56 protein-coding genes and 1 tRNA gene (1 of these 57 running past the window's edge) are annotated in these 57,671 nt (G+C 43.1%); 14 read left to right on the forward strand and 43 right to left on the reverse strand.

The annotated features are described in order from the left end of the window. Positions 1–472 precede the first annotated feature (472 nt). The 4 genes from xylE to DW862_RS19200 form a co-directional block, all read right to left on the reverse strand. Positions 473–1,927: a D-xylose transporter XylE gene (xylE, locus tag DW862_RS19185; protein WP_004316410.1), complete on the reverse strand. Its 1,455-nt coding sequence runs from the start codon at positions 1,925–1,927 to the stop codon at positions 473–475. Between the two features lie 138 nt (positions 1,928–2,065). Then, positions 2,066–3,382, reverse strand: a complete 1,317-nt coding sequence (xylA, locus tag DW862_RS19190) for a xylose isomerase (RefSeq protein WP_004295876.1) — start codon at positions 3,380–3,382, stop codon at positions 2,066–2,068. 42 nt (positions 3,383–3,424) lie between these two features. Beyond that, the gene (locus tag DW862_RS19195) at positions 3,425–4,948 is read right to left on the reverse strand and encodes a xylulokinase (RefSeq protein ID WP_120069990.1); all 1,524 of its coding nucleotides are present in this window, start codon (positions 4,946–4,948) and stop codon (positions 3,425–3,427) included. Between the two features lie 118 nt (positions 4,949–5,066). Then, entirely contained in the window at positions 5,067–5,798 is a 732-nt protein-coding gene (locus tag DW862_RS19200; RefSeq protein ID WP_004295874.1) for an NUDIX domain-containing protein, read from the reverse strand. Positions 5,799–6,139: 341 nt separating this feature from the next. On the opposite strand from DW862_RS19200, the gene thiD reads away from it, so the two are divergent. The 4 genes from thiD (at position 6,140) to sucD (ending at position 10,138) form a co-directional block, all read left to right on the forward strand. Further along, positions 6,140–6,976 carry a bifunctional hydroxymethylpyrimidine kinase/phosphomethylpyrimidine kinase gene (gene thiD, locus DW862_RS19205; protein ID WP_008640142.1) on the forward strand — a complete coding sequence of 279 codons (837 nt, stop codon included), beginning with the start codon at positions 6,140–6,142 and terminating at the stop codon, positions 6,974–6,976. A gap of 50 nt (positions 6,977–7,026) precedes the next feature. Next, positions 7,027–7,914, forward strand: a complete 888-nt coding sequence (gene fabD, locus DW862_RS19210) for an ACP S-malonyltransferase (RefSeq protein ID WP_004316407.1) — start codon at positions 7,027–7,029, stop codon at positions 7,912–7,914. 200 nt (positions 7,915–8,114) lie between these two features. Then, positions 8,115–9,245: an ADP-forming succinate--CoA ligase subunit beta gene (sucC, locus tag DW862_RS19220; RefSeq protein WP_120069993.1), complete on the forward strand. Its 1,131-nt coding sequence runs from the start codon at positions 8,115–8,117 to the stop codon at positions 9,243–9,245. Positions 9,246–9,277: 32 nt separating this feature from the next. After that, the gene (sucD, locus tag DW862_RS19225) at positions 9,278–10,138 is read left to right on the forward strand and encodes a succinate--CoA ligase subunit alpha (RefSeq protein WP_009041291.1); all 861 of its coding nucleotides are present in this window, start codon (positions 9,278–9,280) and stop codon (positions 10,136–10,138) included. A 104-nt stretch (positions 10,139–10,242) separates the two neighbouring features. On the opposite strand, the gene DW862_RS19230 is transcribed toward sucD, so the two are convergent. Then, complete coding sequence (locus DW862_RS19230; protein WP_009041290.1) at positions 10,243–10,956, reverse strand: DUF4396 domain-containing protein; 714 nt, start codon at positions 10,954–10,956, stop codon at positions 10,243–10,245. Positions 10,957–11,092: 136 nt separating this feature from the next. Between DW862_RS19230 and DW862_RS26025 the strand changes: the two genes are divergently transcribed. Beyond that, entirely contained in the window at positions 11,093–11,266 is a 174-nt protein-coding gene (locus DW862_RS26025; protein ID WP_004316403.1) for a hypothetical protein, read from the forward strand. A 62-nt stretch (positions 11,267–11,328) separates the two neighbouring features. Here the strand turns inward: DW862_RS26025 and DW862_RS19235 are convergent, their stop codons facing one another. The 3 genes from DW862_RS19235 to DW862_RS19245 all read right to left on the reverse strand — a co-directional run bounded on the left by DW862_RS19235 (position 11,329) and on the right by DW862_RS19245 (position 14,360). Continuing rightward, the gene (locus tag DW862_RS19235) at positions 11,329–11,574 is read right to left on the reverse strand and encodes an RNA-binding protein (protein ID WP_008640136.1); all 246 of its coding nucleotides are present in this window, start codon (positions 11,572–11,574) and stop codon (positions 11,329–11,331) included. A 408-nt stretch (positions 11,575–11,982) separates the two neighbouring features. Further along, the gene (locus DW862_RS19240; RefSeq protein WP_008022468.1) at positions 11,983–13,485 is read right to left on the reverse strand and encodes a glutamine synthetase family protein; all 1,503 of its coding nucleotides are present in this window, start codon (positions 13,483–13,485) and stop codon (positions 11,983–11,985) included. A 68-nt stretch (positions 13,486–13,553) separates the two neighbouring features. Then, positions 13,554–14,360, reverse strand: coding sequence for a DUF4846 domain-containing protein (locus tag DW862_RS19245; protein ID WP_117683884.1), 807 nt, complete (start codon positions 14,358–14,360; stop codon positions 13,554–13,556). Between the two features lie 124 nt (positions 14,361–14,484). Between DW862_RS19245 and DW862_RS19250 the strand changes: the two genes are divergently transcribed. The 7 genes from DW862_RS19250 to DW862_RS19280 all read left to right on the forward strand — a co-directional run bounded on the left by DW862_RS19250 (position 14,485) and on the right by DW862_RS19280 (position 22,005). Continuing rightward, positions 14,485–15,198 (forward strand): DUF169 domain-containing protein, encoded by a 714-nt coding sequence (locus DW862_RS19250; RefSeq protein ID WP_120069996.1) that lies wholly within the window; start codon positions 14,485–14,487, stop codon positions 15,196–15,198. Between the two features lie 359 nt (positions 15,199–15,557). Next, positions 15,558–16,067, forward strand: a complete 510-nt coding sequence (locus tag DW862_RS19255; RefSeq protein ID WP_004316873.1) for a hypothetical protein — start codon at positions 15,558–15,560, stop codon at positions 16,065–16,067. A 13-nt stretch (positions 16,068–16,080) separates the two neighbouring features. Beyond that, positions 16,081–17,016: a DUF362 domain-containing protein gene (locus DW862_RS19260; protein ID WP_008022476.1), complete on the forward strand. Its 936-nt coding sequence runs from the start codon at positions 16,081–16,083 to the stop codon at positions 17,014–17,016. Positions 17,017–17,023: 7 nt separating this feature from the next. After that, positions 17,024–18,571 (forward strand): 4Fe-4S binding protein, encoded by a 1,548-nt coding sequence (locus DW862_RS19265; protein WP_087318095.1) that lies wholly within the window; start codon positions 17,024–17,026, stop codon positions 18,569–18,571. 240 nt (positions 18,572–18,811) lie between these two features. Beyond that, positions 18,812–19,618 carry a patatin-like phospholipase family protein gene (locus DW862_RS19270; protein ID WP_004316876.1) on the forward strand — a complete coding sequence of 269 codons (807 nt, stop codon included), beginning with the start codon at positions 18,812–18,814 and terminating at the stop codon, positions 19,616–19,618. Between the two features lie 53 nt (positions 19,619–19,671). After that, positions 19,672–21,369, forward strand: a complete 1,698-nt coding sequence (locus DW862_RS19275) for an alpha-amylase family protein (protein WP_120070050.1) — start codon at positions 19,672–19,674, stop codon at positions 21,367–21,369. Between the two features lie 147 nt (positions 21,370–21,516). Further along, positions 21,517–22,005, forward strand: a complete 489-nt coding sequence (locus tag DW862_RS19280; protein ID WP_120069999.1) for a PepSY-like domain-containing protein — start codon at positions 21,517–21,519, stop codon at positions 22,003–22,005. Between the two features lie 87 nt (positions 22,006–22,092). On the opposite strand, the gene DW862_RS19285 is transcribed toward DW862_RS19280, so the two are convergent. The 6 genes from DW862_RS19285 to DW862_RS19310 all read right to left on the reverse strand — a co-directional run bounded on the left by DW862_RS19285 (position 22,093) and on the right by DW862_RS19310 (position 28,009). Further along, the gene (locus DW862_RS19285) at positions 22,093–24,105 is read right to left on the reverse strand and encodes an alpha amylase C-terminal domain-containing protein (protein ID WP_118195205.1); all 2,013 of its coding nucleotides are present in this window, start codon (positions 24,103–24,105) and stop codon (positions 22,093–22,095) included. Between the two features lie 18 nt (positions 24,106–24,123). Next, positions 24,124–24,570, reverse strand: coding sequence for a YhcH/YjgK/YiaL family protein (locus tag DW862_RS19290; RefSeq protein WP_008022485.1), 447 nt, complete (start codon positions 24,568–24,570; stop codon positions 24,124–24,126). 37 nt (positions 24,571–24,607) lie between these two features. Further along, complete coding sequence (locus tag DW862_RS19295; RefSeq protein ID WP_008770653.1) at positions 24,608–25,282, reverse strand: DUF2461 domain-containing protein; 675 nt, start codon at positions 25,280–25,282, stop codon at positions 24,608–24,610. A gap of 277 nt (positions 25,283–25,559) precedes the next feature. Beyond that, positions 25,560–26,156 carry an aminotransferase class IV family protein gene (locus DW862_RS19300; RefSeq protein ID WP_120070002.1) on the reverse strand — a complete coding sequence of 199 codons (597 nt, stop codon included), beginning with the start codon at positions 26,154–26,156 and terminating at the stop codon, positions 25,560–25,562. Further along, complete coding sequence (locus DW862_RS19305; RefSeq protein ID WP_120070005.1) at positions 26,140–27,147, reverse strand: aminodeoxychorismate synthase component I; 1,008 nt, start codon at positions 27,145–27,147, stop codon at positions 26,140–26,142. The genes DW862_RS19300 and DW862_RS19305 overlap by 17 nt, the downstream gene beginning before the upstream one ends. 127 nt (positions 27,148–27,274) lie before the next feature. Then, positions 27,275–28,009 (reverse strand): hypothetical protein, encoded by a 735-nt coding sequence (locus DW862_RS19310; RefSeq protein WP_008022494.1) that lies wholly within the window; start codon positions 28,007–28,009, stop codon positions 27,275–27,277. A 286-nt stretch (positions 28,010–28,295) separates the two neighbouring features. Between DW862_RS19310 and DW862_RS19315 the strand changes: the two genes are divergently transcribed. Together DW862_RS19315 and DW862_RS19320 are read left to right on the forward strand one after the other, a co-directional pair. After that, positions 28,296–28,369, forward strand: a tRNA-Arg gene (locus DW862_RS19315). Between the two features lie 158 nt (positions 28,370–28,527). Next, on the forward strand, positions 28,528–29,673 hold the full coding sequence (locus DW862_RS19320; RefSeq protein WP_117683877.1) for a site-specific integrase: 1,146 nt from the start codon (positions 28,528–28,530) through the stop codon (positions 29,671–29,673). Positions 29,674–29,723: 50 nt separating this feature from the next. On the opposite strand, the gene DW862_RS19325 is transcribed toward DW862_RS19320, so the two are convergent. The 29 genes from DW862_RS19325 to DW862_RS19465 form a co-directional block, all read right to left on the reverse strand. Further along, on the reverse strand, positions 29,724–30,218 hold the full coding sequence (locus DW862_RS19325; RefSeq protein WP_117683876.1) for a hypothetical protein: 495 nt from the start codon (positions 30,216–30,218) through the stop codon (positions 29,724–29,726). Position 30,219: 1 nt separating this feature from the next. Next, positions 30,220–31,515 (reverse strand): reverse transcriptase domain-containing protein, encoded by a 1,296-nt coding sequence (locus tag DW862_RS19330; protein ID WP_117683889.1) that lies wholly within the window; start codon positions 31,513–31,515, stop codon positions 30,220–30,222. A gap of 433 nt (positions 31,516–31,948) precedes the next feature. Continuing rightward, on the reverse strand, positions 31,949–38,737 hold the full coding sequence (locus DW862_RS19335; protein ID WP_120070008.1) for a CotH kinase family protein: 6,789 nt from the start codon (positions 38,735–38,737) through the stop codon (positions 31,949–31,951). Between the two features lie 9 nt (positions 38,738–38,746). Next, complete coding sequence (locus DW862_RS19340) at positions 38,747–39,913, reverse strand: hypothetical protein (protein ID WP_117683874.1); 1,167 nt, start codon at positions 39,911–39,913, stop codon at positions 38,747–38,749. Continuing rightward, positions 39,910–40,119, reverse strand: a complete 210-nt coding sequence (locus DW862_RS19345; protein WP_004318206.1) for a hypothetical protein — start codon at positions 40,117–40,119, stop codon at positions 39,910–39,912. The genes DW862_RS19340 and DW862_RS19345 overlap by 4 nt, the downstream gene beginning before the upstream one ends. 43 nt (positions 40,120–40,162) lie before the next feature. Continuing rightward, complete coding sequence (locus DW862_RS19350) at positions 40,163–42,316, reverse strand: hypothetical protein (RefSeq protein ID WP_008640107.1); 2,154 nt, start codon at positions 42,314–42,316, stop codon at positions 40,163–40,165. Positions 42,317–42,325: 9 nt separating this feature from the next. Next, the gene (locus DW862_RS19355) at positions 42,326–46,627 is read right to left on the reverse strand and encodes a phage tail tape measure protein (protein ID WP_117683873.1); all 4,302 of its coding nucleotides are present in this window, start codon (positions 46,625–46,627) and stop codon (positions 42,326–42,328) included. Positions 46,628–46,737: 110 nt separating this feature from the next. Next, complete coding sequence (locus tag DW862_RS19360; protein ID WP_117683872.1) at positions 46,738–46,974, reverse strand: hypothetical protein; 237 nt, start codon at positions 46,972–46,974, stop codon at positions 46,738–46,740. Continuing rightward, positions 46,971–47,198, reverse strand: coding sequence for a helix-turn-helix transcriptional regulator (locus tag DW862_RS19365; RefSeq protein WP_004303369.1), 228 nt, complete (start codon positions 47,196–47,198; stop codon positions 46,971–46,973). Before DW862_RS19365 ends, DW862_RS19360 begins: the two co-directional genes overlap by 4 nt. Positions 47,199–47,203: 5 nt before the next feature. Then, positions 47,204–47,443, reverse strand: a complete 240-nt coding sequence (locus DW862_RS19370; protein WP_004318202.1) for a DUF2442 domain-containing protein — start codon at positions 47,441–47,443, stop codon at positions 47,204–47,206. Positions 47,444–47,449: 6 nt separating this feature from the next. Continuing rightward, a complete protein-coding gene (locus DW862_RS19375) occupies positions 47,450–47,755 on the reverse strand; it encodes a DUF4160 domain-containing protein (RefSeq protein ID WP_117683871.1) in 306 nt (101 codons plus the stop codon). 33 nt (positions 47,756–47,788) lie between these two features. Further along, positions 47,789–48,199 carry a hypothetical protein gene (locus DW862_RS19380; RefSeq protein ID WP_117683870.1) on the reverse strand — a complete coding sequence of 137 codons (411 nt, stop codon included), beginning with the start codon at positions 48,197–48,199 and terminating at the stop codon, positions 47,789–47,791. Positions 48,200–48,203: 4 nt separating this feature from the next. Beyond that, positions 48,204–48,650: a hypothetical protein gene (locus tag DW862_RS19385; protein WP_120070014.1), complete on the reverse strand. Its 447-nt coding sequence runs from the start codon at positions 48,648–48,650 to the stop codon at positions 48,204–48,206. Then, on the reverse strand, positions 48,647–49,081 hold the full coding sequence (locus DW862_RS19390) for a lysozyme (protein ID WP_007478404.1): 435 nt from the start codon (positions 49,079–49,081) through the stop codon (positions 48,647–48,649). Before DW862_RS19390 ends, DW862_RS19385 begins: the two co-directional genes overlap by 4 nt. Continuing rightward, on the reverse strand, positions 49,078–49,890 hold the full coding sequence (locus DW862_RS19395; protein WP_120070017.1) for a hypothetical protein: 813 nt from the start codon (positions 49,888–49,890) through the stop codon (positions 49,078–49,080). Before DW862_RS19395 ends, DW862_RS19390 begins: the two co-directional genes overlap by 4 nt. A gap of 9 nt (positions 49,891–49,899) precedes the next feature. After that, complete coding sequence (locus DW862_RS19400) at positions 49,900–50,850, reverse strand: DUF6712 family protein (RefSeq protein ID WP_120070021.1); 951 nt, start codon at positions 50,848–50,850, stop codon at positions 49,900–49,902. Further along, positions 50,834–51,535: a hypothetical protein gene (locus DW862_RS19405; RefSeq protein WP_120070024.1), complete on the reverse strand. Its 702-nt coding sequence runs from the start codon at positions 51,533–51,535 to the stop codon at positions 50,834–50,836. The genes DW862_RS19400 and DW862_RS19405 overlap by 17 nt, the downstream gene beginning before the upstream one ends. Beyond that, positions 51,528–52,892 carry a hypothetical protein gene (locus tag DW862_RS19410; RefSeq protein ID WP_120070027.1) on the reverse strand — a complete coding sequence of 455 codons (1,365 nt, stop codon included), beginning with the start codon at positions 52,890–52,892 and terminating at the stop codon, positions 51,528–51,530. Before DW862_RS19410 ends, DW862_RS19405 begins: the two co-directional genes overlap by 8 nt. 4 nt (positions 52,893–52,896) lie before the next feature. Then, complete coding sequence (locus tag DW862_RS19415; RefSeq protein WP_004318191.1) at positions 52,897–53,175, reverse strand: hypothetical protein; 279 nt, start codon at positions 53,173–53,175, stop codon at positions 52,897–52,899. Continuing rightward, positions 53,163–53,684 carry a hypothetical protein gene (locus tag DW862_RS19420; protein WP_182426360.1) on the reverse strand — a complete coding sequence of 174 codons (522 nt, stop codon included), beginning with the start codon at positions 53,682–53,684 and terminating at the stop codon, positions 53,163–53,165. The genes DW862_RS19415 and DW862_RS19420 overlap by 13 nt, the downstream gene beginning before the upstream one ends. A 13-nt stretch (positions 53,685–53,697) precedes the next feature. Further along, entirely contained in the window at positions 53,698–54,066 is a 369-nt protein-coding gene (locus DW862_RS19425) for a hypothetical protein (protein WP_007478410.1), read from the reverse strand. A gap of 19 nt (positions 54,067–54,085) precedes the next feature. Further along, positions 54,086–54,313 (reverse strand): hypothetical protein, encoded by a 228-nt coding sequence (locus DW862_RS19430; RefSeq protein WP_120070034.1) that lies wholly within the window; start codon positions 54,311–54,313, stop codon positions 54,086–54,088. Positions 54,314–54,468: 155 nt separating this feature from the next. Next, a complete protein-coding gene (locus DW862_RS19435) occupies positions 54,469–54,702 on the reverse strand; it encodes a hypothetical protein (protein ID WP_022042347.1) in 234 nt (77 codons plus the stop codon). 13 nt (positions 54,703–54,715) lie between these two features. After that, positions 54,716–55,090, reverse strand: a complete 375-nt coding sequence (locus DW862_RS19440; protein ID WP_118023900.1) for a hypothetical protein — start codon at positions 55,088–55,090, stop codon at positions 54,716–54,718. Continuing rightward, positions 55,087–55,443 (reverse strand): hypothetical protein, encoded by a 357-nt coding sequence (locus DW862_RS19445; RefSeq protein ID WP_008775594.1) that lies wholly within the window; start codon positions 55,441–55,443, stop codon positions 55,087–55,089. The genes DW862_RS19440 and DW862_RS19445 overlap by 4 nt, the downstream gene beginning before the upstream one ends. Beyond that, positions 55,440–55,790 (reverse strand): hypothetical protein, encoded by a 351-nt coding sequence (locus DW862_RS19450; RefSeq protein ID WP_118023898.1) that lies wholly within the window; start codon positions 55,788–55,790, stop codon positions 55,440–55,442. Before DW862_RS19450 ends, DW862_RS19445 begins: the two co-directional genes overlap by 4 nt. Then, complete coding sequence (locus DW862_RS19455) at positions 55,787–56,038, reverse strand: hypothetical protein (RefSeq protein ID WP_008640079.1); 252 nt, start codon at positions 56,036–56,038, stop codon at positions 55,787–55,789. Before DW862_RS19455 ends, DW862_RS19450 begins: the two co-directional genes overlap by 4 nt. Positions 56,039–56,420: 382 nt before the next feature. Then, on the reverse strand, positions 56,421–56,807 hold the full coding sequence (locus DW862_RS19460; protein ID WP_118023896.1) for a hypothetical protein: 387 nt from the start codon (positions 56,805–56,807) through the stop codon (positions 56,421–56,423). 455 nt (positions 56,808–57,262) lie between these two features. Further along, positions 57,263–57,671: the end of a hypothetical protein gene (locus tag DW862_RS19465; RefSeq protein WP_004318182.1), read on the reverse strand. Its footprint extends 1,313 nt past the window's final position; the window shows 409 of its 1,722 coding nt (coding positions 1,314–1,722); its start codon lies off the right edge, out of view; it ends in the stop codon at positions 57,263–57,265.

Consider the following 57,671-nt stretch of genomic DNA (forward strand, 5'->3'; position numbering starts at 1 on the left):
GGTGACTCCGTGGAGAAATGGTGGTGTCTCTACGGGGAAACGACAGTATCCTTGCGTAGAAACTGTAGTGTCCCGCCTTAGAAACTCTCGTTTCCTACCGTGGAAACCGTAATTTCTAATGCCGGAAACGACAGTTCCCCGCCTGGAAACGGGAAGTTAATATATACAATAAACTTTTGTCCTCCTGGAGAATTGGCTTATGTAAGGTTTATACTGTGTGGCAGATACTTTGATCTGCAACCTATCTGCAACAGTATCTGCAACGCTCCAACTATTTATCAACTAGTGCATTACACGCGTTTGGTTGCAGGTGGCAGATGTTTTCATGTTTTTTCAACTTTATAGTAGTTCCCAAAAGTTTCAAATAAAAACAATTATGACACCCTACCATTTGGTACGATGTCATAATCTTAATAGAACCATGCCAAGAAACCGAAGTCATAATGGCATGATGAAATTACACTAACCTAATTTATTTATTTTTCTTCCAAAGTTTGCTCATATCTTCCAGTGTCTTACCTTTCGTTTCAGGCACCCAACGCCAAACGAAGATGGCAGCAGCCACACAGATTATGCCATATAAACTATATGCAAACATCGGGCTGAAGTCGTACAGTGCCGGGAAAGTAGAAGATACAATGTAATTGAATATCCATTGGAATGCTACGGCGATTGCTACCGCTTTACCACGGATGGTGTTCGGGAATATTTCCGAGATCAACACCCAGCAAATCGGTCCCCAAGACATCATAAAGAATGCTGCATACACAATCACTGAAAGTACCGGGAGAACACCCTTTATTGCCATGCTATCACACATTGCTACCGCAAATGCACCTACAGCCATACCAATAGAACCGATTATCAATAGTGGTTTACGTCCGAAGCGGTCTACAGTGAAGATTGCAACCAATGTAAAGACAATGTTTACAATACCCATAATAACTGTCTGCATCATGCCACCTCCTTCTGCACCTGCATTTTCGAAAATACGAGGAGCATAATAAAGTACCGCATTAATACCGATAGCCTGTTGGAATACAGAAAGCAAAATACCGATTACAATTACTGCCACTCCATAAGTAAAGATTTTCTCTGTCTTTTCATGAGCAGTAGCTTTAATATCATTAAGAATTTCCTGTGCTTTTGTCTTACCATTGATCTTTTCAAGAATCGAATAAGCCTTTTCATCCTGCTGTATCAATACAAGATAACGAGGAGTCTTGGGAACAAAGAACAATAACAGACCGAAGAAAGCGGCAGGGAAAGCTTCCGAACCGAACATGTAACGCCATCCTTCATAAACAGTCCACATATCAGATTCAGCACTAACAGACAGTACACCGGCTGCATCTTTCAAAATAATAGGATTTTGATGGTCGCCCATAATCAGGAAATTCACGAAGTATACTACCAACATACCGAAGATGATAGCAAACTGGTTACACGATACAAGCGTTCCACGAATATTAGAAGGAGCAATTTCAGCAATATACATCGGACAGACTGCAGAAGCCAGTCCAACACCGATACCGCCCAAAACACGATACAAATTAAAAGCAATCAGCAAATCCATGTTCGGCTTTCCATATTCGAAAAACAAGACTTCCGGATAATAGGAACCTAATGCTGAAAGGAAAAAGAGTACGGCAGCAAGCCTTAGAGAATTACGACGTCCCAAACGGGAAGCAAATATACCGGAGATCGCACCACCCAGTACACAGCCAATTAATGCACTGGAAGATGTGATTCCATGCATTACTTTATTGTATTGAAAATCAGAGGCCGAAAGGAAAAAAGCCTCCAAGCCTTTCTCTGCACCGGAAATAACCGCTGTATCGTATCCGAAAAGCAGTCCTCCCAAAATGGCGACAGAGGTTATCGAATATAGGTAGAGTTTACTACCCTCGTTCGTTGTATTAATCATGGTTATAAGTAGATAAAGTAGTGTTGTAGTAGTTGGATTTATATCACCACAGATTTCACAGATTGACACAGATAAAATTCAAAATAAGAGAGAAGAAAATCAATCTGTGACAATCCGTGTAATCTGTGGTGGGGTTAATTAGCAATACATATTCAGAATTGCTTCATAAAGTTCTTGTTTACCACTAGTCTGCTTCGGTTCACCGTTTGCTTTAGCATAAGCAACTACATCTTCCAAAGTCAACTTGCCATCTTCAAACTCCTTACCTTTACCGCCATCAAATGAAGCGTAACGGTCAGCCAACATTTTCTTATAGGGAGATTCGTTCAGCAGAGCAGCTGCGCTTTCCAATGCACGAGCCATAGCGTCCATACCTGCGATGTGAGCGATGAAGATATCTTCCAGGTCAGTAGAGTTACGACGAGTCTTAGCGTCGAAGTTTGTTCCACCGTTACCCAAACCGCCGTTGCGGATAATTTGCATCATAGCTTGTGTCAGTTCGTAGTTGTCAATCGGGAATTGGTCTGTATCCCAACCATTCTGATAATCACCACGGTTAGCATCGATAGAACCCAACATGCCGTTGTCTACTGCTACTGCCAATTCGTGTTCGAAAGTGTGACCAGCCAAAGTTGCGTGGTTTACTTCAATGTTCACTTTGAAATCTTTATCCAAGCCATGAGCTTTCAGGAATCCGATTACTGTTTCTGTATCTACATCATACTGATGTTTTGTCGGTTCCATCGGTTTCGGTTCAATCAGGAAAGTACCTTTGAAACCACGGGCACGAGCATAATCACGAGCGATGGTCAGCATTTTTGCCAAGTGTTCTTTTTCACGTTTCTGATCTGTATTCAGAAGAGACATATAGCCTTCACGGCCACCCCAGAATACATAGTTCTGACCACCCAGTTCGATAGTTGCGTCGATTGCATTCTTGATCTGAACAGCAGCACGAGCTACTACATCAAAATCAGGGTTAGTAGCAGCACCGTTCATATAACGTGCATGGCCAAATACGTTGGCAGTACCCCACAACAGTTTGATGCCTGTTTCAGCTTGTTTCTGTTTTGCGTATGCTACGATTGCTTTCAAGTTAGCTTCGTATTCTTCGATGCTTGCACCTTCAGAAACCAAGTCTACATCGTGGAAACAGTAGTATTCGATACCCATTTTCTGCATGAATTCGAAACCTGCATCCATTTTATCTTTTGCAGCTTGTATAGCGTCAGCATTACTATTCCAAGGGAATTGTTTTGTTCCGCCACCGAATTGGTCGCCACCTTCAGCACACAAAGTATGCCACCATGCCATAGCAAATCTCAACCAATCTTTCATCTTCTTACCGTTGATAACCTTTTCAGCATCGTAGTAACGGAATGCCATCGGATTCTTACTATCTTTACCTTCGAACTTAATCTTTTCAATTCCCGGGAAAAATTCTTTTGTTGCCATAATTCTTTTATTTTTTAAAATGGTTATTATTTAAATTGTTAATTATTTATCTGAAGATAGAACCGGAGCCGGTATGTTACCGGTCATCGACTTTTCAAGACGGTATTTCCATTTTGCATACGCGTCAGCATATTCCTGGCGTTTTGCCACATTAGGCTCAATCACATCCAGTTTGTCAAGCGTAGCAAATGCCTCATTGTTATCCTTGTAGATACCTGCACCGATGCCCGCACCTTTCGCAGCGCCTACGGAACCATCCGTATCGTAAAGCTCGATAGTGGCTCCTGTGACTCCCGCCAAAGTATCGCGGAAGATAGAACTCAAGAACATATTAGCGTGTCCGGCATGGATCATCTTCACAGGAATTCCCATTTGCTCCATGATATCAATGCCATATTTAAAAGAGAATACAATACCTTCTTGAGCGGCACGGATAATGTGGTGTTTGCCATGCGTATTAAAATCCAGTCCACGGATACTGCAACCGATTTCTTTATTGTTCAGCATACGTTCGGCACCGTTACCAAAGGGCAGGATACTGATTCCCGCACTACCGATAGGAGCTTTGGAAGCCAATACATTCATTTCATTATAAGATATTCCTTCGGGAGCAATGTTGCGTTTTACCCATGAATTAAGAATACCCGTTCCGTTGATGCAAAGCAATACTCCCAAACGTGTCTGATCTATGGTATGATTGACATGCGCAAAGGTATTGACGCGTGACTGCGAATCATAGTTCACTTCACCGTTCACGCCATAAACCACTCCCGATGTTCCTGCCGTAGAAGCGATCTCTCCCGGATTAAACACATTCAAAGAAAGGGCATTGTTAGGCTGGTCGCCTGCACGATAAGTAATCGGTGTTCCTTCTTTCAGTCCAAGCTCTTTGGCAGCTATTGCATTTACACGTCCCTGCTCTGCAAAGGTCGGTTTAATATCTGCAATCAAAGAAGAATCAAATCCGTAATAATCCATTAAGAAATCAGCCACCCGGTTGTTCTTGAAATCCCAGAACATACCTTCCGAAAGTCCGGAAACAGTTGTGCAGATTTCTCCACTCAACTTCATGGCAATATAATCGCCCGGCAGCATTATCTTATCAATCTGCTCATAGATGGCAGGTTCGTTTTCTTTAATCCACGCCAACTTGGAAGCGGTAAAATTTCCCGGCGAATTCAACAAATGAGAAAGACATCTCTCCTCCCCGATTGTCTCAAACGCTTTCTGACCGTATGGCACCGCACGAGAGTCACACCAGATGATAGCAGGACGCAATACATGCTGATTCTTATCAACACAAACCAATCCGTGCATCTGATAAGAGATGCCGATGGCTTTAATTTCAGCGGCACTAACTCCGGATTCGGTCATAATAGCCTGCGTGGACAACTTTAAGTTTTCCCACCAACTTTCAGGATCTTGTTCCGCCCATCCGGGATTCACTGCAATAATATTCGCTTCTGTTTTCGGAAAAAATGCCGAGGATACACATTTACCAGTCTCCGCATTTACCAAACTCGCTTTTACAGACGAGCTACCTATGTCATAACCTAATAGAAACATAATTTTATTTACGATTAAACGATTTACTATTTACGATTTACGCTCAATGTCCGACAATTAATGCTTTAACATCCAACGCCTAATACTTAATACTTGATACTTAATACTTGAACAGGGTCTACCTTCTTACCTTATTATATATCTTCTTATCAAATTTATAATAACGGGCAGCACGGTGAGCCACTCCTTGTTGTTTTTCTTCCAAAGGAACTACATATTCCATCATTGCTATTTTTTTATGGAAGTTACGCACGTCCACGGCTTTGTCGTATACTAATTCAAAAAGAGTCCTTAATTGTGCGGCTGTAAATTTACGCGGAAGCAGTTCGAACAACATGGAAGGATTAAATTCTACGAACTGACGAATATAAGTCATTGCCTCCTTTATAATCAGATTATGGTCGAAAGCCAGTGTTTTCACGTCTTTCAAAGCGACCCAGCAAGCCTGGTGATCGTCCAGATTCTTATCCAACGTACGATCTATCTTCACCATCGACAAATATGCAATGGTAACAATACGCTCCACTTTTGACTGCATAGCTCTTTCCAACCAACGTACATCTTTCGGATTACTCGTTCTGTTTTTAGAACCAAATGCTTTAAACTGCATCAGATTCACATTTTTAAGTCCTGTCAGTTCATACAAAACTCGTTGTGCAGCTTCATCCAGGGCTTCATCCATATAGATAAGACTTCCGGGAAGTTTCATATCATGATATACTTCTCCATTATCCTCACCTGCACGTTTTACAAGCAACACTTTCAGTTGTTCTCCGTCAAAACCAATCACTACACAGTCCACTGATATATGATTGTTTGCTAAAGGTGTATTTTTCTGTAAATTTTGCATATCTATTTCTTTAAGACGATGCAAATATAGAGGCTAAAAACCATCAAAACAAAAATAAGAACTATGCTATAAAACATTGTTTTTCATATAAATACATATCATACATTCTACAATATGAATAGTTAGTGTTATCTTACGAATTACAATATGTATTTTAGTATTTCCACGGGTGAGTAATTGTATAAAGTACAAAAACTAGATGGACGCTTTATTATCAGTACTTTTCATATCTTTTCCAACAGATACCCGGAAAGGTACTTATTGTATTTTAAACGATATGTCATTTTGTACCTTATCGTTTTTTATTCTATCTTTGTCGGGTAAATATTAAAAAATCTAAAATGGAACGTCATCCAGTCATTTTATCCATTGCCGGCTCCGATTGTTCGGGAGGCGCAGGTATTCAGGCAGACATAAAAACAATCTCGGCTTTAGGAGGCTATGCAGCATCGGCCATTACTGCTATCACCGTACAAAACACACTGGGGGTACGTGCCGTACAGTCCATTTCTCCGGATATGGTTCGTGGACAAATAGAAGCCGTGATGGACGACCTGCAACCGGTTGCCATCAAAATAGGAATGATAAATGACATTCAGATCGTTCGTGTAATTTCCGACTGTCTACAAAAATATTCACCTGCATACGTCGTTTACGATCCGGTAATGGTGTCTACCAGCGGAAGGAAACTTATGACAGATGAAGCGATAGAAGAAATCAAAAAAGAACTTTTACCGCTTGTCACACTAATCACCCCTAATATTGATGAAGCAAAAGTACTTACAGGTAAAAGTATTCACAACATTCAGGATATGCAGACCGCTGCCAAAATGCTGACGGATGATTATCAGACTAATATCTTACTAAAAGGCGGACATCTGGAAGGAGACAATATGTGCGACCTTTTGCATACGTCCGAATTTATCTACCATATATATGAGGAGAAAAAAATAGAAAGCCATAATCTGCATGGAACGGGATGCACCCTCTCTTCCGCTATTGCCACCTATCTTGCCAAAGGCTACCCCATGCGAGAATCCATCCAGCATGCGAAAACATATATCACTCAAGCCATTATCGCAGGAAAAGAATTGAATATCGGCCATGGTAACGGCCCTTTATGGCATTTTCCGGACACCGTTGCACAAATGTGTACTTTTTGTGCGGTTGTATCATAAAAATACGTAACTTTGCACCCGCAATTAAAAATCAATTAAATAATAAAAATATGAAAGCATTTGTATTTCCCGGTCAAGGCGCTCAATTTGTAGGAATGGGTAAAGACCTGTATGAAAACTCAGCTTTAGCAAAAGAATTGTTTGAAAAAGCAAATGATATCCTCGGATATCGCATTACAGATATCATGTTCGACGGCACAGACGAAGATCTTCGTCAGACAAAGGTTACTCAACCTGCCGTTTTCCTTCACTCTGTTATTTCTGCTCTTTGCATGGGCGACGACTTCAAACCGGAAATGACTGCCGGCCACTCACTCGGTGAGTTCTCTGCATTGGTAGCTGCCGGTGCATTGAGTTTTGAAGATGGATTGAAACTTGTGTATGCACGTGCAATGGCTATGCAGAAAGCTTGCGAAGCTACTCCTTCCACCATGGCTGCTATTATCGCATTGCCGGATGAAAAAGTAGAAGAAATCTGTGCAGCAGTAAATGCAGAAGGTGAAGTTTGCGTACCGGCCAACTACAACTGCCCGGGACAAATCGTTATCTCCGGCTCTGTACCGGGTATCGAAAAGGCGTGCGAACTGATGAAAGCTGCCGGAGCCAAACGTGCTCTTCCGCTGAAAGTGGGTGGTGCTTTCCATTCTCCATTAATGGATCCTGCTAAAATAGAACTGGAAGCTGCTATTAAAGCTACCGAAATACATACTCCTAAATGTCCGGTATATCAGAATGTGGATGCGCTTCCTCACACTGACCCTGCAGAAATCAAAAAGAATCTGGTTGCCCAATTGACTGCTTCCGTACGTTGGACACAATCAGTAAAGAATATGGTTGCTGACGGTGCTACTGATTTTACAGAATGTGGCCCGGGTGCCGTACTTCAAGGATTGATTAAAAAGATTGACGGTACTGTCAATGCTCACGGTATTGCATAAATATCCGTAAGCAGACTTTATCTTTAAGTGATATAGAGCGTGTTGGTAACTATTGCCAACACGCTTTTTTTATATGAAAACCATAGGTGGAATACAAACGAACATGTTGTAAAACACCCTGATACTTTTCTTTTCCGGCAAACTTTCCGAATCTTTCTTTTGTTTTTATTATAGGAATCATTTACTCAAATTTATGAGCCATGAAAATACATGAATATCAAGCGAAAGAGATTTTCTCCAAGTACGGAATACCTGTCGAGAGGCACACTTTATGCCGTACTGCCGCAGGCGTCCTGGCTGCATACCGGAGGATGGGAACAGACAGAGTGGTTATAAAAGCACAAGTATTAACCGGAGGCCGGGGAAAAGCCGGAGGAGTAAAACTGGTAAACAATACGGAAGATGCTTATCAGGAAGCCAAGAACATTCTCGGAATGAGCATTAAAGGTCTTCCAGTCAATCAAGTTCTGGTCAGCGAAGCGGTTGATATTGCTGCAGAATATTACGTCAGTTATACCATCGACCGGAATACACGTTCTGTCGTTCTGATGATGAGTGCATCCGGTGGTATGGATATTGAAGAGGTAGCCCGTCAGACACCGGAGAAAATCATCCGATATTCAATCAATCCATTCATTGGCCTTCCCGACTATCTGGCAAGACGTTTTGCTTTCACTCTCTTCCCCCAAATGGAACAGGCAGGTAAAATGGCTGCCATCCTTCAGGAACTTTATAGAATCTTTGTGGAGAATGACGCGTCGTTAGTGGAAGTAAATCCGCTGGCACTTACAAAGAAAGGTACGTTAATGGCCATTGACGCAAAGATCGTTTTTGATGACAATGCGCTCTATCGGCATCCGGAGATTCATGCTTTGTTTGATCCGACGGAAGAAGAAAAAGTGGAAGCAGATGCCAAAGATAAAGGATTCAGTTATGTTCACATGGACGGCAATATCGGTTGTATGGTAAATGGCGCCGGACTTGCCATGGCTACTATGGACATGATTAAACTTTACGGCGGTCAGCCTGCTAATTTTCTCGACATCGGTGGCAGCTCCAATCCTGTCAAGGTTATTGAAGCTATGAAACTCTTATTGCAGGATGAGAAAGTAAAAGTGGTCCTGATTAATATTTTCGGTGGGATCACTCGTTGCGATGATGTAGCAATGGGACTTCTTCAGGCATTCGAGCAGATAAACAGCAATGTCCCCGTCATCGTCCGGCTTACAGGCACCAATGAACATATCGGACGGGAACTGTTACGGAATTACAGCCGTTTCCAAATAGCCACAACGATGAAAGAGGCTGCTCTTATGGCTCTGAAAGCATAATACGTACCAAATCACTAAAAAATAAAGCAATTATGAGCATACTAATAGATAAATCCACCCGTTTGATTGTGCAAGGAATCACTGGCAGAGACGGGCTTTTCCATGCCAAAAAGATGAAAGAATATGGAACCAAAGTGGTCGGGGGTACTTCTCCGGGCAAAGGAGGAACAGATGTGGACGGAATCCCCGTATTCAACACCATGTATGACGCTGTCGAGCAGACAAAGGCTAATACCTCCATCATTTTCGTTCCGGCACGTTTTGCGGCAGATGCTATCATGGAGGCAGCGGACGCAGGCATCCGTATCATAGTCTGCATTGCAGAAGGAATTCCCACACTGGACGTGATTAAGGCGCATCGGTTTGCCGAACAAAAAGGCGCCATGTTGATCGGGCCTAACTGTCCGGGACTTATCTCTCCGGGAAAAAGCATGGTTGGCATCTTACCAGGACAAGTCTTTTTAGAAGGAAATGTAGGTGTTATCAGCCGTAGCGGAACACTTACTTACGAGATTGTGTATCACTTAACAGCTAATGGAATGGGACAATCCACCGCTATCGGCATAGGAGGCGATCCTGTTGTAGGACTTCACTTCCGCCAACTGCTGGAAATGTTTCAGAATGATCCGGAAACAGAAGCAATCGTCCTGATTGGAGAGATTGGAGGAAATGCGGAAGAACAAGCGGCCGAATATATCCGTAATAATGTAACTAAACCTGTGGTTGCATTTATTGCCGGCCAATCAGCTCCTCCGGGAAAACAAATGGGGCATGCAGGCGCTATTATTTCAGGAAGTTCCGGTTCGGCAAAAGAGAAAATTGAATCTTTGGAAGCAGCTGGTATCCGAGTGGCACAAGAGCCTTCGGATATACCCAAACTATTGAAAAAGTAACCTCCAAAAGAGAAATAAAAAACAGAAGTAGTAATATTACAGATGCAGATTCACTCAAAATAAGTAATTTCATACTTATCATTTTAAGTGAATCTGCATTTATTTTACATACCTTTCTTTATACCTAATTTTATAAGAAGAGCATTCATCGGATAAGCGCAAAAGAAACCGAAAAGCATAGCCAACTGCATCATAAACCAAAATATCCATGTATCTTTGGGCAATGGCTCATTGATGAACAGCACAAAATAAACAATTGCCATCCAACCGTACATTCCTACCTGCCAGGATAAAAGAGAAAAGAAATCTGCTTTGAAAGCGCGAGTTAATGCATTCCCTACGGAGATTTTTTCCATTTCCCGAATCGCATAAAACTGAAAATAAACGCCAATAATCAAAGCCAATACAAAATCAAGTACCCAATTCCCAACAAGTTGACTGCCTGCAACAGTTACAGGAACATAATTCGTAAACCACTCTCCTATGATATCTGCCAATGTGCAGCCTGCGCCACAATGAAGAGCCGACAGAGCTACCGATTGCCAATATGGACGCCTCATCTCTCCCATTGACATATCCATATCTTTCATGTCAGACATGCCCATCCCTTTCATCCCGTCATCCTCCATCTTCATCGGACTGCTCCGCCCGAACTTATTATACGCCCATAAAGCTAAATAACTTCCCCACAATGCAGATAATATCCAAACTGCATTCATTATTTTCATTGATTGCGGACGATGTGTCAGGTCTATGGCAATATGTACTGCTATTCCGATACCTGAACAGACTAAGAATACGGCTATTAAATTGAGCATGATTGTATGTTTTAAAAGATTCAGACTACAAAACATACTTTATTTGCGAATAGTTCAGCCCACTACTTTTTAATTTTGCCTGTCGAACTATTCCACACACGAGTTGTTATCATTTCATAATCAAAACAATAAAAATATGAGCAGACGTAGACAATTAGAGCATGAAGTATCTGTTGCTCAAGAAAGAATAAAGAAAGCTGCAAAAGATACACCGAAGAATATCCTGAAATTATGGGAACAAGAGCTGGTAGACCTGGAATTGGAACTCAATAATATGGTGGATGATGAAGAAGATAATAATGAGGATTAACAGAAGAAGGGCGCGCTAGTTTCCTAGTGCGCCCTTCTCTATTACTGTCTATTTATTCAGTATTAGTTCTTTGGCAATGCTTCTTTCACTACCATTGAACGACCTACATATTCTGCACCGTTCAATTGTTTGATAGCGTTGTTAGCTTCTGTATCATCCGGCATTTCGATAAACGCAAAGCCTTTTGATCTTCTAGTTTCACGATCTGTGATTAACTTTACTGAAGCAACTGTTCCATACTCTTCCATTACATTTCTCAAATCCGATTCCTTAACATTATAGCTAAGATTTCCAATGTACAAATTCATAAAATACAAATATAAAAAATTAATAATTCAATAAGAAAGTTTTAGGAAGATCTTAATTAGAAATGGATATGCTCAAATAAATGAGAAGATTCACGTAAAAAAATCAAATCGTAATAAACCTCTTTATTGTTGTTGGTACAAAGGAAAGCATTATTTGGAGATAATGCACTATATTCCCTCCTTTTTCTTTTCTCAAAACATCTTTTTTATGAAAACAGGCCAATACTTAACGTTTAAACTCTATTATATCAAACTATCTGCCACCAATCATCTGATTAGCCTTCTATAGTTTCTTTGTTATAAGCTCTTTGAAAAACAAATACTTATAGTTAATTCTGCATCAGAAAATAAAAGGCTACCTTCTTTGAAACAGAAGATAGCCTTTTATTTTATATATCAGTTTGCAGATTAGCCACAATGGAAATACTTATGTACGAGATCTAACATCTCCATCGGCTTTCCTTCCAAATCCGCACGCAACGTTTTATCTTCGTAACTGCGAAGTCTGCGGATGATACCATCAATCATTGCCGGACTAAAGACATTATATTGTTCAAATATTGCCCGTTGTTGTTGCAGGCAATCGGCAGAAGCCTCACAGCTATCCGGCAGTTGTGCCAGTGAGTTCAGTTTATCTTCATTCTCTTTCTGATGGATATTCACATTCACATACGTCTTTTGAGCGATATCCAATGCATTTTCAATCTCAAAACCATGACGGCAGGCAACAGCCAAACCGGCCAACAGTTGATACAAATCTGCCGAACCATCCGGAGAACGCATTTCTACAGTCTGCTTCTGGCTGGTGTCAAAATGGCTTTCGGCTTCCAACGGATTAGCTAATGTACACATATCTGTTTTTGCAGCCCATCCCAATGGTACACGTACTAATACGGAACGGTTACGATCTCCCCAGCAAACATTGGTAGGTGCCTCCTGATGAGGAACAAGACGGAAATAAGAAGTAGGATTGGTATTTCCAAAGGCAGTGATTGAAGGAGCAAGCACCATCATTCCGGCAATTGCTTTACGCGCTGTTTCCGACAAAACGCCGTCTTTCAACATTTGGTTCTTGCCGTCTTTCATGATACGCATGTGTACGTGCAAGCCCGACCCTGCCTTACCGGCTGTAATTTTAGGAGCAAAGGTCACATTATATCCATATCTGTATCCCAGATTACGAATCACCCATTTGGCAATCATCAACTGATCTGCCGCCTGCGATACAGGAACCGGCAGGAACTCAATCTCATTCTGTTCATAAATATAGCCATCCAGCGTAAAATTACCCACTTCGGAGTGTCCATACTTTATTTGCCCGCCTGTTTGCGCGATATAAGACATACATTGAGTACGGAACTCATTGAATTTAGCGTATGGACCCGATTCGTGATAACCACGTTGGTCGGTTGCCTGAAACATACCTGTATCCGGGGCTATTACATAATATTCCAATTCGCCCATTGCCTGAAATTCCATTCCGGTAACTTCTGTAAAAGTTTTGCTTGCTTTGTAAAGGGTGTGTTCTGGTGCACTTTCGAGAGGTTCGCCGTCTTTGTTGAAGAAAGAGCAAAGCATAGACAGCGTCGGAATCTCGGCAAACGGGTCAACGAATGCAGTGCAGAAACGGGGAATCACATAAAGGTCACTACTGCCCGCTTCTATGAAAGAAAAAAGACTGGAGCCGTCTACCCGTTCTCCACAAGTAAGAATAGCTTCCAAATAGGCTTGATTGTTGATAACAAAATTCAGGGTTTTCAGACGACCGTCTCCCGCCGGATACATGAAATTGACCATGCGGATATCTTTTTGCTGGATAAATGAGATAATGTCGGCTTTGGTAAACTCTGAAGTTGGCTTTTGAAGGAATGCTACCAACTGGTTAGCATTCATTGACAAATCTTGATTCATAATCGGTTGTTTTTCGTTGTTGTATGATTAAAAACGGTTTGTTAAATGCCAAAGATAACGAAAAGATTCTACTCCTTAAAGCGTTTTAAATCTTTCCGGCTAAAAATCCATTCCGGAGTATATAGTTTCCCCGCATCCGTTTCCGCCAATTCATACCAGGGGGAAAGGCTACGACTGACAGGATTTACAAGAATATGAATCTGTTGTGCAGGCATATAGCTCTGCGCCAACAGGAATACTTTCTTTTTGGTAACCGGATGAACAGCAACATCTACAACAATGACTGCATGTCCGGGTGAGCCTCCTTTAATAAATACATCACCGGGTTGCAAAGAAGTATAAGACACAGCCTGAAGCTCGCGGGATAAAGAAGCCGTTCCGGCATACATAAAGACCATATCGAGATAGTTACGGAAAGTTTTATAGGAATAATCCACTCCTTTGCCCGCAGCATACCATTGCACTTGATTGCCGCTGACTTTTATCCGATTTCCTTCCGCCCATTTCTTATACCCGGCAGGGAAACCATTGGTGAAGTTGAATTTTATTTCTCCATATCGTTTATGTTTCCACAGATATTCCGCCCGCAAACGCATTACCGCATCGGCACACTGTTGCAAATCACGGTTACCTATTTCCATATCGATTACAGCGTAAGCTGCAGACTGATTCGATTTTTCTTTTCCATTATAAAGCATCACTTTACTACCTTTCGGCATCAAAGGCAAATTACGTAAGTAACCTGTAAACGAATGATCGGAACAAGCCTCCCTGACATATCCCGTCGGAGGAGCGATTCTTGTAGCAACCGTTTCTTGTCCCCACAATTGCAGGGATGTACAAAGTAACCCTATATATATTAGTAAATACTTCATAACGCTTCTCTTTATATTCTGTTCCGGACAAATATAAGTAATTATTGTTTAAAAAGAGGATGAATGTCTATTTTTATTTTAACTTTGTACAAAGACCTACATACATAACTAAAATTGAAAAGCTATGGACATCCAAACATTTATTCAGAACTTCAAGGAGGCATTCGGAGAGAATGCCGAATTACCTCTTGTATTTTGGTATTCGGATATACTGGAAGGAACAACAGAGAAAATTAACGGTTGCTTCTTTAAGGGTATGAAGACTGTCAGAGAAGGTGGCACTATCAGCTTGAATGCAGAAAATATCGGTTGCGGTGGCGGCAAATTCTACACAGGTTTTACAGAAATGCCTGAACGCGTACCGACTTTTGTCTCACTAAAAGAACGATATAAACAGACTCCGGAAATGGTCATTGAATTTATCCGGCAACTCGGAGTTCCGAGGACAGAAAAGAAATACCTTCATTTTGCCCGTATAGACAAAGTGGCAAGTCTGGAACAAATGGAAGGCGTCATGTTTATCGCCAATCCTGATATGCTTTCCGGACTGACTACATGGGCTTACTATGATAACAATGCCGAAGATGGTGTCGTTTCCTTATTCGGTTCCGGTTGCAGTTCCATAGTGACACAAGCCACTCTTGAAAACCGCAAAGGAGGCAAGCGGACATTTATTGGTTTCTTCGATCCGTCGGTGCGTCCGTACTTTGAAGCGGATAAGTTGAGTTATACGATACCTATGTCCAGATTCAGAGAAATGTGTGGGACTATGCGCCAAAGTTGCCTGTTTGATACGCATGCATGGGGAAAGATCCGGGAAAGAATGGGCGCCGAATAAGGCAAAAGTACAAACCAAATAGTTTCAAAATATGTTTCAAGCTTTGAAACTGTTTGTTTCTCGGTGTGAAACGAATGGTTTCAAGCGGTGAAACAAACAGTTTCCCGTAGTGAAACAAAGTGTTTCAAATAGGCTTGAAACTTTTCTGTCCCATTTTTAATATCATAAAGTAAATGCTTAAATTAGTTCGTATTATAAGTTGTTATTCAAAACGCAACGAAGTCTCCTTTTTTCTATTAACTAATTTTAGACAGTTACTTTAGCAAATAGTTCTTTGTCCGGATTAAACCTTTTCTGCGGAAAGAAGTCTAATTTTTTATATATTATCGTTCTATTAAACTTTAAAGTTATCAACGAAAATGGAAACATCTGCTAAACTCTATTCACTGAATTACAGCAATGTAAGAACTTACCTCTTTGCCCTGCTATTTGTGACAGGCAACATTGCACTTCCACAAATCTGTCATCTTGTACCATACGGTGGCCCTACTTTATTGCCGATCTATTTTTTCACGTTGATCGCAGCTTATAAATATGGCTTTCGTGTGGGATTACTGACAGCAATTCTTTCTCCTGTCATCAATCACCTGTTATTTGCAATGCCTTCGGGAGCTGCACTCCCCATTATATTGATAAAATCCGCTTTACTTGCCGGTACTTCCGCCTTGGCTGCACGAACACTGAAATCCGTTTCTTTATGGGCTATTCTCGGTGTCGTTCTCTCCTATCAGATTATAGGAACTGCTTTTGAATGGGCATTCATCGGAAATTTCCATGCAGCAGTGCAAGATTTCCGCATTGGTATTCCCGGTATGTTAATTCAATGGTTTGGCGGCTACGCCCTACTGAAAGCGATTGCAAAACTCTAAAGTAAAAACAAAAATGGACAGAAGGGACTTTTTAAAAACAGTAGCCATAACCGGTGCCGCATTGAGTATTCAGCATTCGGAGGCAATGGAAATATTAACCCAGACTATTAATAATACGAACGGAGGCAATCCGGACTTGGTAGCCGTTATGGGTGGAGAACCGGAAGCTATGTTCCGCCGTGCTATCAGCGAACTGGGCGGTATGAAACAATTCGTAAAACCGGGACAGAAGGTGGTCGTAAAACCTAATATCGGTTGGGATAAAGTGCCGGAACTGGCAGGAAACACCAACCCGCAACTGATTGCTGAAATCGTGAAACAATGCTTTGCTGCCGGAGCTAAAGAAGTGACCGTATTCGATCATACTTGTGACGATTGGCAGAAGTGTTACAAAAACAGCGGCATCGAAGCGGCGGCAAAAGCTGCCGGAGCAAAAGTAATGCCTGCTCATTTGGAGTCTTATTACAAGCCGGTAAACCTACCCAACGGTCAGAAGATGAAGAAAGCAAAGATACATGAAGCCATCCTGAATTGCGATGTATGGATCAATGTTCCCATCCTGAAAAACCACGGGGGCGCCAATCTGACTATCTCAATGAAAAATCACATGGGAATTGTCTGGGATCGTGGATTTTTCCACCAGAATGACTTGCAACAATGTATTGCCGATATCTGTACACTGGAAAAGAAAGCTGTGTTAAACGTAGTGGACGCTTATCGTATCATGAAAACCAATGGTCCGCGAGGACGTTCTGCCTCGGATGTCGTATTAGCGAAAGGACTGTTCATTTCACCGGATATTGTAGCAGTGGACACGGCTGCCGCCAAATTCTTCAATCAAGTACGTGAGATGCCACTAGATACTGTGGGACACCTCGCTAAAGGAGAAGCACTGAAAATAGGAACCATGAACATTGACAAGCTGAATGTCAAGCGAATTAAGATGTAAAATAACAATGTTAAGAAGGCTACGTATTGGAATATCAGCACTTTTATTTGTGCTGATTTCTTTCTTTTTTCTCGATTTTGCAGAAATATTACCGAACAGTTTTCATCGGCTGGCACATTTGCAGTTTGTTCCAGCTGTCCTTTCACTAAGTATAGGTATCTTATTATTTCTCACCGTGTTAACGCTCTTGTTTGGACGCGTTTATTGTTCTACAATTTGCCCTATGGGTATTTTGCAGGATGTCATTGCACGCATTTCAAAATCAATAGGGAAAAAGAAAAAAAGATATAGTTACAGTCCCGCAAAAAATAAATCGCGTTGGGGCATACTCGGGCTGACAGTAATCGGGTTTCTATGCGGATTTACATTTATTGTAGGCCTGCTCGATCCATACAGTGCGTATGGACGTGTAGTAGTGCATATATTCAAACCTATCTACATGTTGGGGAATAATCTGTTGGAATCTGTCTTTTCCAAATTCGACAATTATACATTTTATCAGGTAGATACCTCTGTTTTAAGCATTTCTTCTCTTCTCATTGCTGTTATCACTCTTGCAGTTATTTTTGTAATGGCATGGAAACACGGGCGGACATGGTGCAATACGGTTTGTCCCGTAGGAACAATATTGGGATTATTGAGCCGCTTTTCATTATTTAAGGTCCGTATCGATACTGCGAAATGTAATGGATGCGGGCTTTGTGCTACTAAATGCAAAGCCTCCTGCATCAATAGTAAGGAACATGCCATTGATTATAGCCGCTGCGTAGATTGTTTCGACTGCCTGGGAGCATGCAAGCAAAAGGCATTGGTCTACAACCCTTCTTTAAAGAAACAACAAGCAAACGTAGAAGCCCCTGTACCATCATCACCGGACACGGATTCATCCAAACGCCGCTTTTTGGTTGCCGGTCTTGTTACTGCCGGAGCTGCTCCCAAACTCCTGTCCCAAGCCAAAGAATCTGTTGCTAGACTGGAAGGCAAAAAGGCATACAAAAAGGAGAATCCAATCACTCCTCCGGGCTCTATCAGTCGGGAACACTTTCAACAGCAATGTACATCCTGTCATCTTTGTGTCAGCAAATGCCCCTCTCATGTTCTGCAACCTGCTTTTATGGAGTATGGTTTGGCAGGTATAATGCAGCCGACCGTTAGTTTTGAGAAAGGATTTTGTAATTTTGACTGTACTGTTTGCGGAGACGTTTGTCCCAATGGAGCAATTCTTCCCATAAGTGTAGAGCAAAAACATCTTACACAAATGGGATATGTTGTTTTTATCGAGGAAAATTGCATCGTTTATACTGATGGAACCAGTTGCGGAGCGTGCTCCGAGCACTGTCCTACACAGGCTGTGGCAATGGTACCATATAAAGACGGATTAACGATCCCTCATGTAAACAAAGAAATATGCGTAGGTTGTGGAGGATGCGAATATGTTTGCCCTGCCCGTCCATTCCGCGCTATCTATATCGAAGGAAATCCAGTACAAAAAGAAGCAAAACCTTTTAAAGAAAACGAAGAACATAAAGTGGAGATAGACGATTTCGGATTCTAATCAGCACACAGTGCCGGTGTAAAAGATTCCATCCGTATATTTGTGCTCTATTGTGATATATTTTAATGCGGATAACAAAACTTTATACTTACGCAATTAAAGTTCCATGTTATCCGCATTTATTGTGTTCTATGGATAACAAAAAACTACTTATAACGTTCTCTTAAAAAAACTATTCATTATATTCCTCCTACTTTCAATAAATTCACTAAATTCGTGGCGAACTAAAGAAAGCAACTCATGGAGGTATTCACAAATAACAGGAATAGCCGGAAATATCAGATTGGCTATGCACTAAGCGGAGGATTTATTAAAGGATTTGCCCATTTGGGAGTTATGCAAGCTCTTTTAGAGCATGATATTAAACCGGAAATCATCTCCGGAGTAAGCGCAGGAGCACTTGCCGGTGTCTTTTATGCTGATGGCAACGAACCCCACAAAGTTCTTGATTATTTCTCCGGACATAAATTCCAGGATTTAACCAAACTGGTAATTCCTAAAAAAGGATTATTTGACCTTTGTGAATTTATAGACTTTCTCCGAACCAACGTTAAAGCAAAAAACTTGGAAGATTTACAACTTCCTCTGATTATCACAGCAACCGACCTCGATCATGGACGCATGGTTCATTTTCACCGCGGCAGTATTGCTGAACGGGTTGCTGCTTCTTGTTGTATGCCTGTTATGTTCGCACCAGTCAATATAGATGGCACTAACTATGTAGACGGAGGATTGATGATGAATCTTCCTGTCTCTACCCTGCGTAGAGTGTGCGACAAGGTGGTGGCTGTCAACGTAAGCCCCATCATGGCACAGGACTACAAAATGAATATTGTAAGCATTGCTATGCGTTCATTCCATTTTATGTTCCGCGCCAATACTTTTCCAGAAAGGGAAAAGTGTGATTTATTAATCGAACCATACAATTTATACGGATATAGCAATACCGAACTGGAGAAAGCAGAAGAAATCTTCGGACAGGGATATAATACAGCCAATGAAGTACTTAATCAACTGTTGGAAGAAAAAGGGAAAATATGGAAGTAACCTCCTATCCATCGGAAAAAAGAATGAATACGAATATTAATAATCTACTCTATATGAATGACGAAAATAAAATAATTATCTATCAAGTGTTCACCCGTCTGTTTGGAAATAACAACAACCACTGTGTCTACAATGGCGACATTGCCACCAACGGTTGTGGAAAAATGGCTGATTTCACGCTCAAGGCACTTGGTGAAATCAAAAAATTAGGTACTACACATATATGGTATACAGGCATCATCGAACATGCCACTCAAACGGATTATCGCCGTTATAACATCAGTCCGGATCATCCTGCCATTGTGAAAGGAAAAGCTGGCTCTCCCTATGCCATCAAGGATTATTATGATGTAGATCCTGACCTGGCCAACGATGTACAGGGACGTATGAAAGAATTTGAGAACCTGGTACACCGTACACATCGCACAGGTTTGAAAGTGATTATAGATTTTGTACCTAATCACGTAGCACGCCAGTACCATTCGGACGCACAGCCCGACGGTACGACGGAATTAGGGGCTAACGATGACCCCAATCAATCTTTCAGTCCATACAATAATTTCTATTATATTCCGCAAGCGGAACTTCGTGCCCAGTTCGATATGAAAGACGGTGCAGCAGAGCCTTACCGGGAATTTCCGGCTAAAGCTACCGGTAACAATCGTTTTGATGCTACGCCTAATATCACCGACTGGTATGAAACGGTGAAATTAAACTATGGAGTGGATTATCAGAATGGCGGTACCTGCCACTTCTCCCCGACTCCGGACACTTGGATAAAGATGCTGGACATTCTTCTTTTCTGGGCGTCAAAGAACATTGACGGTTTCCGTTGTGACATGGTAGAAATGGTTCCCGTTGAATTTTGGGAATGGGCTATTCCTCAAGTAAAAGAGGTTTATCCTGAAATACTTTTTATCGCAGAAGTCTATAATCCCAGTGAATATCGTAACTATCTGTTCCGTGGCAAGTTTGATTATCTATATGATAAGGTAGGATTGTACGATACATTACGGAACGTAGCCTGCGGATATGAATCTGCCACTGCAATCACTCATTGCTGGCAAAGTCTGAATGGAATCGAGAAAAAAATGCTCAACTTCCTGGAGAACCACGATGAGCAACGTATCGCATCTGATTTCTTTGCCGGTAATCCGCGTAAAGGGATTCCCGCACTAATTGTTTCTGCTTGTATGAACACCAATCCTATGATGATCTATTTCGGTCAGGAGTTCGGAGAGCTGGGCATGGATAGCGAAGGATTCAGCGGAAGAGACGGACGGACTACCATATTTGATTATTGGAGCGTAGATACTATACGTCGTTGGCGTAACGGAGGAAAGTTTGACGGAAAAATGCTTACTGAAGAACATAAGCACCTCTACTCTATCTATCAAAAAGTACTGACGCTTTGCAACGAAGAGCAGGCAATCAAAAAGGGGGTATTCTTTGACTTGATGTATGCCAATATAAACGGATGGCGTTTCAATGAGCATAAACAATATACTTTTATGCGGAAATACAAAAACGAGATTCTGTTTTTCGTTATTAATTTCGACAGTCAACTGGTAGATGTTGCCATCAACGTACCTTCACATGCCTTCGATTTTTTGCAGATTCCTCAAATGGAGTCTTATCAGGCTATCGATTTGATGACCGGTGCTAAAGAAGAAATCTGCTTATTACCTTATAAACCGACAGATGTTTCGGTCGGAGGTTATAACGGAAAAATTTTAAAGATTACTTTTTAAGTAAAAAGAGTAAGATAAGAACCGCATACTCCTTATCCTCCGGGCATTTCACTTATATAATGCCCGGAGGATTATTTTATGTACATCGCTCAAACAAATATTCTCAAAGGCTGTTTAGTTATAACTAATTCTCTAAACTCAAAGCTTATGAAGAAATTTATGATTTGTGCGATCACACTGTTTTTGCTATTATCTACATCTGTCTTTGGAGATACCCCTCCCGGCAATGTACAGGCAACTTTCAAGAAAATGTATCCCAAAGCAAACGGCATTGCCTGGTCACAAGATGACGGATATTATTGCGCCAATTTTGTAATGAACGGATTTACTAAAAATGTGTGGTTTAACGTCCGGGGGCAATGGGTGATGACACAGACTGACCTTGTTAGCCTTGATCGTCTGTCACCGGCAGTCTATAATGCTTTTGTATCCGGGCCATACGCAAGTTGGGTGGTAGATAATGTGACGATGGTAGAGTTTCCTAAATGGCAAGCTATTATTGTAATTAAAGTAGGCCAAGATAACGTTGACATCAAATATCAGTTATTCTATACTCCACAAGGAATATTACTGAAAACACGCAACGTGAGTGATATGTATGATATTCTCGGACCAAGTACCTTTTTGGTAAACTAGAACTAAATCATTCAATAGCGCAATATACGAAAAAGCCCCTGCAGATATACAATGATAGTTGCAGGGGCTTCTTATTTAAAGATAAAATTATTTCTTCTTTCTAAGCACTACGGCGGTACGGGCAGGAATGTAGAGTTTCAACCACTCTTTCTTTTCCTTACTGTACAGCGGATCGGCAATAGTAAAGTGCACTACAGAATCATCTGCCAAACCGTTTCCTCCAAATGCAACGTCGTCCGTATTCAATATTACTTCATAAGCTCCCGGAGTTACCAGGAATCCATAGTCGGTAAATGACTGTTTCGGATTAAAGTTAAAGACAAATATAAGGTCTTTACGTCCGTATGCCAATACCTGATCGCCATCATTATGCCATATTTCCTGAACAGGTGTTGCCTGGAAGTCTTTCACGCTCTTCAGAACTTTCAGCATATCCTTATCAAAATCACCCATATAATGATAGGTCAGATTCTTGTTGTCTACCAAATCCCATTGGCGACGGGCATATTTACATGACCATCCGTTACCTTCACGCGGGAAGTCAATCCATTCGGGATGCCCGAATTCATTTCCCATGAAGTTCAGATAACCTCCGTTGATGGTTGAAGAGGTCAATAAACGAATCATCTTGTGCAAAGCGATACCTCGGTTGACAACATAATTTTCATCTCCCTTTTGCATATGCCAGTACATATCGGCATCAATCAGACGGAAGATAATTGTCTTGTCTCCCACTAATGCCTGGTCGTGGCTTTCTGCATACGAAATGGTCTTTTCATCCTGACGACGGTTGGTTACTTCCCAGAACATGCTGGAAGGTTTCCAGTCTTCATCAATCTTTTCTTTGATTGTCTTGATCCAGTAATCCGGAATGTTCATGGCCATACGATAATCGAAGCCGTAACCGCCATCTTCTACTTTTGCAGCCAGCCCCGGCATACCGGAAACTTCTTCCGCAATGGTTATCGCTTTCGGATTTACCTGATGAATCACTTCATTAGCTAATGTCAGGTAACAAATCGCATTATCATCCTGATGACCGTTGAAATAATCTCCATAGTTACAGAAGGCTTCACCCAAACCATGACTATAATATAGCATAGAAGTGACTCCGTCAAAACGGAAGCCGTCAAATTTATATTCTTCCAGCCAATACTTGCAGTTAGACAATAAGAAGTGAATCACTTCGTTCTTGCCATAATCGAAGCATAGAGAATCCCAAGCCGGATGTTCACGACGAACGCCCGGATAGAAATACTGATTCGGATCACCGGCAAAGTTTCCTAATCCTTCTACTTCATTCTTCACTGCATGTGAATGAACAATGTCCATAATCACAGCAATTCCCATCTCATGAGCGGCATCGATCAATGCTTTCAATTCGTCGGGAGTACCAAAACGGGAAGAGGCAGCAAAAAAGCTGGATACATGATAACCGAAACTTCCATAATAAGGATGTTCCTGAATGGCCATAATCTGGATACAGTTATACCCTTCTTCAGCGATACGGGGAAGTATTTTCTCGCGGAATTCGTTATAAGTGCCCACTTTTTCCTCCCGTTGTGCCATTCCGATATGACATTCATAAATCAACAGTGGATTCGTGTCGGGCTTGAATGTTTTCTTTTTGAATTTATAGGGTTTCTCCGGAGCCCAGACTTGCGCACTGAATATCTTGGTCTGTTCATCCTGTACCACACGAGTAGCCCATGCAGGAATACGCTCGCCTTGTCCGCCTTCCCAGTATACATTCAACTTGTAGAGATCGCCATGATGAATGGCATCCGCCGGCAGGTTAATTTCCCAATTGCCATTCTTTAGTTTTTTCAGCTTATAGGCTGCTTTTTCCTCCCAATTATTAAATGTACCCACCATATAAATATGAGTAGCATTGGGCGCCCATTCACGGAAAGTCCATCCCTTATCGGTGCGATGCAATCCAAAATAAAGATACCCCGATGCAAAATCTGAAAGGGTTTGTTTGCCTTTATTCGTCAATTCAGCTTCCTTGTCTAATACATGCTGATGACGCCCGGTGATAGCACCGGCAAAAGGTTCCAGCCAGGGATCATTTTTTATGAGATTAAGTGTCTTTTCCATATCAGAATTGAATTAGGATTATGCTTTTACTTTTACGATTACTTTTTTCACACCATCCGGAGTGATGCCGGGAGCATGACCGTCTTGCGGGAAGAAGATAGCAAACATTCCCGGTTTTACGGCAACGTATGTTTCTGCCAATCCTTCAAAGAAAGTAATGTCTTTTTCTGCGTTATAAGGTGCATCTGCCGGAACACAATCTTTTGCAGCGGTATACCCCATAATTTCTGTTCCCGACAACGGGATTTGAATATCAATAAATTCGTTATGAGTTTCCAGTTTGGCTTCCTCTTTTGTTTTAGGCTTGGTTTGTGCGATATTCACGAACAGATCTTTCCCTTTCAGTTCTGTCTTACCAATTTCCATGGCTTGGAGGTCATGAGACTTCAAGAAGTCAATGGCTTGTGCAAACAAAGGATTTAAAGACGCATATTTCTCCAGATTTTCTAAAGTATCTACTACCATATAAGTTAAATTTTAAAGTTTATATTCCAGGCATTATTTATTCAAAATCATCAATCGTATAATTTATAAAATCAGCAAACCGCTTGAACTGGCGGAACGCTTTGTCCATCTGTTCCAACATATCCGGCCGGGTAAAGAAGTCATCAGGAACATTATAAGAGCAAACATACTCTTTACATTTCAAATAATCAACGTACTTGAAGTCTTTCGGGAAACCTTTCGGAGCTGTTTTCAGAAAATCCTCCCCTATCACCGGAAAGTATTTCTTAAACTCCGGATCCTCTACGATCGCAACAAATTCCTCGATATTGTCATAAATAGACTGACGCACTGCTTTCAGGATATTGGAAGGCAGACACAAGCTTCCTCCGGCAAGCATCGAACCATCCGGCTGCAAGTGGACATAATATCCACAATGGTCAGATTTCTTTCCTTTGGCATTGATATAACCACCGAAATGTATTTTATAAGGTGTTTTATCCGCAGAGAAGCGGGTATCCCGGTAAATGCGATAAGTACAGTCTTTGGGTTGAATTCCCCGGATAGTTTCATCAAACAGGGAAATACGGGCAATCACTGTTGCCAAAAAGTTGTCGAACTCGGCACGGGCTGTTTCATATTCTGCCTTGTGCTCATTAAACCACTCACGATTATTATTCGCGGAAAGATCTTTTAAAAACTGAAAGATAACGGGTATGTTCATCTTTATCATTTTCTATTATTACTCTACAAACGTACAAATTTTATTTCATATAAACTACAAAAGGGGGTAAAAGGACATAAAAAAAGCATCGGCCTGGTAAAACCGATGCTTTAACACATTTATCAAAAAAACAGACTCTTCTGTCTCTGACGTACTTTAGCTTTCACAAGTGGAGTACAATCTCTTTAATTAATCTTATATCTAATACTATGAAAAACACATAAATATAACAGTACAAAAGTGACATTTGTTCAGCAATACTCTGTATATTTCAGTTAATTATCGTTTATAGAATGAAATGTTTCTCATTTATAGGCAATACAATACGTTCCCAGTCAATCATGGCGTTGAATAACATAATATGTGAATAGTCATTTAAATGTTCTTGCGCGATGTCTTTCTCAACAATCAATTGCTTATTCAGAAGTTCCGCCCGCTTCGTTCCCCGGAGTAACGGATGAGCCGGAGTAAACCATGTGTGCCCATCGTAGAGGGCGATATTGGCAATAGAAGTATCTGTCAGATAGCCGTCTTTCACGATTAAAATATCATCTGCCATTCCTCTTTGGGCATACAAAGCGTTCAGTTCTTCCCGATGTGTGCTTTTGTAAGTGTAATTAATGGTATCGGATTCTATCAGATGCAAAGAGGACACTTTTCGCATCTGATAAGGAGCATACGTGACTTCTCCTACTTCTTTTCCATACACAATCCGACATTTATGAATCCCGTTTAAAACTGGTGGCGATATATACTCGCGCAAATCAAGCGGAACACTATCTTTCCAAAAGACCGCACGGGTTCTATTGAAACGCTCTGTGTGATAATCAAGATTATAAATCTGTCCATCCTCTATCCGGATAGTCTCAATAAATGGGTACATATACTTTTTGTTTCATTTCGTTATACTCACTTTCCGCATCGCTCTGACAGGTTATTCCACCTCCACTTTTAAAATACATTTTTTCTCCTTCCTGTTCTACAAAACGTATCATAACGGCACTATCCAAATTAATTCCATCCGAATAGCCCATAATTCCTGTATAAAATCCTCTGTCGTAGGTTTCAGCTTCCCGAATAATCTGCATCGTTTTTTTCTTGGGGGCACCGGTAATGGAACCGGCTGGCAAAAGTCGGAAAATAAGTTCTCCCAAATGTTCCGGATAGTTTTCCGGCAATATGCCTTGGATTTCAGAGCTTGTCTGAAGAATCGCCCCCTGATTAGTCTGCAATGTATCGATATACCGATACCGGGAAACGGACACTTGATTGGCAACCATGCTTAAATCATTACGAATCAAGTCTACGATAGTAGCGTGTTCTGCCGCCTCTTTAGGATCGTTCATCAATAATTGGGCAGCAGAAGGAATGGAAGCGTCAATAGTCCCTTTCATCGGGTATGAGCTAATTTTCCCCTGATGAATTCTCACAAATATTTCTGGAGAAAAAACAGTAAAAGTGTCTTTAACCCATAGCTTATAAATCGCTTTAGAGTGATAATAAATATCTTCCAGAGTGAGATTGGTATCTACCGGAGTGCGACAAGTCAGATTTGTGAGAAAACTATTTCCAGCCAAGATATTCTGTCGGACAATATTAAACGAGCGTTGATAGGAATAGAAAGATTCTGCAGAAGGCTGCCAATGGATAGAGTTCGCTGGTTTAGCAGAAAAAGAAGGTGTATACTTTTCAGTTGACGTAGCTTGATTGGTAAATCCATTCAAATTATACAAAAGTTCAGTAGAATCAACAGCAGCAACCTCTTCTATATAAGATGCATCCTGCAGATAATTGATAATAAAAACAAAAGGACGATGGTGTTGTCCAAACTGATTCATCCGTTTGATGGCCTGTTCCTTATTATATAAGTGCATAAAATATTTCAGCGTTTAGGAACGGCAAATGTACACAAAAAGTATAGATTAGAAAAAGATAGCAATAAAAAAGGGTTGCCCGACGTATCATACCGGCAACCCTCTATCATTTATAAGATTGGTCAAATTACTTCATAACAGCTTTCACTTGAGGAAGCATCTTTTTCACATTTTCATTTTCCGGAGAGATCTTAGCAGCCTCTTCCAAATAGTCTAATGCTTCTTTAAATCTTCCATCCGCTTTTGCTTTTTCTGCAGCATATTTGTCTGCGTCTGAATTTGCTAAAGGAGCAGCTTTCTTCAGGATATTAGCTCCGTCATTATAACACAGAACTCCTAAACTGTACAATGCATTTGTTTTATACTGCTTGTGATCCAACGGAATTACTTTCTTGAAACAATCTTCTGCTTCTTCTGCTTTTCCAGCTTTCTGTGCTGCAAGTCCTGCTTTCAAATAATGAAGACCATAATTCTTCACCATTGTCTTATTCTTAGGATCGACTTTCAGCCCTTCTTCTAATGTAGCTACATATTCAGCAGTCTTCTTTTGTGCATCTAAAGCCAAAGCCTTACGAGCATACGCATTTCCTATATTAAATTTTTTCTGAATAGCAATATCGAAAAAGGTCACGGCTTCCGCATACTTTTTCACTTCGTCTGCTGCTATACCACAATAGTAAGCTGTTGCAGAATCTTGATTATTAGTCTGTTTCAGATATTCGCTGAACTTCGCATACGCTACTGGATAATTTTTAGCATTAAATGCATCATTTCCTTCTTTTTTCAATTGCTCTGGGGCGGTTTGTGCAAAAACATTAGTCACTACAATACAAAATGCAAATAAAAAAATCAATTTCTTCATAACTTTATGTGTTTTTTAGTTGTTTATCGTCCAAAAGTAGAAGTTATAATAGAAAAACACAACCGTATTTTATTTTTTTGACCTTTTTGAAACCTATATAACTTTCGTTATTCTTCGTAAAAATGACGTTTTCCTATTTATTCATCCCAAACCATATAACTAAACAAAATATTTCTCTTTTATAAATTACTGATTCATAGCTATAAAGAAAAATATGAATAAAAAAGTGCCGGAAAGTTTTTGAGTTTTCATAAAAAGCACTACCTTTGCATCCGCAAATAAGGCTGGTTCCGTAGCTCAGCTGGATAGAGCAACGCCCTTCTAAGGCGTGGGTCAAGCGTTCGAATCGCTTCGGAATCACTATTAACATCCGGTAACAGTTAAATGTTATCGGATTTTTCTTTTAAATAGCTGATATTAAACGTTTTACTTTCGCCCCGTTTAACTTTTAATAACCTGCCTGTGTAGGCATATTTGTAGGCATATCCCCTCTACAGGCATAAAATAGGCATATAAAAATGACGGCAATAAGAGTTGTAAGACAAGGCAAAAAAGGCAAAACCGACCGGCTCCCCCTGTATGTGGAATTTTATATCAACCGTGAGAAAATAAGGATCGCGGTAAGGTTAAGTGTCACGTCCAAAGAATGGGACGAGCAAAACGAAGTGATAAAAGGCCGGGACAAAGAGAGTAAAGACAAAAATTTAATCATCTCAAACATCCGGTCACGTGTAAGCGACATATTTGTTCGTACCCGTCTTAAAAATGAGACGCTGACAAAAGAAAGTTTCTTCCGCCAGTATAACAATCCTTCCGATTTTGGTACCTTCTTTGATTTTGCACGGGTTTACCTCAAACAAATTAGCAAAACAATTTCTTTCGGTACCTGGAAACATCACGTTTCTATCATCAAGAAACTGGAAACATTCGCCCCCGGCCTTGTATTTTCAGAGATTACCCATGAATTTCTCCTGTCTTTCTTTGCATATCTTCGCAAAATAGGTAACATGGATTCTACGGCATGGCGTAACATGGCTACTATCAAAATATATGTAGGTGCCGCCATACGCGGCGGTTATATGGACCAGGACCCGTTCGCGGCCATAAAGATACGTCGCCCCAAAAGTGAAGTTATATACCTGACGGAAGAAGAACTCCTCCGTCTGACCGCCTTGTACCGGTCCGGCCGCCTGGAAGAATGTACCCAGAACGTACTCCGTTTTTTTCTGTTTCTTTGTTTTACTTCTTTGCATATAGGCGATGCAAAAGCATTGCAGATAAACCAGTTCATAGGGAATGAACTACACTACACACGAGGTAAGACCAAAATACCGGTAACTGTACCCTTATCGGACCCGGCACGTTATATTTATGAATATTACCGGGCCGGACGTACAAAAGGTAACTTGTTTATGAACCTTCCCACGGATCAGGATATAAACCGGGTATTGAAAACAATAGCCGGTAAAGTAGGAATAACAAAGGATATCAGTTCAAAGACCGGGCGGCATACATTCGCTACCTTGTATTATAAGAAAACACATGATATCGTAACGCTATCCCACCTTTTGGGACATAGTTCTATAACTATGACAATGGTTTACGCACATGCTCTGGAAGATGAACGCGAAGCGGGAATACACGCCTTTGATGATATGTTATAACTAAAAGAGTGAAGGGGGAACCGTATTTCCCGCTTCCCCCTTTCGCTTTTCTACTCCAACGTATAAACACTCCAGTCTATCGCCTTTTTAAGTTCCCAGCCTTCCTTTTGTGTCTCCTGTATATGTTTCACGGCACCGGTGTAAAACTCTTGTAGTTGCTGCATACTTGCAAACTCGTAAAACGTCGGGTTGTCTTCTTCCCCGAGCTTGAAAGTAACAGGAAGGTTTTCCCCGCCTGTCTGCAAGGCAAGATCGTACGCCGTCTTATAATTCATCTGGTTCTCCATGGAAAGCCAGACTTTCAGACCGTTCCATATGTACCCGCTTTCGATCGTGTCGGTTATCTTCCGGTTATACCATTCATTAATAACCGCCTTGATTTCTGCCAGTGCGGGTAGATGATCGAACGTCTCTTCCATGTAACTACGTTGGACTCCTTCTGCTGTCTCTGTTTCCTGGTAATCCCACGTAATGCGCCAGATTCCCCGGCGGCGGTTGGTACATCTTACCGGTTCCGCCTTGCTGTCTGCATAAATTCGTATCATTTCAAGTAAAATGTATAATTATCAATCCTTTTTCACTTACTTCACCTTCGCAATGTGCTTCAAAAGGCAGTTCTCCGTCTCTTGCCGCTGATTCACAAATGAAAAGGGTTTCCTCAAGGCTGGTAAAATACTTTCTCTCCTTGCCGTCGAGTTCCAGCTTTATAACAGTCCGGTTTCCGTTTTTCGTCGGAACATCCTTTTCATAATCAAGTACGATCACATCCTTGTTCATCAGTTCGGGCGACTTGATCCTTGCCCCGGTAAATCGTTTCCGTCCGTCTTTAGGCTTGTACTTGTAGCCCAAATCTTTTAATTTTTTCATTTTCTTTCCTGTTAGTTTATAAAATAAGTTCTTGCAATCAGCATGTTTTGTAAGCCCGTAAAATGAAGCGGTTAACTCCTGCCTACGTTTCTTGCTTTTAACCTTGTGCATCTTGCGGGCGAACTTTTGTTTGTTACGCTTCCTTAACCGCACATGATCCGGGCGGGTTACATATCCCAGAAAGTCGATACCTTCGGTAATCGGGAAAACGGTATCATTACTTTTAATCTCCAGGCGGGCTTTACGGGCCTGTTCATGAATGATATCCCTAACCTTCCAAAGGTATTTCTTGCTACCAGAAAGCACCAGACCGTCGTCACAATACCGGTAATAGTGTGCTACTGCCTCCTGATCCTTTAACCGGTGATCCAGATAAATAGACAGAAGCAAATTACAAAGCCCCTGCGATGATCTTAGTCCGATACTCACGCCTTTAGGCATCATGCGGATGCACTCTTCCAGGATTCCGATCAATATTTTATCCTTGAACATCTTTTTCACTGCATCCAGCAAAACGTCCTGGTCTACGCTCTCATAGAATTTCGTTATATCGAACTGGTACCCGAACAGGGTTCCTTCGGGATCATCCTTTATATCTTTAACGATATACTGTAAAAGGTCATGCGTTCCCCTGTTTTTAATGGATGCGGAAGTAGTCCGGATAAAACGTACTTTCAAATGCCGGTCCACCACATTCATAACGGCGTTAAGAACGATCCTGTCTTCCAGGGAAACCGATTGTACGATCCTTACTTTCGGCCCGTCGTCTACGGTCATTTCCCGATATCCTCCGAGCTTGAACCGCCCACTCCTGATCCGCTGCCTGATCCTCTCTACCGCCTTCGGGACATCCGCCAGTATTCTACGCCCGGCAAAGCTGCGCTTTCGTCTTCTTTTGCGCAATACCGTTTTTATGGCGTCCTCTATATTGGCGTCCTCGACAATCTCTTCTATAATATTATCTTCTCTCCACATGATAATTAAATCAGCCTTCAATTCCCCGGGCCGGGCTTCTTCGAAAAAACTTCCTACCAAACCCCATTGCCCTGCGCTTTATTTTTCCCCTTTCCAACCGTAAACGGCTGCTGTTGGCGAGGCTCATTCCTCTTGGCTCCACGCCGGGAACACGTTCCCACTGTTGTACACCAATTTTCAAGGCTTATGCGCTTTTTCTTTATTCTAATTGTTTGCAAGCCGAACACCGATGTTCGCATTCGTGTTCGATGAATCGTTATTCGCGTTCGCATACGAAACACCGCCTAACGCGTTCGCGTTGTTGTTCGACCGATACACCACACGAGTGTATATGAGGAAATCCGCCTTTGTACTTTTCGGAAGTACCGGCGCCCGTCTTACTTTCCGGACGCCCGCGCTACCCGCACAACGTTTTACGTTGCTGTTTTTTCTCTTAATCTGCCTGATTTATGGCTTTAAAGGCCGCGACGCTGCCCGCCCAGCGTATTATGCCCCTGAAGGCAAGCCGAACACCGATGCCCGCATTCGTGCTCGATGAATCGGCACTCGCGCTCGCATACGAAACACCGCCTAACGCGCTCGCGTTGTTGCTCGACCGATACACCACACGAGAAAGACCGGTACCCACATAGAACCTATCGAACCAATGTGAGGAAGTGGAACCGCCTTCTTTAGCTGCAATCAAATCCATATACTGGCCCCAAACCATGTGGGTAGGATAAATATCCGCGTTATAAACAGTAATTCCCTGTACAATGCGTTCCGTTCCGTCCGGCATGGTAATAAACCACCTTCCGTCCGCCGCCGTCTTGTTTACTGTGACATACTGCAACCATTCCGCCTTGTTTCCCTGGAAATTCTCATATCCCAGCACATTGACGGACTGATAATTTACACCGTCCCGATAAGCACCTTCCGCCTGTGGATTGGAACCGCCCTTTTCCTTATAATAAGAAACCGTATCACGCATCCCCAGCGCATTGGTAAGGCCTGTCACTTTCTGGTAATTGTTTGTTCCATATCCGCAAACTCCCTGCGAATCGGTATTACCGTATTTAAAGAAATGCAGATTACCCACATCCTTGTGCATCTCCCAGTCGAACAGCTGGAAACCTTTGCCCCGATTCTGGGCGTATTTGACTGCCTGGCTCTGTGAAATGGTTCCTACACTTGAAACACCGCTGACAGAACGCAGCACATCATCAATCAGGTAGGCTTCATAAGCACCGCCCAGGCATTCCGTATGCTCTACCCAGTCCGGCTCGATCGCTTCCACACTTTCCGACGTTGTGAGTAAAACGAAATCGAAGGCCGCCGAATTAAGGAAAGTAAAGGCCAGGAAAGTAGCCCCTGCGGGAACAGCACAAAACAGGTACATACCATTAATAAAACCGTTCGCGTTTGAAACGCTTACCCGACTTACTATTTTGCCCGTATCATCTATAAATGCAGCCCCGTAAAGAGTGGAAGCCAGACCGGGGAAACGGACCTGCTTGTAATCCCGCACGTCCACCAGGGCGAACGATCCGGATTCGTATTCATTCTTCGCCTCTTCAAGGGTCGTGTAATCCGTATTCTTACGAATCCCGATCCCTTCCGTTACCTCCAGCTCTTCGCGGGTAAGTTTTACACTGGTGTACCCTGCCGCTGCCGGCGCATCCTCATTGCTTGAAATAAAACCGTACAGACATTGGTTCAGCACGTCCGTTACTCCCTTGTACCAGTAATGAGGCTCATATACGTAAACTTCGCCTTCCGATCCGGTTAATACTGCATCCGTGGCGTTCTCCACGCTGTCACTGTCGGCGTATTTGTTCCGGCTCTCATCATGAAGCGGATAACAGGTCATTTCACCCTCCGCCGTCTTTTTGGCCAGAACGCAATGTCTTTTCGCCAACACCTCCAGGATATGGGAAGACGGGGTAAATTCCGTATTATAGTCATATCCGGTAGAGTTATCCAGGTTTGTAATCTTTTCCCCGTCCTCTACCGTCTGGTCTATTTTTATGCAGACAAACTGCGGCTGAATGATATTCAGTTCCGGGAAGTGCGCACAGGTGGCGGCGTACTCTTCGTCCGACATGGACTGGGTCAGCCGGTACGTACCCACCAGGCGGCACGTCTGCACGTTTCCCCCGTCTTCATCAACACCGCCCATTGTCATAAGCCCGCGAAGCAAACTTCCGTCCCCGTCCATATCTATACCGGTAATTCGTAGATAGCTGGTCGCGCTGCATTGCTGTAACAACGTGTTCCAGTCGATCAGGCTACAGTTATCAATCACAAGGCGCGTGATATTTGCCGTGCTTTCCAGCTGCAGCCCTGCATTGGTCAGTTTGTTCAGGTACCGGAGCTCCAGCGTCTGCAAAGTTGCGGGAAGGACGCAAACGGCCAGAGGCGCACCGCCGGCGAATGTCACACCGGTAAGGGATGTATCACCGGCCAGGAAGGTTTCAAGTTTGGTGTTGCTTGAAAGGTCCATACCGGTAAAGGAAGAGGATTTAAGCCCGGATATGTCGAGTTGTCGAAGGTTACGGCAATTACCCACCAGAAGGGCATTAAGTGTCATCTGTCCGGCCTCACAGCTAACATTCAGTTCACGCAAGGCCGTACAGTTGTTCAGGTTCAACGTGCCGACAATGGCGTGGGCTACATCCGTCAGATCAAGCCCGCGAATACGGCTTGCACCGTAGAAATATTGCGGATCGTTTACTATTAAATCCGTGTCCATTGTCAGTTCCACCACAGCCCCGGCCGTTTCTGCAAGTACCGCGCTTTGGTGCGGTGTTCCGGACGTGTAACCGTACCCGTAATAATACCGTTCGGAGGCCGTAATCCGAATTTTCCGGTTATCGCTGCCGAACTTATACCCGAAATAAGCTGCGAAGCTGTCACGACGATAAGTACCGGCCACGTATTGACTATCCAGAAGGGCGAAACGGTTCTGAATGGTATAAGTACGGTGCGCGTAACGGCTTCCCTGCAAGGCATACAGATAATTATAATAACTGGTTCCGCTGCCGGTTGTCACCCCTTCGGTAAGCGGAAGGATATATTTATATTCCGAATCCTTGTTATAAATCCGCTCGCACCAGTTGCCCATTTGTTCCTCGTTAAATACTTGCAGGACATATTCAAGGCTCATATTGCTACGCAAGGTTTCCGCCACTTCACGCAATTTGTCCGGACAAGATCGTACCAGTTCCCATAAAACGGAATCATGGCCGGCAAAAGCATAACTACCGATACTATCGTCAAAACTTTCGTGGGTAATGGTATATTCGTATTTCAGTACCGAATCATTACGCACACCGAACAACGTGTCCATATCGTAAGGAAGGAAATACCAGATCAGGCCGTCCCAGGTCGCCAGCATCATATTTTTTGCCCGGTTATCCACGGCCATAAAGTAATCGGTAATCAGATACCATGCAAACGGGCTGTCATTACCGAAATACTGGTTATATTCCGCCAGGAACTTGGCGGGATTACCTTTACATGAATCTACCCAGTTCCAAAGTCTTATAACTGCCGCCTTGTCGTCCTCGTGTGCATCCGCCCAGGTAGTATCTGCTTTGAAACGAAATTCCAGCGCATCATCAAAAGAAGACATGTCGGTAGTCCCGAACAAACAAAGGGCCTCGGAGTTATTCAGGAACTCCAGACAGATACATTTGTTACGCTGCCCGTTCAGGGACGCTTCGTCGTTGAATCCTTCAATTCCTTCAAAACCGTAAATGATCGCACTTTCCGACTTCTCATTATTGAAATTGTATTTTCCCAGATAAGTATTCGTACCGGTGCCGTCGTTATCATAAAACAGGTCCATAGGGAAACCGTCTACACCTATACGTACGTCATATTCCCCCTTATATGCAGCCTGCGGCGGCGTCAACCACCCGCACTTCTTCCAAATGTCATTCACAATACGCACCGCACCGGTATTATGTGTACCGGAAGAATCGGAAAAGTCCGCTTTCAAACAGAATATACTGATCGGCCGTGCTCCCGGTTTGAAACTGTATTCAAGAGACGGCACATCCACGCCGTTAACTTCCAGCGTGGTACCGTATTTCTCCAAGCGCAAGAAATAAAGACGGTAATTCTTACGCGGATAAGTGGTGGATGATGTACCTTGTATTCTTAGACCGACATTCCTTGCTACAAAGTCATACTCCTTACCGTACGGGCTATAAAAATAGATATCGACCGGGACCTCGAATTTCTTGTTATTGGTGGCGTTGACAAGGTTCACATCGCCGACAATTCGCATAACCGCCTTTCCTTGGGCGCGTAGCTTGTCTATGTCGATATCCGTACCGTTGTCCCCCGTAACATCGTTCTTTTCAAATAACAGGACCATTTCGTCCGACGTAGTCCGGTCTACCATGTAATTGTTCAGTTCTTCATCATCCGTAAGCGCACGGTTATAAATACGGAAATTCCTGATCTCCACATCCGCCGTATCACTGAATAAACGGATGTTCACCGGTTCCGCCTGCAGTAGTCCTTCGGTAGCCCCATACTGTACAGCCCCGCAACGGATTCCGTTTACATAAAGTTCCAGCAACCGTTTGCCAGCCTTGGACCCGACAATAAAGGCTATTTTCAGGTTCATATCACTTGCAAACTTTGTACTTACTTCCGTACCGCCAGAAACACGCATAAGGGCCTGCTCCGTTGTCATTTGGAAACCGATATCGCCGGCCATACAGTCCAGTATTACCCCCTGCCGGTCCGTTACCGACGAACAAAGAATCTCCATTTCATAGGTAGCCCCGGTAGTGGTTGCATCTGTGGAGAACGGCTGGTACCCGATTTCAATCTTCGCGCCTCCTGTAAGTTTCAGGGCGTCACCCGTCCAGCCGTTGCTGTTCCAGTCGAAACCCGCAAACGTTGTATGTATGTCGCCATAATCCCAGGCTCCCGGATCGGATTCACTGTTACTCCGCCCGGCTGCCGAAAGTTTCAGTACAAGCCCGGCAGTAGTTTCTTGCAAGTCGATGCCGCTTTCCGTCACGTCGATATAAAACGGGTATTCCGTGGCTCCCGTCTTAAATTTCATATTGATTTCACCCTGTTCCGTAAAACGGTTGGTATATGTCTGCGTAGTACGGGCCACACTGACAGACTGCGTTTTCACCCCGTCCCGGTAAACGTCCACTTTGGCCGGCGTCGCGGCGGGATCATAAGCCACAAAGTTAAATTTCACCTGTTCGTACTGCCCCGCTTCCAGGCGCGGAACAAGATGATCCTCCGTAAAAATACGGCCGTCCGGAAAACTTATCATCGTGCCGATGAACGGTGCCGATCCTCCGGATTTCAGGATATCAATGTAGATACTTTCAGACTTTAACACGAGCTCGGCGGAAGCCTCCATTTCGGCAACCATTTGAACGGTATTCCGACCGGTTACAAGCGAAGACGGGGACAAACTGAAACTGCCGTTTGTCGTTCCCGATCTTGTAATGGTGTGCGCGTTCTGTTGCTGGCCGTTCAGATAAAGCGTGACGACCTTTGTTCCGGAACCGTTGACGGCATAAGGAATATTAATCGTATCGGCCAGCGTATAACCGCCAGCGGCTATGGCCCCGGCCAGATTATAAGAGCTGGTAAGGGAAAGGCTGACAACCTTTACGGATGTAAATGCCTGCCGGGTTTGTTTCTTGCCAGTAGTCGGATCGGTAGTGGTTGCCACTACGTAAATATCCGTGTTTCCCACAAGCAAGTAACTTGAAAGGTCCAGTTCGTAACTACCTTTAGAAACATCGCTGACTGTTTGGGAATACATGGTAGTTGTTCCACGCCTAATCGTAACGGTTATATCTGCCTTTTGCCCGGTGGATTCCCCTTTTTCGTCCCCCGTGGTGTACTGGTGATCGTACGTATAAGTAAGACGGGCGTTTCCGCCTTCCTTGATTATGGTGTTATCTACAGCCGCATTTAAGGCAATTTTAGTAGCCACCGTTTCGCCGGAACCTCCACCGGAACCGGCCGGGATATCCACGGCGGTAATTTCCGCGCCGCTTTTGTTCTGGAAAGACAGACGGACGGATGTTTCATCCTCGCTTACTTCCGCATTTACATTAAACAGCGTGGAAGCGTCCACCTCGTTAAAACGGGCGGTTACTACCTTGTTTTCTACCGGATTGGTAGAATCGGCGGACAAAGTCTCGTCCACTTCCAGGATATCCACGTTTACATTCACATTACCGGCCGCGTCCGGCGTCTGCTTCTCGCCGTTTACCGTTACACTCTTTACCGTTCCTTTGCCGCCGAACTCTTCCCAGCTCGCCTCCTGATCCCAGACAGCCGGATCGGTTCCGGCAAATTGCCACGTCTCCCATTTACCGAGCGATGTTTCAAAGGTGATAACACGCCCCCGGCCGCGTTGTTTTTCCGGTACCGCGGCAATGGCGGAAGCAAGAGTATAGAAACCTTCTGCAAGTGGTATGTTACCGGTTACGTTATAAGTATTCCCGCCGGCCGAACCGCCGCTGCCGAAATCCTCCCACTTTTCGACATTTTCAAAATCCGTGTCCGGATTACCTCTAAATTGTTTCGTCACCCAGCCGTCGGCAGTAAGAAAAGAAAGGATTACACCGTTTTTCCGTACATTGTTAATCTTTCCCGCCGTTTTCAATGCTGCAAATACCCCCGACAGATCACTATAAACGGTACCGGCGTTCAAAAGGTTGTTTACATTGGTAAAGGTGGAAGACAGACGCCCGTCCGTTTCCTGTAACCCCTGTTTCATTTTGTCACGGTCTATCTGCAATGTGCTTATGTCATCGGAACAACTGGTTATATCCTGGGACAAACTTTTCAGTTTTCCCCAAAGGGAACCGTCTTCACTCTCCGAACCGTCTTCACTGCCGATACGGGCGTTAATATCAGCCAGCAATGCGGCAAGCGAATCACTGTCTTTAAGCCCGTTCAGAAAATTAAGAATCTCGTTAAAGTTGTCGATTGCCTGCGAAGCGTTGTTACCGACAAGTCGGTCGATACGTAAAGAAACGGCGTCTATAGCCTTCTGTAATGCTGCATCGGCGGCAATGCGGGCGGCTTCCTCCGCCTCGACTTCCTTACCCTGGGAAACCAGTTTCAGGTGTTCGTTCAAGAAGCCAAGAACCGCCGCCACCATTTGGTTAGTAACGCTTTCCGCGTCCTCCGCGGTTTCAATGACTATAATAAGATCATCGATATACTCCTGTGTTGCCATATAGATACATTAATTAAATTGTTTGCTGAACTCTTTGGAATGAACCCGCGGTTTCCGGTAGCCGCTTTCCGTGATTTCTCCCGTCCAGTTGGACTCCTTGTCGGCAAACGTGAGCTTTAACGTCACGTTCTGCGGCGCGTCCGGACGGACACGGTAAGAAAACTCTTCCGCCGAAGGAATTACTTTGATCTCTTCCCGGCCGTAACCTGCCAGGTAGACATCATCGGAGGAAAGCAGGTCAAGAAGAAAGCGTATTTCCTGCGGGCGTTTGAATCCCGTCTTAATCGTTACGACTTCCTGTATCTCCGTCCGTATGCGATCCGAATAATAATCATCGGTAATTTCATCGTAACGCCGGAAAACAGCGTCTTCGTCTTCATCCATGCCGGGAGTTACGCTCGCCTCGCCTTCCAGGGAAAACACCTCGTAAACCCCGTAACTGTTCAGGAACCGGAGCCGGTAATGCTCGCGGACCGTCGGGCTTTGCTCGATCCCGATCCGGCAGGCGAACGTTTCACCGCTATACACGTCAAAAAGGTTGCCCAGTACCCCGTAATCGGTAAAGAATTTAAGTCTTACGGCCTCCAGGTTCAAGGCGCAAAAGTTCTCTACCCGGCCTGGCACTGCAAGGCTTTGCCCGGTAAGAAGTTCCGTTATTTTCAGCTCATGCTCCGGATAGATGAAACAGAGCGGGTAAAGCTCCGTCTCGCGCATCGTTATACGCCAGTCGTTGCTCCGGGTGGTAAAGAAGAAATTACAGGATTCATTCAGAAACTTCAAGGAAAAGATATTATTACCCTCTTCATGCAGCTTCTTAAAAGCCCGTTTGCCGATACCTCCACGCCAGGCGGCTAAAACCAGGGTTTCCGTTTCCGCTTCTTCATTCTGCATGATAATCATGATAGTAGCCTTGTTGTACCAGCCGGAGGAAAGGTTTATCAATATATCACTACTTCCACTTAAAACGGGGATATCCTCAAACACTGTTTCCAGAACTTCGGCAATATTTACCTTGAAACTTCCGTTACCGTTGCCGGTAAATAAAGACCTCCGGTATTCAAAGTTTAAACAGTGCATAATATTATACGTCACCATAGAAGTAGTTTCTACCGAAAGATAGACTGGATTTCTGGTAAAGGCGTTTTCCGTCGGGTCGATGCTTGCTGTCAAACTCATAATTCAAAGGTGTTAACGATGAATATTCCGTTAAACTCACTCTTATTTTCAAGCCCGGAGAGGAAACGGTCGCGCTGATCCGTGGGAGACGTCAGGAACTTGTAAAAGTCCGAGAGCCGCCCCGCATGGTTTTCCCTCCAAAGCTTATAAAGCTCCGTCACCTGTGAAGAAGACGGGGCAAGGATGATGTTATTCTGCTTTTCCATGGTGCAAAAGTTGGGTTTATCAAAGGAAGAATAAAGGACGGGATTAACCGGAATAGACAACAGAAACAAAAGTATCTGTATATTCAAATTCGGATTCATACGTAACATCCCGATATGTACCGGGAGTAAAACTTCCAGGCTCGTAGTAAATACTTATTATTGCTGTCGCTTTACATTTATAGTTCCTTTGTAATGTAATTCCCGCTTCCTGGGGATAGTTTTCAACCAAGTATTTATCATCATTACGAGTTGTATATCCGTCAAGCGAGTAAGTTATTGATTTCATTTCGTTCACAGCGGTCGGCCTTTTGTTCCATTCATCCCTCGCCTGTTGTAAAATCCTGTTCCTTTCATTTTCTTTGGCTGTTTCTATATTTGAACTTATAAATTCCCACGTAAAAAGCCTGGAACCAAAAACGGGTGTTTCCTGTTCCTTATCCAAATCGTACGGACCAATCAACCGGAGTGTTCTTAATGTCAGATCAACGGGTACAATCTTATTTGCCGGAAGAGAATAAGAAAGCCCGTCAAAAAGTAAATATTGTCCTCGAAGTATTACCGGTGTTAAGATATCCATACCCGTAAGCCGGTGAACCGGTAACAAAACGTTTGCCTCTATCTTATTGAATGAATGTCTTAATATAGCGTCGTATTTCCTCCAGAAGTTAAAAAACAGGCCATTATCATATTGAAAAAATAGCGACATTGTATGCTTGCTTCCGTCTCTTAATATAACCTCTTCGGCGTCAGAGGTGTAAGGTAACACAGAACCGAAAGGATATTTACTATTTTGGGAAGACGTAAACGCAAACACGAAGGATAACGGTGTTTCCACCTTCTCCGAGTCTTCATCGTTATTATTAGAGGAAGTTTTAAGATACGTGTAACGGTGCACGTAATCAGCAAGATATTGAGGGGAAAGAATATCATTCGGGGCAAAATCCATTGGAACGCATTCGTCGTCGCTGGTTAATTCGTTATCTTCGATATTGTCGGTTTTCCGATCCCAGGAAAAGAAACTCGATGAAGAATAAGTAAGGCGGTTATTATCTTCATCCCATTTAAACCACCGTCCTGTTGTTTCCTCATAATTTAGATGTATCACCCTTTTAGATACATCAACTTTAGTTAACCTTGCGACTTTCTGATCTTTCAAGTAATCTTCAAGTCTTTCAACAGAGGGGGCCGCACCGGTAAAGGAAGTTTTGGCCGATAACTTCATTTGCCGGGCCGTTTCATAAGTTATTAAAGGTTCGTCTGTCAGGCTACGGGATAAATCAATGTCCGGAACATCATCCACAATATCCCGGATCAGTCTTAAAGTGGCCGTTTTCGTATCGGAAGAAACATTATAAACCAGTCCGAAACGCACATAAAGGGCGTTTAAAAAGTCCTCGACCGTACAATCCGGCATCAAATCCGCGTAAGAAAGTTTTCCTTTAACACAACAGTCGGCCGCATTATTCAGGATTACCAAGTTATAAAGTTGTTTATCTGTTTTAAAAGGATTTTCCATTATTGTATATCCAAATTCGGAAAAAACAAGTTCCAGTACACGCCATACATATAAAAAGGCTGTCACGCCGTAACCTTCCGGAAGTGTTACTGCAGTCGGAGTTCCATTTACTAAAAAAGTTTCTGTTCTTGCTTGATAACGTAACCGATAAACTTTGCTTCCTTCTGATACAGGTGTGATATAGTTCAAGTATTTAGGGTAAAACTGATTATCTTTCGAATCGTTACCGGTCATAATCTGAAATACGGCATAATCAGTCTGATAACCTCCTAAAACTTGTTGCAAATGTGCGCAAAGAGAATTAACGCTGCTATACTCCTTCACTGGTAATGTAATAGCATTTAATTTTTTTGCTTTCCATGCGCTGTAGGCTTCCGAATTGTCAAAGCCGATGTTAAGGGTAATACCTTCTTTTTTACCGGCGGAAACAATATTTATCTTCCCGGTACGTTTATATGCTCCGTCCAATACCGTACATGCCTGATCTTCATTCATCGGCTTTATACCCATGTCGAGACGGTGAGCAAAACCGGTTATTTTAGCATTGTTGCCGGTACATGGAACCGTAACCGGTACGGTTTGCGATCCCCGGTCGTTCATGACAGGGGATTTTTCATCAATCTGTACGGTAAAGTCTCCCCCTAAATCCAGATAACCTTTGTTCGTCTTTATCTTTAGCATAATGATTACTTATTTTCCGCGTGTAAAGGTGTCGCGGGCGTTATCTATAGTTTCTTTGGCCTTCTCCAAATCCTGATAAACGATATAGGCCTTTATCAATTTGATAGCCTCACAGGAGGCGCGAAGCTCCTTTGCTGCTTCCAGGAACTCCCGGTAGGAAGAATCACCTGCAGGGGAAGTGACGTAACCGCCTTCCGCATATTCACCCGGATTCTGTGGCAACGGGTTGGCATTGGTACGTTGCCGCCTGATCGCTTCGATAGTACTAACGGCGTCGATTACTTTAGGATTATTCATTTCCGGTTGTGGTACCACATATTCCCCCTTATGAACTACGCCGGCCACTTCATAACGTCCACCGGAACCGGTGTAACCGCCTTCATAATACCCGCTTCCAGAAGAACCGGAAACAACACGTTCAGCCGTGGCAGTCTTGCTGCCGGTAGTGTTTTTCAAGGACATGTTTTTAATCCTGTCCCGTTCTGCTTTGGCCGATGCAAGCTGGGCCACACCGGTAGCCGCAAGCATTACTGCAGCAACGGTTCCGGCGATCGGCCCGAGGTCCGCGTACGCCTTCATAATCGAAACGGCCGTATCTGCTATGATCTGGGAACACTTGATAGCAAAGTTTACATCCGCATACTTCTTTTGAATTTCCAGTTTCTTATTTTCCTTCTCTTCTTCCAGAGCGGCAGTATCTTCCCCGTTGTTCTCGGCTTCCTGTATGAGAACATCGTATTTTGCTTCCACCTGGTCGATTTCGGCCTGTTGAATAGCTTCCACCATGGAAGAGGAAAGGCCGGAATAATAGTCAAAGTATTTTTTAGCGTTATTCATCTGCATTTGCAGCTTTTTACGCTGGTATGTCTTTTCGTCTATTAATTCCTGATCGTGCAGATTCTTTAACAGGGCCAGTTCATTCTGGTATTCCTGTGCCCATGATACGCCGATCTGGGATTGAATCTGATATAAACTATTCTGATAATCAAATTCAAGCTGGCTAATTTCCTGCTGTTTCTGTTTCTCCAAACCAACGGTAGAAATCCCCGCCTGTCTCGCTATCTCAATTATGGCATTATAAGTCGTTTCTACATCCTGAACCTGCTTCCGGTGTGCCTCCTGCATACCGGTTATTCCTATCGGAACGGAAGTTATTTCACGTACTTTTTGAGCAATGGCCGCCTGGTCACGTAGTAGCTGCATCTCGGTTTCACGCACGGCGTCGGCGGCTTCCGTAACAGTATCTATACGTTTTTGTTTACTGGTGATCTCCAGGGCGTTTACATCATCCAGGTAAGTACGGTTTATCTCCAGGAGTTCTGCAGCGTGCTCCGCTTCAACTTTCAACATATAGGCGTCGGCGGCTTCCTGCGTGATACTTTGGTTTAATACCGCTTTTTCCATGGTGTCCTTCTGGACGTTGTAATAGGCGGTTTCAATCTTTAACCGTTCGTCCCGTTTCTCCTGTACCAGTTTTATACGGGCGTCCTCCTGCTTGCCGGTTTCCGTAAAAATGGCCGTCTGTGCTTCTGTTTCGAGCTTGTGGATTTCATCGAGTAACTTCTTCTTCTGGGCCGGCGTTTTTGCTTCCAGCTTCTGGAGTGCGTCGATACGTTCCCGGTAATAGCGAAGGTTTTCCGCTGTTCCTTCGAGAATGTATTGGGCTTCCGTCTTATTTTCCTTTTCCCGGTTCTTTTTGATTAGAAGCATACGTTTTTCGTGCTCGATCTCCAGAGGTTTTAATGTAGCGTCCGTTTCTGTATTTTTATACTCCCCGGCTTCCGCTTTCTTTTTGACCTTCCCCAGTTCGTTTAAACGTTTTATTTCGGTGTCGATACGTTCTATTTCCTTGTTTTTCTTGGCGATATTCGCTTCGCTGTCTTCCGCCCACTGTTCCTGAACCTTTTTCTTTTCGGCCTCCAGTTTCTTTATAAGGGATGTTTCAGTATTTATATTTTCTTTATTGGTTCCGGTTAATGAAGTGGCCGTCGCCTCTGTTTTTAAGATATCATTATTGATCTGGGCGATTGCTGATTCTATACCGGCCAAATCCTTCTGTGTTGTTTGTAGAGCTTTCAACTGGTTAGCCTCTTTTTCTGTACCAAATAAACGGCTTATTTTAGCGGTAAGACTGTTCCGGTTATATCCTGACAATGTATTTTGCTGGCGGGTGTCCCAATAAGCGTCGCTTTGCTCTGATTCCTGGCTTTCAAGATTCCTTTTTTTCTTGTACAATTCTTCCAGTTCCTCCTGGTAAGCTTTCAACTTGATTTGTTTTTCCAAGGAAACTAAATATTGATCTATGGCCTCCTTGTTGTTGTTTATGAGCCTGCCTTCTTCATTCAATTCCGCATTATAATCCGGTATCAGTTCTTTTAATTCCGCAAGCCTTTGTTTACGGGTGTAGTTGGAAAGGTTCTCATCATTGATAGCAGCTACAAGAGTTTTTATTTTTGCTTCCTGGCTGGAATATTCTTCATTCACTTTCTTTACGACTTCCTGGTGGGCCTTCATCGCCGCCGAAGCCTGTTCCGTCTTCTTTGCAAGCTGGTAGATAGCAACACCGGCTGCCACGAGTAACGCGAGCAGGGCCGTATATGGATTCTTCAAAAGTTCGATCCTCATTAACCGGAGTGCAGCGGTACATCTGGTAGTATTCTTGTGTAATAGTGCCTGGGCTGCCGCATAAGTCAGAGTAGCCGCCCGGCTGATATAAAGCTGTACGGCGTGCGCTTTCTCTGCAACGACCGAAGCAAGGGTCGCCGTTTTAAAACGGGCGTGCCACATGGTAGTGATTTTCAGTCCTCCATAGTAAGAAACCAGATAAGCGGTAACGGTATAAGTGACAACACCCCATTTATTAAACATGTCAATCATACCCCCTACACCTTCCACCATAAGCGTAACAAGGTCTATTAAATCCCGGAGAATACCCTTTGATTCATAGAAACGTAAAACTACCCCTTCGATAGTTGAACTTAGCCGGTTTAATGCACCTTGAACGTTATCACCCATTTCTTCGGACATGGCGTTAAATCCCTCTTCGGCTCCGGTTACTGCATCACGGAGATTTAAAACGGTATCAGTACCATTTAAAAAGGTATTAAATGCGGCAACCGAACGTTTATCCGTTAAATCCAGTGCCTTATTAAGGTCTATTCCTTCACTGTTTAATTTTTTAAGTCCTTTTACCAGGTCTTCCAGATTATCCACCGGACCACCGAGAGCAAGTGCGAGTTTGCCGCTACTGTCAGCCAGGTTAAGCAAAATATTACGTGTTGCCGTCGCTGCCGATGAAGCGTCAAAACCGCTGTTTGCCAAAGCACCCAAAAGGGCGGTAGTTTCTTCAATCGTGAACCCGAAAGAATTTGCAACCGGCCCAACAATAGACATTGCCGTATTTAAGTACTCGAAACTTAAAGCGGATGCGTTACATCCCATAGTCATAGTAGAAACAGCCCGTTCCGTATCTTCTGCATCAAGATTGAAAATACGCAATGTTGCACCGGCAAGCGTAGCAGCCGAGGCAAGATCCGTGTCCACCGCCTTAGCGAATTTCAACACGGAAGGCGTCATCGCTTTAATATCCTCTTTGAAAAATCCCAGCTTGGCAAGCTCTATCTGAAGTGCCGTTACCTGTGCGGCCGTATAAGAAGTAGTAGCACCCAGCCGGCGCGCTTCATCCGTTAAATCCTTGATACTTTTTTTCGTAGTTCCCAGGATAGCGGCCAACGTACTGTTTTTCTTCTCGAACTCTATAATAGTACTGATCGCATCCCTTAGCCCGCCGACAATCTGCCCGGTTATCATTGCGCCGATAGTGACAAACACACCGGCCAGAACCGTTTTTATCTTGTTCAAGGAAAGAAGGGAACCGCCGAAACCTTCCGCCTTCTTCGTTGCCTGCCCGTATGCTTTTTCAACTTCTTTCAGTTCCTTCTCCAGGGCGGCATATTTTTCCGGCTGCAAGGATTTCACCGTATTGCGAAGCTCTTTTCGCAAGGCGTTTGCTTTCCTTGCCAGCTGGTTTGCGCTCATGGTGGTTTTATCCAGCCGTTTCTCGCATTCGGCAATCTTCTTGTTATTCTCACCGATCGTCTTATTATTTTCTTTCAGTTGATCATCAAGCCTTTTCCATTGTTTACCGCCAGCTTTCCCAGTGGCGATTAAATCGGTCATAGACTTTTTTATCTCCTTATTGCTATCCCGGAGCTCCTTGTTCTTTTCTGAAAGATTATGTATTTCCTTCTGCGCATCGGAGGCGTTCAGGGTTAACACCCATTCGATATAGTCAGGTTTTAATTTTGCCATAAGAGTAAATTTTATAAGGCAAAATTATCCTGGTGTAAAGTGGCGGAAAAGGACATAAAAAAAGCCCGTAGAACCATTCTACAGGCTTATTATACTAAGAAGAAAGTATTTTATCTCTTAAATGTAAAATCCGAAGGATCAAAATATCCTTTATCCTTAATTGTTGCCCGATCAAGCATCCGGCAAACGTACCAGGTTAAAGGAACTGATATAAGAGGCGTCACGATAAAGGAAAGAAAGGCAAAAGCAAGCCACCCGGATAAAGTAGCCGGTTTATGCTTACATCCTACGAAAAAAACTATTACCAGGAAAAAGCCGATCAAAAATAAAATATCTTCGTATGTCATACAATCATCGTTAGTTCTTTACCGATATCTTTAATAGTATTTACTATTAGGGCCTCCCGTTCTTGTGAGGGCTTTTTTATTCCACTTATATATTGAGACATAAGGCTTTGACTTATTCCCATACGTCGAGCCACCGCAGAAGCATTTAGTTCCGGGTGAGAAATAAAAATCCGATATAAGAAAGTTTCTTCCTTCTTATCTTGAATAGCTAAACAATCATTCATAGGGTCTAAAAATATGCAGCTATACCAATTTCATATAAAAACTCCGGTGCAAGGTCGGCACCGTTGGCCCATTCAATAGTAGCACGGGTTAAACCATATTGAACAAATTTTTCCTTATCCAATAACTCCCCGAAAACCTCACCTGTAAGATAAGGTTCCAAATTTACGATCTTTTTACTCCCGTCGCTGAAAGTAACAAGAAGCTCGTAATTCCTAATATAATCCACATCTATAACTCGTAACATAAGCGTTTATTTTAATGGTTCAATTTTATCTATTTTTTCCCCTTTTTGGGCCTTTTCCCAAAGAGAAAGTATTTCTGCTTCATGCAAGTTAATCCACTCATTTACTTTTGCAATAACTTTAGCTGGAGCCCGACCGTCTACAATCCGATCCAATACGCTAATAGAACATTCATAATCACCATAAGTAAAATGAATATGTGGCGGATTATGATCTTTCCAATAGAGGAATATAATAATACCGAAGAATCTACAAATTTCAGGCATAAACTTTGTTTTATTGGTTACTGAAACAAAGATAGGTAATAAAATCATTACCTACAAATATTTAGGTATTAATTTTATTACCTATTTTAGCGAACTGGCAAACATTTCTTTTACCCTTTCCCTTACATAATCCTGATATTCATATTTAATCTTCCCGAGTGTGTCATGATATAGAATCCCGTATATCTGCCGGTTATAAATCTGGTAATTACCGTGTTTCTTCATATCCAGGAAGCGGGTATATAATGGAAGGTTAGAATGTGCGATTACTCCTTCGCCGTCCGGAATGACCGAATAATTCGGGTTCTGTAGTGCGGCCATTAATGCACCGGATCGCCCTTGTATGATCTCCCCGGTTCCCTGTACTTTCCTACGCTCACGGCCTTTCTGGTAAATCCGTTTGGTAGCGATATCCAGTTGGGCTTGAAATATGTCCTGTATTCCACGCCCGATCCGGTCGGTAAAAAAATCCGTTTTAAAATTCTCGGCCATTCAGTTAGAATCTTGTTTTAAATGAGAAAGCCAGGCTCCACCCCGCAAACGTCCGGTAAAAGCCGGATTCCGGAAGAGTGGAAAGGCTGGTTAAATCCAGTTCCTTAGTGACAGGGCAACCGGTGGCAGAATCTTCTATCAGCATTTGTTTGATACGCTCCATAACCGGCTGCACCTCTTCGATAGTCTCATAAGCCCCTTTCCGTTGGGGATCGTACTTGCTCATAAGGAAAATAACGCATAAATTATTTTCCCTCACATTATCAGCCGAAAGGCTGGCGCCCGTTCCCGACGGGATCAGAATAAAGAGCACCGGACATTCTTCTTTAGATAGTCCCTGTATCGTCTTACTCATTTCCTCGTCAATGGTAACGGGCAGCACCTTCTTTATTTCAGGAATACGTTTTTGTACGCCTTCCCAGTATTCACGGTAAACCTTTATATTTATCATATCGTCAATCCCTGATAACGTTTTGCCTCCCATTCACGGCGGGTAACAAGCCCCGGAAGAATCTTACCGCCTCCGTATATCCACTTTTTAAACTCTGCCGGTATGGATGAATCATACGCATCTGCTCTGATCTTCTTATAAAGCGTTGATTTCTTTAATTTTCCGATACCTACATTAAAGCAAAAGCTTACTACCGCGTCAAACTGGTACTGTCCCAAATCAAGGGGAAGCGCGTTTACCTGGTTTTCTACCGCCCTGATATCCGATTCAAAGAAAGCATCGGCCTGGGCCTCGGTGATAACATCACCCGGTTTTACGCCGGCCGTATGACCGTAACCGATCGTACATACTCCCGCGGCACATACATACGCTTTCAGGCGTAACCCTTCAAATTTCTTGATCTTGTTTTTTGTTCTTGTTGTCGTTCTCATTTCTTGTTACGTTTTTGGTGCAAATACTCAAACTTACATTTATACAGGTAAAGCAATACATCCCAAAAGGGCGTATCGTCCACCTCCTTCTTATTTCCAAACACACCGGAAGCCGCCACTTCAAAGACTATTCCGGTCCAGCCGGTTTTATCGTCCACCTTCCGGTCCTCGGATGCCAGCTTCTGAAACAATATCCGAAAGTCGATAGCTTCACCGCTGATATAAACCGGTCCGGAAAGAACCATTTCCCAAACGGCAGAAAAGAAGTTTACCGCATGAATGGCAAGCAAGGAAGGAACGGCCGGTATCTTCTCCGGGTCCTTATACCGGTAAAGCTTTAACGTGATATCCTGGAAGATTTCATTTATAGCCGGTTCGTCCTTTTCTGCCGCTGCCTGCTTGCTTTGCTGCAACAAATCCAGGCAATCACAAAAGTTACCAAAAGTAAGACCGTTCAGCATGTCACCGACACCATGCCAACCCCCGAAATCCTGCATCAGGTTACGACCGGTTTTCAGAATGGGCGTAACGATCCGCTCGCCCTCCTTACCGGTTGTATAAGAGAAAAAGCCGTCCAGCTTTTCCAGTTGCCCGTCCAGCTCCCGGATGATCTCACGCCGATACATGGTGTAATCCGCTTTCATGCCCAGAAGGAAAGAAAGCCATTTTACGCGGAACTGTCCGGGGCTGATCGTACCGCGGTTCATCAGTACCGACAATATAAGAAATTGCCGGTACTGATCACTACTGACTTCATCCAGGCAAGAAGGAACCTCCACCGTCTTACTATTATATGTAAACTTCTCCATGTCCGGACATTAAAAAGTTATTCCCTTAGATTGTACGGTAACGCCCGGTATATAGTAATCCACCGTTTCCGACTGCGCATCCAGTTCCCTGATGATATCCTGCAATACATCCAGGTAAGCCGCCGCGTCCTGCTCCAAACTGTTAGCAACCGATTGCCGGGCCTCTTTTTCCGCCCGCAATTTATCCCGTACGGTTGTGCTCTGTTGTACCTGTACGATTCCATTAGGCAGAACTTCCACCGGTAAACGTTCAACGGCTTTTTTTATGGTAAGAAGTGCAAGCGGGCGGCGTACATACTCCAGCAAATTTTCCGTTAAAACGGTATCGCCTTCAATCAGTTTATTATAACGGTTCCGGGTGATAACAGGTATTATCTGCCCGTCCTGGACTTCCCGGATCATAGGAATAAGCACCAGGAAAAGCCGGTGACTTCCGATATTGTAATATTCATCGAACGTTTCCTTATTCTGAATAAGAAGCCGGTTTATAGCCTTTTTCTTAATGCCATTCATCCAGAAATCAAACTTTTCGCGGTCCATTAACTCCACCAACGCGTCTACGGCTTCATAAGCCAGGTTCCGGATATTCTCTTCATCCTTGAACTCCTGTAAGGCGGTCATACCCGTTTCATTCTCTCCAAGGTGTTTGCCACGTCCGGCCGTTCCGTGTTGTGCGTCCAAAGTGGGAATGACCTTTAACCAGGTAAACATCGCCACCGCCTGCTGCATCAGCCGCAAAGTTTCCGCCATGCTATCCGTTTCCGTAACATCCGCATGATCTTCACGGTAATACTTATCTACCGCGTCTATAGGTTCCGCACCGATGATAGCCTGTAAATCCCGAATCCCCAGCGGTAAGATAGGTTCCCACTTGGTAAAATCAAGATCATTATCAATCAGGCCCAGAACACGGACTATTTCACCGGCACCGTCACCGCCTTTATTAAATAACCTCGTCATTTGCTCGATCTCTTTTTAGTGTATATGGTTTCCAATTATCAAAATCTTTCGTGAAATTATTTATTTCATCGTAGAACTCCTTATAAAAGCGGGCCAGCCCGGTATCTATCGTTATACAGGTCTGCTCCGTGCGCGGATTGGTGTTTATATTGGCCGAGCTTTCTATTACAAAATCAAAAGCATTACCAAAACCGGCCATTACTTTAGCATGGTTACGGAAGATACAGACACGTGATCCAAAACGTTCCGCCACCTTCTTTAAGTATAAATAAACATCCGCATAGGAACCTTGAAAAATTTCACCTACATAAAAATCTGCGTGCCCTATGTCTTTTCTCTCCAGCCATTTCTCCACCTCCTTAACATCGGTAATTGCCATACACCAGGTAGAAATTAGAACATATTCTACCGGTTGTTGCTTCACGATCACGCGAAGATAAGTAAGGCTGTCAACGTCCCCATGACTGATACAGTGATAAGCTGCCCCTTTCTCAAAATGCCAGGGCAAACACTCTTCCAGGTGCAGCTCCGATTTTACTCGCCGGTCAAAATGAACGTTTTTCGTCCGGTGGGCCTTTATATGCTTGTCCGGGATGTTGTCGGCCCGGTTCTCTTCCGGTTGCCGGTCGTTTACCGGTTCTTCCGGCACATCTTCCGGTTTTGGTGTGAAAAACAGACTACGCATTTTCTTTCATACGGTTAGAGGGTGAAACGTTCTGTTCCGCTTCTACTATGGTACGATAAAGCCCTACTTTCGTAGTGGTACCCGGAAAATTGGCATTAATATACTGCTGTAACGGTTTACAAAGGATCATGTCCGGAATAGCCGTTTCGGAAGCGTTATACACTTTCAGACTATATAATTTCTCCGATCCGGAAGAGAGCTTGTTTTCTATAATCAGATTTGAAAGTACCGGATCAAGACCGAAGCCGGAAGTAGCGGCAGCGTCCGCCTTATTTGATATCTTAATTTGGGCGTCCACATAATCCTTTATCTTCTTATCCAGCGGCTCCACCGTCCAGCCCTCAAAGTTATTCGCTTCCGGATTCCAGAATTTAGTCGTGTGCATGTATTTCCCGGCGTTCTGCCTTCCGGTAATGTTGGAAGCGAATTTCTCCATAGCTTCGTCCTTAAAATCTTCCAGCATTTGGGCCGTGTATTTTTCGCCCGTACGGTCGCAAACTTGTTTTATACGTGCTTCCGCGCGGTCCCAGTAAGACTGCGGCGATTCGATATGTAGGGAAATAGCCGAAGCGTTTTCGTTATAGGCGATTAGGATAGCGGCCAGACCGCCGGCAAGCTCCAGCCAGTCAAGCGCACCCAGAAAACGTGGCGTACTCATGAAATCCTTGCAAAAGGAATAGATATTATAGTATTTCACAGAAACCGGATATTTGAACGGGTGGGCCGGATCAAAGACCGGGTAACGGTAAGTATAAGCCGGATCAGGATAAGGAAAGTCGCCCACAAGTACTTCCTGCGGTTCATCCTCGCCGTCGGGAGGATATACCAGGCGGGCCTTCTGATAGGGAATATGTTCCAGCCGTACCAAACGCCCGGGATTGCCCACACGCGGCGCACGGTTCCGGACAAACTTTATAAAAAAGCCCTGCATGTGTGTTAAGTCTACGAGTGAGCGGTGAAGAACTGTCGTGTAATCCCACGACTCCAGGTCGGCGGTTATTTCCGGATCGAGTTTCCAACGACGGTAAAAACGGTTATTCTCTTCGTCGATTGCATCCTCATACAGCCGCGGGCCTTCTCCCCACTGCAAACCGGCTATTTTACCCATAATACCTTCACCGGCATAGAATTTATCCAGTAAACGCATGACCTCGCCCGGCATGTCGTTATTGTCACCCATGGGAACGATAAAGGTACCGTTTACGCTGATCTTCCGCGAAAAGAAAGCACCCCGCCGGTTCAACTGGATGCTGGAAGGTTCCCAACCTTTACCGCGGCCACCGATAGAAAAGGAGATCAAACCCTTGTCAGTGCCGGTATCTATAATTCCAAAGTTGCCACTTCGTCTTATTTCCATAATCTTAAATCGTTATTCTTTTCCCGTTGAACTCCATTACCAGACATTCCCAGCAATTCAGCGGCCGGCCCGTTGTGGTGTCCGTCAGAAATAGTTTATAGCTTGAATTTTCAATGCTTTCATCCGTCGCCTTTTTCCTCAAACGGGCGGCAGTGAGTATCACCATGTCGCCGCCGTCCCGTGTCTGCCGGTTCCATTTCCGGAACTTGATAGAAAAGGTTCCCCCAGAAATGGTAATCCGCTTCATCTGTTCTACCGCTACATAAAGGTTTATTTTTTCCATAGCCGGCGGATAAAACTTTTAATCCTGCCCCAGTTATCATGGACCAGACAAAAGGATAGAAAGAGAAACATGAATTTTAGGAACGTCCATAAGCTACACCCGTTTGTAACCTTTTCTTTTTCCTGGCTTTGTTGCTTAACGTCGGATTTACGGGTAACGACTGTTTCCGCTTTACTGGTAGTTTCCTTATGATCCTGGAAGGAGCTGCTTTGATTCTTTCCAGTTCTTTTTTCAGTTTTTCGGTTGCTGAAATCAATTTCTTTAATTCTTCCGAGGCTGTCGTAGTTGATACGGATATGCGTACTATCTTCCCGGTAAACGTCAAGTACGTGCTCCTCATTGCTTGAATCTCTTCGCGCAAGTTCAATAGCTCCGTCAGTAGTTGTTTGTTTTTCTTCTCCAGTTGCTTCTGTAACCGTTTTTCGTGTAACAGAGTGAGGAGAACGACAACCGTAAAAACAAGCTGCAAAACAAATAAAAATAAGTAGGTGTACGATTCCATGTCTCATGTTTATTAAGTCGTTAATTATTATTAGTGTCAAAAGTGATAGATTTACGGTTCGGGCAATTCTTCACGCCGCAAAGAAACGGCTTCATAGTGTCCATTACACGAGCGTTCTGCTTGATAGCCTTTTCCATTTCGTTACATTTCTGCAGGACTTCCTTGTACTTGTTATCCACTTCGTCAAACCGTTTTTTCTGTTCCTGGTATGCGTTCTTTAGCTCCTTACGGTCATTCTTCATATCTTCTATTAGTTCCTGGTAAACCTCTTGTACTGACTTCATGGCATCAGCTTCTGCCTGTTTACGAGTATATCGGAGAGTAAATAACCAGGTCAGGCCACCCGTGCAAAGAGCCGTAATAATCGCTGTAATTATCGTTTCCGTCATATTGATAAAGTTGAAAATTCTACATTATGGTCCAAACTATACATACATGCGTCAAATAACCCGCCACGATCCCGGCCAGGTCTGCCAGAATATCCTTCCAGTCCCATTTATTACCGGGTGACATTTTATCCCCGTATTCCTTACCCAATGAAGCACCCAGGGCAAAGGGAACACCATAATTACCCAACAGGGCACATATAGCGTAATTAATCCCGAAATGCTTCCATTTGTCCGTTCCTATTTTCATAATTTGAATGATTGGTTACTGCAAAGGTGGGAAGAACGGAGACGGACGAAAAGGACATAAAAAAAGTGCCGGGAACCACCCCGGCACAAACAAACCCTAACCTGGGACTTAAACCCAACGGCTGCCTTTTCAGCCGGTATGCTAAATTATTAATATTAAGGATTAGACAACTTTTCGATGTCTTTTTTCATCATACGTAAAGTCCTGATTCGCCCTACAATTTTTTCCGGAGAAAGAGGTTCGCTCTCTTCATCGGTCAAATCGTCGATCGTTTCCTCTATTACCCGTATGTAACAAGCGGAAACCGGTTCTGTCTTAATTTGCCACTGTTTCAATATTTCGGCACTTTCATCTGTGATATGTGCGCCGTTTACTTCTATGTCTTTCATAACAAATCTTTCTTTAAACGTTCTTAATCGGTGTAGTCTCTAAGGTAGTGAAATCAATTATTCCGGCCTGCCGGTATATCCCGAGGGCGACTTTTCTAAAGCGTTCATAATTACGTCTGTCAATGGGCGATAACTGCCACCTCTTCATGTCTTTCATCAAATCCGGTATATTATTAGCACTATTATACATACAGTTGTTTTTACCGTACTCGTGATGAAGTGATACAGACTGAAAATCACCGGAGAAAACAACCAACCGCAAACGTTCCAGTTCGAGGAAAGCAAACTCATTGTTAACCTTCTCCACCTTATAAGCCCTTAGTTCAATGGAAGGCGCACCGTATTCACGTCTAACGAAAAATAGGATATCAGGATTATTTGTATTCATTTGGCACCTCCTTTTAAGTCTTCTAATTTAATATGTGAAATACTTGTTATACTTTCCAGTACCCCGTCGCATATACTTTTAACCCTTAATCCGCGGGAACCGTCTTTCTTGGGTAAATTCAGGTGATAATACGGGCGATTCCTCCAGAATGTAATCCGGAAAATCCAGCCACGAACTTTAAAAGTAGCATTACTTATTTTATAATCAACCTGTACCAGATCACCCGGTTTAAATTTACTTTCTTGTAGAAACATCCCCTGTATTTCTTCCTGTTCCTTCTTTATCTCCTCAATTCTTTTATCATTGTTTTGTAATTGGGTAAGTAACACTTGCTGATATTCAGTATATATCATTCGGAACCTCCTTTCTTTTCTATCTGGGGACGCTCTGAAAACCTATATATTCTTTTAACCCGGTAAATAAAAAAATAGGCTACCGGCTTGTCACAGCCGTTATTATGTGTTTTAGTGTCCTGGTCTATATGAATAAACCCGCTACCGGAAGATATCTTCAGCGGCATTGTTTTAGGGTATTTCTCGTTCAGCTCCTTTACCTTTGCTTCCAGTTCAGTTTTAAAAGCATCGAAGGAAATTTTATCAGGGCAAAGCGTATTACCAAACTGGTTTGCAAACTCTGCCATTTCAGCACATTTTCGATTCTGTGGCTTATACTCGTTAAGCTCTATAAAATAAGATGTCATTTTCGGCCTCCTTTCCTCGCTTTCTTGGCACGACACACACATATAACTGCACCAATGACAGCCGGTGGATAGATAAAAGTAAGACAGAAACAAGCGATAGCAGATAAGTAATAAGCCCCAGAAGTTGAACAAACAGTACATTCCTGTTTCGGTTCCTGGAAATAACGATGTTGGATCGTGTTTACGTCCGTGCTACCAGTACGGAACGAAGGCACGTAGCTTGTGCCGGATTGAAATTCTTTTTTCATAATGATAGTGATTTTGACTATTAAAAAAGAGAAAGGCGGCTACCATTTCCCCTAATTCGTCAAAATCACTACCGCAAACCGTCCGATGAACGGGTTAAAAGTAATAGGGAAAGGCAACCGCCTTATATATCTAAAATAGATAAATACCGAGCATAAAAAAAGCCCGTTGTTTATTCGAGCCAATAACCGAGACTCACCGGACCGCACCAGCGGTAGCAATTTTGACAGGGGCAAATGTCGGCATTAAAATCTGAACAAAAAAAAAAAAACGTTAATAAAAGTTTATCAGAAAAGAAAATTTATCGACTCTACGATTCGTTACTTCGTAACAAAAAAACGCCCACCTGATTAAGGGTGAGCGTTACACACTATAATTAATATTCTATTTGTCTTTTAAATTAATTCCCTCTTTTATCTGTTCATCAGAAGTTACCTTCTTACAAAGAATATAATGATAAACAGGGTCTTTGCTCATTCCTTGTGTAGGTGTAATCGGATAAGCCAGTATTAGTTCCCAACCCAATTTAGCCAAATAGTTAACGGCGTCTATCATTGAATTAAAATTCATCTTTTCACCGTTTTCATCTACTAAAAAACGAGCATTTGGTGCTGCCCATTTTGCCTTTTGCCCGAAATCTACTTCTATTTTTACTTTTGTACCGGTTATATTTCCAGTACCTACGATTTCACAATAAGCCTTATACGGTTCTTGTGCAATGGCCGCCATTGTTAGTACAGCCAATACAATAACTAAAAAAAATCTTTTCATATCAGTAACTTAAAATTAGTGTGTACTTTAGTTTGTACCACCCGTAAGCCCTGACGGTATGTATGCAGTGTAATTTTGACGATTGCAAAAGTACTTAAATATATACATTTATAAAAAATATTACCCCAAAATCAATCAAAAATGGAAGGCAACCGCCCAAAAACACACGGTAATTCACCCAAAAACGGGCAAAAAACGAGCAAAAACGCATAAAAAACACGATTTTTCGCGTAAAATTTTGGTCTAAATGCAGATAAACGACTGAAAAACAGTCAAAAACCGGAGAAAATTTCAGAAACTTAAAAAATGACACCTTCCGAAGACCGAGCCGCTCAGAAGTCGGAAAGCAGTTGCCCTCCCCTTAAAAGGTGAAATATGACCTCTCCCGGAGGGGTACCCGTAACCTGGTAACACAAAAAACGCCGGAAAACCGATTTTCCAGCGTTACAAGGCAATTACCTTTTATGCCTGTTCTCTATCCATTGATCCACAAACGAGTCGGCCTGCAGTGTCCGCTTGCCTCGTACCAAAGCTATCCAGCCGGGGCGCATCAGTAAGTATTTGAAAGCGTCGGAGAAATTGGTGGATAACATCGGTAGTTTTTTCGGTGCCAGCTTTTCGGACTTCTTCACCTTGAACACTACCTTAGAATTACCCCGGTATTTGATTTCAGCCTTTGCCTTTTCTACGGAACTAACCATTTCTTTACAGTTCATCGCATCAACCAGCAAGATAGGCAGGTTCTTGTTGGTACCGCCCATAATCTCCTGCATAAAGTCGTATTCCGTATCCTGCCGGATAACTGCCTGTTTGCGGCTCTTTAGGTTTACGATCCAGCCGGTACGGTTTCCGCTACCGTCTTTT

It is taken from the genome of Bacteroides sp. AM37-9 (genome assembly GCF_003603455.1).
Taxonomy (GTDB): domain Bacteria; phylum Bacteroidota; class Bacteroidia; order Bacteroidales; family Bacteroidaceae; genus Bacteroides; species Bacteroides xylanisolvens.

Bases quoted from the DNA above. Each gene is read 5' to 3' on its own strand.
- DW862_RS19405 (WP_120070024.1), bottom strand. From the start codon at position 51,535: ATGCGTAGTCTGTTTTTCACACCAAAACCGGAAGATGTGCCGGAAGAA.
- DW862_RS19275 (WP_120070050.1), top strand. From the start codon at position 19,672: ATGAATGACGAAAATAAAATAATTATCTATCAAGTGTTCACCCGTCTG.
- DW862_RS19245 (WP_117683884.1), bottom strand. From the start codon at position 14,360: ATGAAGTATTTACTAATATATATAGGGTTACTTTGTACATCCCTGCAA.
- DW862_RS19345 (WP_004318206.1), bottom strand. From the start codon at position 40,119: ATGGAAAAGCAGAATAACATCATCCTTGCCCCGTCTTCTTCACAGGTG.
- DW862_RS19265 (WP_087318095.1), top strand. From the start codon at position 17,024: ATGTTAAGAAGGCTACGTATTGGAATATCAGCACTTTTATTTGTGCTG.
- DW862_RS19230 (WP_009041290.1), bottom strand. From the start codon at position 10,956: ATGCTCAATTTAATAGCCGTATTCTTAGTCTGTTCAGGTATCGGAATA.
- thiD (WP_008640142.1), top strand. From the start codon at position 6,140: ATGGAACGTCATCCAGTCATTTTATCCATTGCCGGCTCCGATTGTTCG.
- fabD (WP_004316407.1), top strand. From the start codon at position 7,027: ATGAAAGCATTTGTATTTCCCGGTCAAGGCGCTCAATTTGTAGGAATG.
- DW862_RS19350 (WP_008640107.1), bottom strand. From the start codon at position 42,316: ATGCTAAAGATAAAGACGAACAAAGGTTATCTGGATTTAGGGGGAGAC.
- DW862_RS19390 (WP_007478404.1), bottom strand. From the start codon at position 49,081: ATGAGAACGACAACAAGAACAAAAAACAAGATCAAGAAATTTGAAGGG.
- DW862_RS19340 (WP_117683874.1), bottom strand. From the start codon at position 39,913: ATGAGTTTGACAGCAAGCATCGACCCGACGGAAAACGCCTTTACCAGA.
- DW862_RS19415 (WP_004318191.1), bottom strand. From the start codon at position 53,175: ATGGAAAAAATAAACCTTTATGTAGCGGTAGAACAGATGAAGCGGATT.
- DW862_RS19240 (WP_008022468.1), bottom strand. From the start codon at position 13,485: ATGAATCAAGATTTGTCAATGAATGCTAACCAGTTGGTAGCATTCCTT.
- xylA (WP_004295876.1), bottom strand. From the start codon at position 3,382: ATGGCAACAAAAGAATTTTTCCCGGGAATTGAAAAGATTAAGTTCGAA.
- DW862_RS19305 (WP_120070005.1), bottom strand. From the start codon at position 27,147: ATGCACTTATATAATAAGGAACAGGCCATCAAACGGATGAATCAGTTT.
- DW862_RS19455 (WP_008640079.1), bottom strand. From the start codon at position 56,038: ATGAAAAAAGAATTTCAATCCGGCACAAGCTACGTGCCTTCGTTCCGT.
- DW862_RS19195 (WP_120069990.1), bottom strand. From the start codon at position 4,948: ATGTTTCTATTAGGTTATGACATAGGTAGCTCGTCTGTAAAAGCGAGT.
- DW862_RS19395 (WP_120070017.1), bottom strand. From the start codon at position 49,890: ATGGAGAAGTTTACATATAATAGTAAGACGGTGGAGGTTCCTTCTTGC.
- DW862_RS19360 (WP_117683872.1), bottom strand. From the start codon at position 46,974: ATGACATACGAAGATATTTTATTTTTGATCGGCTTTTTCCTGGTAATA.
- DW862_RS19380 (WP_117683870.1), bottom strand. From the start codon at position 48,199: ATGGCCGAGAATTTTAAAACGGATTTTTTTACCGACCGGATCGGGCGT.
- sucD (WP_009041291.1), top strand. From the start codon at position 9,278: ATGAGCATACTAATAGATAAATCCACCCGTTTGATTGTGCAAGGAATC.
- DW862_RS19460 (WP_118023896.1), bottom strand. From the start codon at position 56,807: ATGAAAAGATTTTTTTTAGTTATTGTATTGGCTGTACTAACAATGGCG.
- DW862_RS19255 (WP_004316873.1), top strand. From the start codon at position 15,558: ATGGAAACATCTGCTAAACTCTATTCACTGAATTACAGCAATGTAAGA.
- DW862_RS19425 (WP_007478410.1), bottom strand. From the start codon at position 54,066: ATGACGGAAACGATAATTACAGCGATTATTACGGCTCTTTGCACGGGT.
- DW862_RS19385 (WP_120070014.1), bottom strand. From the start codon at position 48,650: ATGATAAATATAAAGGTTTACCGTGAATACTGGGAAGGCGTACAAAAA.
- DW862_RS19445 (WP_008775594.1), bottom strand. From the start codon at position 55,443: ATGATATATACTGAATATCAGCAAGTGTTACTTACCCAATTACAAAAC.
- DW862_RS19365 (WP_004303369.1), bottom strand. From the start codon at position 47,198: ATGAATGATTGTTTAGCTATTCAAGATAAGAAGGAAGAAACTTTCTTA.
- xylE (WP_004316410.1), bottom strand. From the start codon at position 1,927: ATGATTAATACAACGAACGAGGGTAGTAAACTCTACCTATATTCGATA.
- DW862_RS19290 (WP_008022485.1), bottom strand. From the start codon at position 24,570: ATGGTAGTAGATACTTTAGAAAATCTGGAGAAATATGCGTCTTTAAAT.
- DW862_RS19235 (WP_008640136.1), bottom strand. From the start codon at position 11,574: ATGAATTTGTACATTGGAAATCTTAGCTATAATGTTAAGGAATCGGAT.
- DW862_RS19335 (WP_120070008.1), bottom strand. From the start codon at position 38,737: ATGGCAACACAGGAGTATATCGATGATCTTATTATAGTCATTGAAACC.
- DW862_RS19320 (WP_117683877.1), top strand. From the start codon at position 28,528: ATGACGGCAATAAGAGTTGTAAGACAAGGCAAAAAAGGCAAAACCGAC.
- DW862_RS19420 (WP_182426360.1), bottom strand. From the start codon at position 53,684: ATGAGACATGGAATCGTACACCTACTTATTTTTATTTGTTTTGCAGCT.
- DW862_RS19410 (WP_120070027.1), bottom strand. From the start codon at position 52,892: ATGGAAATAAGACGAAGTGGCAACTTTGGAATTATAGATACCGGCACT.
- DW862_RS19200 (WP_004295874.1), bottom strand. From the start codon at position 5,798: ATGCAAAATTTACAGAAAAATACACCTTTAGCAAACAATCATATATCA.
- DW862_RS19435 (WP_022042347.1), bottom strand. From the start codon at position 54,702: ATGAAAGACATAGAAGTAAACGGCGCACATATCACAGATGAAAGTGCC.
- DW862_RS19355 (WP_117683873.1), bottom strand. From the start codon at position 46,627: ATGGCAAAATTAAAACCTGACTATATCGAATGGGTGTTAACCCTGAAC.
- DW862_RS19375 (WP_117683871.1), bottom strand. From the start codon at position 47,755: ATGATTTTATTACCTATCTTTGTTTCAGTAACCAATAAAACAAAGTTT.
- DW862_RS19280 (WP_120069999.1), top strand. From the start codon at position 21,517: ATGAAGAAATTTATGATTTGTGCGATCACACTGTTTTTGCTATTATCT.
- DW862_RS19330 (WP_117683889.1), bottom strand. From the start codon at position 31,515: ATGTGGAGAGAAGATAATATTATAGAAGAGATTGTCGAGGACGCCAAT.
- DW862_RS19285 (WP_118195205.1), bottom strand. From the start codon at position 24,105: ATGGAAAAGACACTTAATCTCATAAAAAATGATCCCTGGCTGGAACCT.
- DW862_RS19325 (WP_117683876.1), bottom strand. From the start codon at position 30,218: ATGATACGAATTTATGCAGACAGCAAGGCGGAACCGGTAAGATGTACC.
- DW862_RS19370 (WP_004318202.1), bottom strand. From the start codon at position 47,443: ATGTTACGAGTTATAGATGTGGATTATATTAGGAATTACGAGCTTCTT.
- DW862_RS19260 (WP_008022476.1), top strand. From the start codon at position 16,081: ATGGACAGAAGGGACTTTTTAAAAACAGTAGCCATAACCGGTGCCGCA.
- DW862_RS19295 (WP_008770653.1), bottom strand. From the start codon at position 25,282: ATGATAAAGATGAACATACCCGTTATCTTTCAGTTTTTAAAAGATCTT.
- DW862_RS19270 (WP_004316876.1), top strand. From the start codon at position 18,812: ATGGAGGTATTCACAAATAACAGGAATAGCCGGAAATATCAGATTGGC.
- DW862_RS19400 (WP_120070021.1), bottom strand. From the start codon at position 50,850: ATGACGAGGTTATTTAATAAAGGCGGTGACGGTGCCGGTGAAATAGTC.
- sucC (WP_120069993.1), top strand. From the start codon at position 8,115: ATGAAAATACATGAATATCAAGCGAAAGAGATTTTCTCCAAGTACGGA.
- DW862_RS19440 (WP_118023900.1), bottom strand. From the start codon at position 55,090: ATGAATACAAATAATCCTGATATCCTATTTTTCGTTAGACGTGAATAC.
- DW862_RS19450 (WP_118023898.1), bottom strand. From the start codon at position 55,790: ATGACATCTTATTTTATAGAGCTTAACGAGTATAAGCCACAGAATCGA.
- DW862_RS19310 (WP_008022494.1), bottom strand. From the start codon at position 28,009: ATGAAGAAATTGATTTTTTTATTTGCATTTTGTATTGTAGTGACTAAT.
- DW862_RS26025 (WP_004316403.1), top strand. From the start codon at position 11,093: ATGAGCAGACGTAGACAATTAGAGCATGAAGTATCTGTTGCTCAAGAA.
- DW862_RS19300 (WP_120070002.1), bottom strand. From the start codon at position 26,156: ATGTACCCATTTATTGAGACTATCCGGATAGAGGATGGACAGATTTAT.
- DW862_RS19250 (WP_120069996.1), top strand. From the start codon at position 14,485: ATGGACATCCAAACATTTATTCAGAACTTCAAGGAGGCATTCGGAGAG.
- DW862_RS19430 (WP_120070034.1), bottom strand. From the start codon at position 54,313: ATGAAAATAGGAACGGACAAATGGAAGCATTTCGGGATTAATTACGCT.